This is a genomic window from Amycolatopsis sp. NPDC101161, from assembly GCF_044768185.1.
GTDB lineage: Bacteria > Actinomycetota > Actinomycetes > Mycobacteriales > Pseudonocardiaceae > Amycolatopsis.
Genome location: NZ_JBIWPI010000001.1, coordinates 221,223 through 273,195, shown reverse-complemented (window position 1 = coordinate 273,195; position 51,973 = coordinate 221,223). Strand labels below are relative to the sequence as shown.

The 51,973-nt window shown below is 71.5% G+C and carries 49 protein-coding genes and 2 pseudogenes (1 of these 51 running past the window's edge); 25 read left to right on the top strand and 26 right to left on the bottom strand.

The annotated features are described in order from the left end of the window. Nucleotides 1-144: 144 nt before the first annotated feature. A complete protein-coding gene (locus ACIRSS_RS01390) occupies nt 145-1,254 on the bottom strand; it encodes a DUF4192 domain-containing protein (protein WP_400889348.1) in 1,110 nt (369 codons plus the stop codon). A 159-nt stretch (nt 1,255-1,413) separates the two neighbouring features. After that, entirely contained in the window at nt 1,414-2,268 is an 855-nt protein-coding gene (locus ACIRSS_RS01385; protein WP_400889346.1) for a M23 family metallopeptidase, read from the bottom strand. Nucleotides 2,269-2,364: 96 nt separating this feature from the next. On the opposite strand from ACIRSS_RS01385, the gene ACIRSS_RS01380 reads away from it, so the two are divergent. After that, nucleotides 2,365-3,480: a sensor histidine kinase gene (locus tag ACIRSS_RS01380; RefSeq protein ID WP_400889343.1), complete on the top strand. Its 1,116-nt coding sequence runs from the start codon at nt 2,365-2,367 to the stop codon at nt 3,478-3,480. Next, nucleotides 3,477-4,118, top strand: a complete 642-nt coding sequence (locus ACIRSS_RS01375; protein WP_400893332.1) for a response regulator — start codon at nt 3,477-3,479, stop codon at nt 4,116-4,118. The genes ACIRSS_RS01380 and ACIRSS_RS01375 overlap by 4 nt, the downstream gene beginning before the upstream one ends. Here the strand turns inward: ACIRSS_RS01375 and ACIRSS_RS01370 are convergent. Beyond that, nucleotides 4,115-4,753: a YdcF family protein gene (locus ACIRSS_RS01370; RefSeq protein WP_400889340.1), complete on the bottom strand. Its 639-nt coding sequence runs from the start codon at nt 4,751-4,753 to the stop codon at nt 4,115-4,117. The genes ACIRSS_RS01375 and ACIRSS_RS01370 overlap by 4 nt on opposite strands. Further along, nucleotides 4,753-6,558 carry a Xaa-Pro dipeptidyl-peptidase gene (locus ACIRSS_RS01365; RefSeq protein ID WP_400889338.1) on the bottom strand — a complete coding sequence of 602 codons (1,806 nt, stop codon included), beginning with the start codon at nt 6,556-6,558 and terminating at the stop codon, nt 4,753-4,755. The genes ACIRSS_RS01370 and ACIRSS_RS01365 overlap by 1 nt, the downstream gene beginning before the upstream one ends. A gap of 84 nt (nt 6,559-6,642) precedes the next feature. On the opposite strand from ACIRSS_RS01365, the gene ACIRSS_RS01360 reads away from it, so the two are divergent. Further along, nucleotides 6,643-8,196 (top strand): DUF4139 domain-containing protein, encoded by a 1,554-nt coding sequence (locus tag ACIRSS_RS01360; protein ID WP_400889335.1) that lies wholly within the window; start codon nt 6,643-6,645, stop codon nt 8,194-8,196. Continuing rightward, nucleotides 8,193-8,450 (top strand): hypothetical protein, encoded by a 258-nt coding sequence (locus tag ACIRSS_RS01355; protein ID WP_400893451.1) that lies wholly within the window; start codon nt 8,193-8,195, stop codon nt 8,448-8,450. The genes ACIRSS_RS01360 and ACIRSS_RS01355 overlap by 4 nt, the downstream gene beginning before the upstream one ends. On the opposite strand, the pseudogene ACIRSS_RS01350 reads toward ACIRSS_RS01355, so the two are convergent. The 4 genes and pseudogenes from ACIRSS_RS01350 to ACIRSS_RS01335 form a co-directional block, all read right to left on the bottom strand. After that, nucleotides 8,367-8,630 (bottom strand): annotated as a pseudogene (locus ACIRSS_RS01350) (very short patch repair endonuclease); the annotation flags it as partial. The gene ACIRSS_RS01355 and the pseudogene ACIRSS_RS01350 sit on opposite strands and share 84 nt — an antisense overlap. 324 nt (nt 8,631-8,954) lie before the next feature. Beyond that, nucleotides 8,955-9,386 (bottom strand): CBS domain-containing protein, encoded by a 432-nt coding sequence (locus tag ACIRSS_RS01345; RefSeq protein ID WP_400889332.1) that lies wholly within the window; start codon nt 9,384-9,386, stop codon nt 8,955-8,957. 102 nt (nt 9,387-9,488) lie between these two features. After that, nucleotides 9,489-9,935, bottom strand: coding sequence for a hypothetical protein (locus ACIRSS_RS01340; RefSeq protein WP_400889330.1), 447 nt, complete (start codon nt 9,933-9,935; stop codon nt 9,489-9,491). Beyond that, nucleotides 9,932-11,338, bottom strand: a complete 1,407-nt coding sequence (locus ACIRSS_RS01335) for a PLP-dependent aminotransferase family protein (RefSeq protein ID WP_400889327.1) — start codon at nt 11,336-11,338, stop codon at nt 9,932-9,934. The genes ACIRSS_RS01340 and ACIRSS_RS01335 overlap by 4 nt, the downstream gene beginning before the upstream one ends. Before the next feature lie 77 nt (nt 11,339-11,415). On the opposite strand from ACIRSS_RS01335, the gene ACIRSS_RS01330 reads away from it, so the two are divergent. Next, nucleotides 11,416-11,988: a TIGR03086 family metal-binding protein gene (locus ACIRSS_RS01330; protein ID WP_400889325.1), complete on the top strand. Its 573-nt coding sequence runs from the start codon at nt 11,416-11,418 to the stop codon at nt 11,986-11,988. Here ACIRSS_RS01330 and ACIRSS_RS01325 read toward each other — a convergent pair. Continuing rightward, nucleotides 11,981-12,961, bottom strand: a complete 981-nt coding sequence (locus ACIRSS_RS01325; RefSeq protein WP_400893330.1) for a neutral zinc metallopeptidase — start codon at nt 12,959-12,961, stop codon at nt 11,981-11,983. The genes ACIRSS_RS01330 and ACIRSS_RS01325 overlap by 8 nt on opposite strands. A gap of 127 nt (nt 12,962-13,088) precedes the next feature. Here ACIRSS_RS01325 and ACIRSS_RS01320 point away from each other — a divergent pair, with 127 nt between their 5' ends. Continuing rightward, entirely contained in the window at nt 13,089-15,101 is a 2,013-nt protein-coding gene (locus tag ACIRSS_RS01320) for a prolyl oligopeptidase family protein (protein ID WP_400889322.1), read from the top strand. On the opposite strand, the gene ACIRSS_RS01315 is transcribed toward ACIRSS_RS01320, so the two are convergent. Beyond that, nucleotides 15,091-15,405: a multidrug efflux SMR transporter gene (locus ACIRSS_RS01315; RefSeq protein ID WP_285454102.1), complete on the bottom strand. Its 315-nt coding sequence runs from the start codon at nt 15,403-15,405 to the stop codon at nt 15,091-15,093. The two genes, ACIRSS_RS01320 and ACIRSS_RS01315, sit on opposite strands and share 11 nt — an antisense overlap. Beyond that, nucleotides 15,405-16,016: an FMN-dependent NADH-azoreductase gene (locus ACIRSS_RS01310; protein WP_400889318.1), complete on the bottom strand. Its 612-nt coding sequence runs from the start codon at nt 16,014-16,016 to the stop codon at nt 15,405-15,407. Before ACIRSS_RS01310 ends, ACIRSS_RS01315 begins: the two co-directional genes overlap by 1 nt. 77 nt (nt 16,017-16,093) lie before the next feature. Here ACIRSS_RS01310 and ACIRSS_RS01305 point away from each other — a divergent pair, with 77 nt between their 5' ends. Then, the gene (locus ACIRSS_RS01305; RefSeq protein ID WP_400889315.1) at nt 16,094-16,633 is read left to right on the top strand and encodes a TetR/AcrR family transcriptional regulator; all 540 of its coding nucleotides are present in this window, start codon (nt 16,094-16,096) and stop codon (nt 16,631-16,633) included. On the opposite strand, the gene ACIRSS_RS01300 is transcribed toward ACIRSS_RS01305, so the two are convergent. Next, entirely contained in the window at nt 16,630-17,364 is a 735-nt protein-coding gene (locus tag ACIRSS_RS01300; RefSeq protein WP_400889312.1) for a ferritin-like domain-containing protein, read from the bottom strand. The two genes, ACIRSS_RS01305 and ACIRSS_RS01300, sit on opposite strands and share 4 nt — an antisense overlap. 101 nt (nt 17,365-17,465) lie before the next feature. On the opposite strand from ACIRSS_RS01300, the gene ACIRSS_RS01295 reads away from it, so the two are divergent. The 7 genes and pseudogenes from ACIRSS_RS01295 (at nt 17,466) to ACIRSS_RS01265 (ending at nt 22,340) form a co-directional block, all read left to right on the top strand. Continuing rightward, a complete protein-coding gene (locus tag ACIRSS_RS01295) occupies nt 17,466-17,624 on the top strand; it encodes a ribbon-helix-helix domain-containing protein (RefSeq protein ID WP_400889309.1) in 159 nt (52 codons plus the stop codon). After that, on the top strand, nt 17,621-17,935 hold the full coding sequence (locus ACIRSS_RS01290) for a VOC family protein (protein ID WP_400889306.1): 315 nt from the start codon (nt 17,621-17,623) through the stop codon (nt 17,933-17,935). Before ACIRSS_RS01295 ends, ACIRSS_RS01290 begins: the two co-directional genes overlap by 4 nt. A gap of 1 nt (nt 17,936) precedes the next feature. After that, complete coding sequence (locus ACIRSS_RS01285) at nt 17,937-19,346, top strand: MFS transporter (RefSeq protein WP_400889303.1); 1,410 nt, start codon at nt 17,937-17,939, stop codon at nt 19,344-19,346. A gap of 250 nt (nt 19,347-19,596) precedes the next feature. After that, on the top strand, nt 19,597-20,358 hold the full coding sequence (locus tag ACIRSS_RS01280) for a hypothetical protein (RefSeq protein ID WP_400889300.1): 762 nt from the start codon (nt 19,597-19,599) through the stop codon (nt 20,356-20,358). 319 nt (nt 20,359-20,677) lie between these two features. Further along, nucleotides 20,678-21,443, top strand: a pseudogene (locus ACIRSS_RS01275) (FAD-dependent monooxygenase). Then, nucleotides 21,367-21,552 carry a hypothetical protein gene (locus ACIRSS_RS01270; RefSeq protein ID WP_400893449.1) on the top strand — a complete coding sequence of 62 codons (186 nt, stop codon included), beginning with the start codon at nt 21,367-21,369 and terminating at the stop codon, nt 21,550-21,552. Before ACIRSS_RS01275 ends, ACIRSS_RS01270 begins: the two are co-directional and overlap by 77 nt. Then, complete coding sequence (locus ACIRSS_RS01265; protein WP_400889298.1) at nt 21,549-22,340, top strand: oxaloacetate decarboxylase; 792 nt, start codon at nt 21,549-21,551, stop codon at nt 22,338-22,340. Before ACIRSS_RS01270 ends, ACIRSS_RS01265 begins: the two co-directional genes overlap by 4 nt. Before the next feature lie 34 nt (nt 22,341-22,374). On the opposite strand, the gene ACIRSS_RS01260 is transcribed toward ACIRSS_RS01265, so the two are convergent. The 3 genes from ACIRSS_RS01260 to ACIRSS_RS01250 form a co-directional block, all read right to left on the bottom strand. Continuing rightward, nucleotides 22,375-25,191, bottom strand: coding sequence for a vitamin B12-dependent ribonucleotide reductase (locus tag ACIRSS_RS01260; protein WP_400889295.1), 2,817 nt, complete (start codon nt 25,189-25,191; stop codon nt 22,375-22,377). A gap of 31 nt (nt 25,192-25,222) precedes the next feature. Beyond that, entirely contained in the window at nt 25,223-25,717 is a 495-nt protein-coding gene (gene nrdR, locus ACIRSS_RS01255; RefSeq protein ID WP_400889292.1) for a transcriptional regulator NrdR, read from the bottom strand. Nucleotides 25,718-26,562: 845 nt separating this feature from the next. Continuing rightward, nucleotides 26,563-27,027 (bottom strand): LysM peptidoglycan-binding domain-containing protein, encoded by a 465-nt coding sequence (locus tag ACIRSS_RS01250; protein WP_400889290.1) that lies wholly within the window; start codon nt 27,025-27,027, stop codon nt 26,563-26,565. A 352-nt stretch (nt 27,028-27,379) separates the two neighbouring features. Between ACIRSS_RS01250 and lexA the strand changes: the two genes are divergently transcribed. Beyond that, nucleotides 27,380-28,039, top strand: coding sequence for a transcriptional repressor LexA (gene lexA / locus ACIRSS_RS01245; protein WP_049878229.1), 660 nt, complete (start codon nt 27,380-27,382; stop codon nt 28,037-28,039). A gap of 358 nt (nt 28,040-28,397) precedes the next feature. Here the strand turns inward: lexA and ACIRSS_RS01240 are convergent, their stop codons facing one another. Genes ACIRSS_RS01240 through ACIRSS_RS01230 form a run of 3 tightly spaced genes read right to left on the bottom strand, consistent with a single transcriptional unit; the run spans nt 28,398 to nt 31,468 of the window. Further along, nucleotides 28,398-29,411 carry an esterase-like activity of phytase family protein gene (locus ACIRSS_RS01240; RefSeq protein ID WP_400889286.1) on the bottom strand — a complete coding sequence of 338 codons (1,014 nt, stop codon included), beginning with the start codon at nt 29,409-29,411 and terminating at the stop codon, nt 28,398-28,400. 53 nt (nt 29,412-29,464) lie between these two features. After that, complete coding sequence (gene hflX / locus ACIRSS_RS01235; RefSeq protein WP_400889283.1) at nt 29,465-30,922, bottom strand: GTPase HflX; 1,458 nt, start codon at nt 30,920-30,922, stop codon at nt 29,465-29,467. Nucleotides 30,923-30,964: 42 nt separating this feature from the next. After that, nucleotides 30,965-31,468: an ArsR/SmtB family transcription factor gene (locus tag ACIRSS_RS01230; RefSeq protein ID WP_400889280.1), complete on the bottom strand. Its 504-nt coding sequence runs from the start codon at nt 31,466-31,468 to the stop codon at nt 30,965-30,967. A gap of 64 nt (nt 31,469-31,532) precedes the next feature. Here ACIRSS_RS01230 and ACIRSS_RS01225 point away from each other — a divergent pair, with 64 nt between their 5' ends. From ACIRSS_RS01225 to ACIRSS_RS01215, 3 genes are all read left to right on the top strand, one after another. Then, a complete protein-coding gene (locus ACIRSS_RS01225; RefSeq protein WP_400889277.1) occupies nt 31,533-32,786 on the top strand; it encodes an MFS transporter in 1,254 nt (417 codons plus the stop codon). 9 nt (nt 32,787-32,795) lie between these two features. Then, nucleotides 32,796-35,309, top strand: coding sequence for a valine--tRNA ligase (gene valS / locus ACIRSS_RS01220; RefSeq protein ID WP_400889274.1), 2,514 nt, complete (start codon nt 32,796-32,798; stop codon nt 35,307-35,309). A 72-nt stretch (nt 35,310-35,381) separates the two neighbouring features. Next, nucleotides 35,382-36,332 carry a hypothetical protein gene (locus ACIRSS_RS01215; protein ID WP_400889271.1) on the top strand — a complete coding sequence of 317 codons (951 nt, stop codon included), beginning with the start codon at nt 35,382-35,384 and terminating at the stop codon, nt 36,330-36,332. Nucleotides 36,333-36,337: 5 nt separating this feature from the next. Here the strand turns inward: ACIRSS_RS01215 and dapF are convergent, their stop codons facing one another. Together dapF and miaA are read right to left on the bottom strand one after the other, a co-directional pair. Next, nucleotides 36,338-37,165, bottom strand: a complete 828-nt coding sequence (gene dapF, locus ACIRSS_RS01210) for a diaminopimelate epimerase (RefSeq protein WP_400889269.1) — start codon at nt 37,163-37,165, stop codon at nt 36,338-36,340. Nucleotides 37,166-37,175: 10 nt separating this feature from the next. Beyond that, nucleotides 37,176-38,087, bottom strand: coding sequence for a tRNA (adenosine(37)-N6)-dimethylallyltransferase MiaA (gene miaA / locus ACIRSS_RS01205; RefSeq protein WP_400889266.1), 912 nt, complete (start codon nt 38,085-38,087; stop codon nt 37,176-37,178). Between the two features lie 219 nt (nt 38,088-38,306). On the opposite strand from miaA, the gene ACIRSS_RS01200 reads away from it, so the two are divergent. Both ACIRSS_RS01200 and ACIRSS_RS01195 read left to right on the top strand, forming a co-directional pair. Beyond that, on the top strand, nt 38,307-39,620 hold the full coding sequence (locus ACIRSS_RS01200; protein WP_400889263.1) for a DUF349 domain-containing protein: 1,314 nt from the start codon (nt 38,307-38,309) through the stop codon (nt 39,618-39,620). 1,007 nt (nt 39,621-40,627) lie between these two features. Then, complete coding sequence (locus ACIRSS_RS01195) at nt 40,628-41,056, top strand: hypothetical protein (RefSeq protein WP_400889260.1); 429 nt, start codon at nt 40,628-40,630, stop codon at nt 41,054-41,056. On the opposite strand, the gene ACIRSS_RS01190 is transcribed toward ACIRSS_RS01195, so the two are convergent. Together ACIRSS_RS01190 and miaB are read right to left on the bottom strand one after the other, a co-directional pair. Next, on the bottom strand, nt 41,053-41,526 hold the full coding sequence (locus ACIRSS_RS01190; RefSeq protein ID WP_400889258.1) for a hypothetical protein: 474 nt from the start codon (nt 41,524-41,526) through the stop codon (nt 41,053-41,055). The two genes, ACIRSS_RS01195 and ACIRSS_RS01190, sit on opposite strands and share 4 nt — an antisense overlap. Next, the gene (miaB, locus tag ACIRSS_RS01185; RefSeq protein WP_400889255.1) at nt 41,523-43,016 is read right to left on the bottom strand and encodes a tRNA (N6-isopentenyl adenosine(37)-C2)-methylthiotransferase MiaB; all 1,494 of its coding nucleotides are present in this window, start codon (nt 43,014-43,016) and stop codon (nt 41,523-41,525) included. The genes ACIRSS_RS01190 and miaB overlap by 4 nt, the downstream gene beginning before the upstream one ends. 76 nt (nt 43,017-43,092) lie before the next feature. Here miaB and ACIRSS_RS01180 point away from each other — a divergent pair, with 76 nt between their 5' ends. Then, nucleotides 43,093-44,244: an SMI1/KNR4 family protein gene (locus ACIRSS_RS01180; protein WP_400889252.1), complete on the top strand. Its 1,152-nt coding sequence runs from the start codon at nt 43,093-43,095 to the stop codon at nt 44,242-44,244. Here ACIRSS_RS01180 and ACIRSS_RS01175 read toward each other — a convergent pair. Then, nucleotides 44,225-45,322 (bottom strand): FAD-dependent oxidoreductase, encoded by a 1,098-nt coding sequence (locus ACIRSS_RS01175; RefSeq protein WP_400889249.1) that lies wholly within the window; start codon nt 45,320-45,322, stop codon nt 44,225-44,227. The two genes, ACIRSS_RS01180 and ACIRSS_RS01175, sit on opposite strands and share 20 nt — an antisense overlap. Nucleotides 45,323-45,378: 56 nt before the next feature. On the opposite strand from ACIRSS_RS01175, the gene ACIRSS_RS01170 reads away from it, so the two are divergent. Together ACIRSS_RS01170 and ACIRSS_RS01165 are read left to right on the top strand one after the other, a co-directional pair. Continuing rightward, entirely contained in the window at nt 45,379-46,035 is a 657-nt protein-coding gene (locus ACIRSS_RS01170; protein ID WP_400889247.1) for a TetR/AcrR family transcriptional regulator, read from the top strand. 290 nt (nt 46,036-46,325) lie between these two features. Then, a complete protein-coding gene (locus tag ACIRSS_RS01165) occupies nt 46,326-47,687 on the top strand; it encodes a beta-1,3-glucanase family protein (RefSeq protein ID WP_400889244.1) in 1,362 nt (453 codons plus the stop codon). A gap of 49 nt (nt 47,688-47,736) precedes the next feature. On the opposite strand, the gene ACIRSS_RS01160 is transcribed toward ACIRSS_RS01165, so the two are convergent. From ACIRSS_RS01160 to ACIRSS_RS01150, 3 genes are all read right to left on the bottom strand, one after another. Continuing rightward, on the bottom strand, nt 47,737-49,047 hold the full coding sequence (locus tag ACIRSS_RS01160) for an acyltransferase family protein (RefSeq protein ID WP_400889241.1): 1,311 nt from the start codon (nt 49,045-49,047) through the stop codon (nt 47,737-47,739). 210 nt (nt 49,048-49,257) lie between these two features. Then, the gene (locus ACIRSS_RS01155; RefSeq protein WP_400889238.1) at nt 49,258-50,043 is read right to left on the bottom strand and encodes an alpha/beta fold hydrolase; all 786 of its coding nucleotides are present in this window, start codon (nt 50,041-50,043) and stop codon (nt 49,258-49,260) included. A gap of 17 nt (nt 50,044-50,060) precedes the next feature. Continuing rightward, nucleotides 50,061-50,822 carry an SDR family NAD(P)-dependent oxidoreductase gene (locus tag ACIRSS_RS01150; RefSeq protein ID WP_400889235.1) on the bottom strand — a complete coding sequence of 254 codons (762 nt, stop codon included), beginning with the start codon at nt 50,820-50,822 and terminating at the stop codon, nt 50,061-50,063. Between the two features lie 161 nt (nt 50,823-50,983). On the opposite strand from ACIRSS_RS01150, the gene ACIRSS_RS01145 reads away from it, so the two are divergent. Together ACIRSS_RS01145 and paaA are read left to right on the top strand one after the other, a co-directional pair. After that, a complete protein-coding gene (locus tag ACIRSS_RS01145; protein WP_400889232.1) occupies nt 50,984-51,775 on the top strand; it encodes a tryptophan 2,3-dioxygenase in 792 nt (263 codons plus the stop codon). Nucleotides 51,776-51,884: 109 nt separating this feature from the next. Then, nucleotides 51,885-51,973: the 5' end (the start) of a 1,2-phenylacetyl-CoA epoxidase subunit PaaA gene (gene paaA / locus ACIRSS_RS01140; RefSeq protein WP_400889229.1), read on the top strand. The gene runs 958 nt beyond the window's last position; 89 of the gene's 1,047 nt are visible here — the first part of the coding sequence; its start codon is at nt 51,885-51,887; its stop codon lies beyond the right edge, outside the window.

The following is a 51,973-nucleotide window of genomic DNA, read 5'->3' as shown; positions in this document are numbered from 1 at the left end:
GGGGGGGGGGGGGGTGGTGGGGGGGGGGGGGGGGGGGGGGGGGGGGGGGGGGGGGGGGGGGGGGGTTGGGGGGGGGGGGGGGGGGGGGGGGGGGGGGGGGGGGGGGGGCCCCGCCCCCCCCCCCCCCCCCACCTCCGGAGCCGCTCATGCCTTGTCCACCGCGGGATGTCCACAAGCGACACTCGCCGGCAAGCCCGCACCCGCCCCCTCGAAGTCCGGTGGCTCCAAGCCGAACCCGGCCAGGCCTGACGGGTCCGCCGACAACGCCAACCCCAGCAACTGCTTCGGGGGCATCCCTCGCTGCATGACCGTTCTCAACAGCCCCGCCAGCACGTGGTTCGGGTTCGCCTCCAGCGCGTTCTCCAGTGCCATGCCCGCGAACGTCCCGTCGCCGCGCATGAAAGCCGCGTAGCCCAGCAGCGTTGCCGCTTCGGCGCGCTCTGGCGCTGGGAGTTCCTGGACCAGCATCAACCACAGCAGCTCTGCCTCGCGAGCCGTCGTGGTGTGGGGTGGGGCCGCCATGCTCAAGCACGCGTCACGGATCTCCGGGAGCGTCAACGCGCTCGCCAGCAAGACCGCCTGCTCGTCCGTCGGCGGCCCTGAGCCGCGGCGTTGGCGCTCGAAGGCCGCTCGGATCACCGAGGCCGCCTCCGAAACGCACGTCGACTCCGGCCAGGGCAACGACGACATCCTGGACAGGGCCGCGGTCCGGTGGGCCAATGCCTCCGGGGACCGGGGCGCCAGCAGCGCCGCCAGCTCGTCGCGGCTGTCGAACGCCACCCAGCAGGCTTCCGTCGCCCATGCTGCCGTCACCGTTGCCTTCGGGTCCGGGAGCTCGCCGGCGCAGGCCGGATCCGCGTAACAGCTCCAGGGCGCTCCCTGGGCGATGTCCGCGGCCCACAACGTGTGCAGCACCGGGATGCCGAGCTCATCCAGCGCGGCCGCCAGTTCGGCGGCGAAGTCCGCGTACGGTGGCGGACCGCCGGGTCTTCGCTCGCCGCCGATCAGCGCCAGCGTCACGGCCGTGGGTGGTGCCAGGACGTACCTCGCCGCCAACGCGCGGGCTTGCTGGGTCCGTTCTCCCGGGCGCGGGAGGTCGCCGCGCAGGACCAGGCCCACGCCGTCGGCCCGGCGGCCGATGAGGACGACGGAGTTCGCGGGCCGGAACCCGATCAGGTACGGGAGCGCGGCCAGCAGCTGCGCGGGGCTTCGGAGGTCGACCGGCGGGGTGCCGGCCGGGGTGGAAGTGGTCATGCCTCCAGCGTGGGGCAGGACGGGGTGGGATGGGGCGGTGGCGGCGAATCTGTGGATGGCCGGGGCCGATGTGGACGGAACCGGGTGGGCGGCGTCCGGGCGGCGGGTTTTTGTCGGTGGGGCGGGCTATGCTGCCCGGCCCCACCGACCGGTCCGGCCTCAGCCGCAGTGCTCGAAACCGCTTTCGTAGGTGTTGCCGCCCACCGAGCCGCCCCACTTCACGCAGGTGGCCGCGGCGGTCTTCTTCACCGGCCCGGCGTAGTAGGTGAAGCTGCCGGAATCGGTCACCCGCGCCGCGCCCTGGACCTCCAGGAACGCCGAGACCGGGCTCGCCGTGCCGAGCGACGTCGCCTTCAGCGTCGTCACGCAGTTCGCCTTGGTCGAGGAGTTGTACAGCAGGTACGCCGTGCCCGACGAGTTCGCCAGCGCCTGCTGGTCGACCACGGAGAAGCCGTCGCCGCAGACCTCTTCGGCGGAGTACGGGTTGCCCCCGCAGCTGTTCTTGCTCGTGAAGTCCGTGTGGCCGTAGTACGGCACGGCGACGCCGTTCAGCTTCGCCTTCTGCACCACGCCGTTGAGCCGCTCTTCGAAGTGCAGGTGCGGGCCGGTGACGCCGCCGGTCGCGCCCGCTTTGCCGAGCTCCTTGCCGAGGCCGACCGTCTGCCCGACCGAGACCTCCTGGGCCGAGAGGTGCGCGTACCGGGTCCGCCAGCCGCTGCCGTGGTCCACCTCGACCCACTTGCCGTAGCTCGTGCTGCCTTCGTCGGCGACCCGGGTCACCGTGCCGGAGGCCGCGGCGAGCACCGGCATGCCCGTGATGCCCGACTTCTGGAAGTCGACCGAGTACTCGGGGCTGTGGCCGCTGAACGTCGCCGCGGTGACGGTGACCCCGCACTTGAACGGCACCTGGAAGTTCGGTGCGGCCGACGCGGGCGCCTGGCCGGCGAGGGTGAGGCCGAGCGCGGGCAACGCCGCGGCGGCGGCGAACACGGCGAGCCGTCGCAACCTGGACATGGGGCTTACCTCCTGACAAACGAGACACCTTGACCCCACGAAGGGAAGCCTCCGTCGGTACATTTTCCGTACAAGCACCCGCGGAGGACACCCGGAATGACGCCCCCACGACCCCGGTTCCCCACGGCGCAGGGCTGGCTGCGCTGGGGGCTCATCGCGGTGCCGATGGTCACCGCGATGCACCGCGCGGACGCGCTCGCCTGGGTACTGATCGGTGTCACCCTCGTCCTGTCGATCCCGATGCCGTGGATCGCCGACCTCGGCGCCCGGAGGACATCGGCGGTCCTGTCGCTCGCCGTGATCGCGTCCGCGGGCGCGCTGTGGGTGGTCCTGCCCGGCAGCTGGGCGACGGTGGCGATGTTCAGCACGACGTTCTTCGTGGTGCTGCGGCAGTCCCGGGTGCCGGTCGTGCTGGCGGTCGTGCTGAACGCCGCGCTGATCACCGCGGCCTGGGCGGCTCACCAGGACCTCTGGGAAAGCGCCCTGTCGACGTATGCGGTCCTCGCCGTGATCGTGCTGATGGGGCTGAACCGGCGGACGCGCAACGCCCGGGTCGAGCAGACCGAACTGGCGCTGGCCCGCGCGCAGACGGCCACCGAGGAGCACGCCCGCGCGGCCGCCCTCGCCGAACGCGCCCGCATCGCCCGCGAGCTGCACGACGTGCTCGCTCACTCGCTGGCCGGGCTGTCCCTGAACCTGCAGGGCGCCCGGCTCATGCTGGTGCGCGACGGAGCCAGCCCGGACGCCGTCGCGCAGATCGAACGGGCGCAGAAGCTCGCGTCGGAGGGCCTCGCCGAGGCCCGCAAGGCCGTGGCCGCGCTGCGCGAGGACGCCGTTCCCGTCGAACGCGCGATCGCCGACCTGCTGGCCGCCTACCGGCTCGACAGCGGGGCGCGCGCGGACCTCAAGGTCGAAGGCGAACCGCGCGAACTCGACGCCGCGGTCGGCACCGCATTGGTCCGCGCGGTGCAGGAAGCGCTGGCCAACACGCGCAAGCACGCGGGGAAGGCCGACGTCGACGTCACGTTGGGGTACACCGATGGGTCGGTCGAGCTGACCGTGGCCGACCGGCAGGGCAGGCGGCCGCCCGACGCGCCGGCCGCAGGCTACGGTTTGCGCGGGATGAACGAGCGGGTCGCCCTGCTCGACGGGCGCCTGGACAGCGGGCCGGGGGAGGACGGATGGCGGATTCACCTGACGGTGCCGGCGTGACGCTGCGCGTCGTGCTGGCCGACGACCAGGCGGTGGTCCGGGAAGGCCTGGTTACCCTGCTCGGGCTGCTGCCCGGCGTCGAGGTGGTCGGCGCCGCCGCCGACGGCCTGGCCGCGCTCGACCTCGTCGCCGCCCACCACCCCGACGTCGTCCTGGTCGACCTGCGGATGCCGCGCTGCGACGGAGTCGAGACCACCGAACGGATCCGCGCGGAGCACCCGGGCACCGAGGTCGTCGTCCTGACCACGTACGCCGACGACGAGTCGCTGCTGGCCGCGTTGCGCGCCGGCGCCCGCGGGTTCCTCACCAAGGACGCCGACGCCGAAGCCATCGCGCGGGCGCTGCGCTCGGCCGCCGCCGGTCAGTCCACAGTGGACGGCGAACTGCAACGGCGGCTGGTCGAGGCCGCCACCCGCAGCTCGCCTCGGCGGGTCAAGGAGGTCGAAGGCCTGACCGCCCGCGAGATCGAGGTGCTGCGGCTGATCGCGGCGGGCCTGTCGAACACGGAGATCGCGCGCACGCTCGTGGTGAGCGAGGCGACCGTGAAGACCCACGTGAACCACCTGTTCACCAAGGCCGGGTTGCGCGACCGCGCGCAGGCGGTCGCCTTCGCCTACCGGGCGGGCATCGCGGACTAGAGCAGCCGCTGGGTGAAGCCGGCCGCGGCCAGCCGGCCGAACGCCCGCTGGACGCCGGCCGGGACGGGCTGCGGGATCGCGAAGCCGCGTTCGGCGTACTGGGTGATCCGCTGCGTCTCGCCGACTAGCATGCTGACCACCCGCTCGACGTCCTCTTCCCCGGTGACGTGGTCCTCGAACGACACCGCCTTCGACGCGCACACGACGTCGATGCGGGGCCAGAGCCGCTTCGCCGTCGCATACGCGCGACGCTGCTGGTACGGCCGCGTCACGAGGGTCACCGACGCGATCTCGCGGCCGGCGAGCAGGCGGCGGGTGAACGCGATGTTGTCGCCCGTGTTGCGGGCCGCCGGTTCGACCAGGATCACATCGTCGGGCACGCCCAGCTCCAGCGCGATTTCGCGGTAGTGGACCGCTTCGCCACGCGGGAAGCGCTCCACCGTCGTCGGCGCGTTGGCGCCGGTGAAGACGACGAGCGGGAAGCGCCCGGCGTGGAACAGTTCGGCCGTGTGCACGGCGACGCCGGGATCGCGGCTGCCCAGCCCGATCCCGACGTCGGAACGCCGCGGTTCGTGCCGCAGGTCGTGGTACTCCCACAACGTGCGGACATCGGCGTCCAGGTGTGCCGGCAGCATCAGCCGAACGCGGCTCGCAGCGCCGGCTTGCCGCCCGTCACCGGCAGCGTCACCGACGTCCTGGTCAGGTCGAGCGCCAGCCCCGCGCCCGGCTTCGGCCGCAGCGTGTAGTCGTGGTCGCTCGAAGCCAGCAGGAACTCGAGCCGGTGACCCGCCGCGAGGATGTAGTCCTTCGGCATCAGCTCGACGCCGATCCGGTAGGTCTGCCCCGGCGTGATCGGCTCGGTGCGAGCCGGCGACGTGCGGTTCTGCGGGTCGGTCCAGCCGCGGCTGATGATGTGGGACGTGCCGTCGGGGGCGCGGTCGAGCAGGATCGCCGAGACGTTCGCCGCGGGCCGGTCGAACGCCAGCGCCAGGTCGGCGCGCGCGGTGCCGGAGAGGCGTACGGACTGCTTCGCCGCCGAAGTCGCGTACAGCAGCCGGTTACCGGACGAAGCGAGGCCGGCGAGCTGCTCGATCGTCTTTGAGGAGTCGTCCGCGAGGGTCTCGACGGCCGCCGTGCCCGGGACCGGGTTGCGGGTGTCGATGGCGCCCTTCGACCGGCCGCCCGGCCACGGGTAGACGCGGACGTCGGCGGTGCCCGGCGCCGGCCAGTCGGCCTCGTCGGTCCAGGACAGGTCCTCGCGCTGGATCGTCGCCTTCGGCTCGTTCTGGATGCCGTTGTCGATGCCGTAGAGGTAGTGCGACATCCACTTGTTCAGCGTCGCGAGCCAGACGTCGCGCCGCAGCGAGTACGGGTCGGCGTGGCCGGACTGGTGCAGCCAGATCTTGTGCTCGACGCCGTGCGCCTTCAGCGCTTCGTACCACTCGGCGACCTGGTCGGTCTTGACGTTCCAGTCGTTGAGGCCGTGCACCGCGAGCACCGACGCGTGCACCTTGGCGACGTCGTTGCGGTAGTTGCGGACGTCCCAGAACGGCGTGTAGTCGCCGGTCACGCGGTCCTGGTCGCGGGTCAGGCCGTCGATCACCGGGCGGCAGACCTGGCGGTCGGCCCGGGTGTAGACGTACTCGGCGAGCACGTCGGCGTCCTCGCCCTGGTAGCCGCCGGCCGCGACGACGGCGCCGTCGTTGCGGTAGTACTGGTACCAGCTGGAGATCGCGGCGATCGGCACGATCGTCTCGAGGCCCTCGACGCCGGTGCTCGCGACGGCGTTCGGCAGCGTCCCGTTGTAGGAGACGCCCATCATGCCGGTCTTGCCGGTGCTCCAGTCGGCCTTCGCCGCGGCGCCGTTCGCGTCTTTCGCGGCCGTGCGGCCGTTGAGCCAGTCGACGACCGAGCGCGCGCCGATCGTCTCGTTGACGTCGCCGGTGGTCGGGCAGCCGGTCGAGAGGCCGGTGCCGAGCGACTCGCCGTAGACGACGGCGAACCCGCGGGCGGTGAAGTAGTCCTGGTAGCGCCAGGTGATCGGGGTGGCCGGGCCGACGCCGTGCGCGGCGACGCGCGGGCCTTCCGGGCCGCGGGCGTACCCGGGCGCGTAGAGCTCGACGTCGACGTCGTGGTTCGCGACGTCGTTGCCGCCGGCGTAGTACGGGCTGGCCTGGTAGACGACGGGAACCTTCAGCCCTTGCTGCGTCGCGCGCGGGCGGACGACCTGGGCGTGCACGAGGTCGTCCTGGCCGTCGTGGTCGCTGTCGACCGGCGCGGTGACCCAGACGTCTTCGCGGACGACGTCGGCGGGGTCGAACACCGGCTGGGCCTGGCCGCCGGTGAAGACCGGGCCGGGCGGCGCGGCTTCGGCGGGCACCGCGGTCAGCGGCAGGGTCGCCAGTGCGAGGAGCAGGACAGCGGTTCGTGCGGCTTTCACTCAAACCCCCAAGCCGGGCGAAGCGGACGAGTGTCGAGACTTCCGCTCCGGCCTCGGGGGTGTCAAGAGACTAACGTCGGGGGCATGCCGACCGTGGAAGCGCCGATCGCCGCCGTGACCGTCTACCCGCAGCAGGCCCGGATCACCCGCCGGGGCAAGGCCCCACTCGACGCCGGGTCGCGCCTGACGTTCGCCGGGCTCCCCCTGTCCCTCGACCCGGCTTCGGTGCGCGTCACCGGGACCGGTCCCGCGCTGATCACGGGCGTCGACGTCCGCACCGAGCGGCACGCTTCGCCGGCCGACGCCGCGTTGCGAGCTTTGGTGGAGCAGCGGCGCGCGGACCAGGCGACGCTCGACGGCGTCGTGGACGACGAAGCGGCCGAAGCGATGAAGGTGGATCTGCTGACTTCGCTCGCGAAGCGCAGCGGCGGCAGCTTCGCAAAGGCGCTGGCTGCCGGGACAGCGGAGCCGTCGCGCGTAACCGAGGTGACCGACGCTTTGAGTTCGAGGCTGGCGTCGGCTTTGAAGGCGCGGCGGGTGTTGTCCGATCGGATCACCCGGCTGCGCGAGGACCTCGCGGCGTTGGATCGGCGGATCGAGTCCCACAGCGCGCAGTCCGAAGAGGACAGTACGTCCGTGGTGGTGGAGCTGGAGATCTCGGACACTTCCGGATCGGCCGAGCTGGAACTGTCCTATGTGGTCCCGGGAGCGAGCTGGGAACCGGGATACGACGTCCGGGTTCGCGGTACGGACGTCACGGTGATGTCGTACGGGCTGGTCAGCCAGTACACGGGCGAGGATTGGCCGGAGTGCGAACTCGCTTTGTCGACCGCGCGGCCGGCGGTTTCCGTGGTGGTACCGGAGTTGTCGCCGTGGTTCCTGGACCGCGTCCATCCCGTCCCGGCCGCTCCGGCGGCGGCGTATGGCGGGTCGGGCGGCGGTGTTCCTGATGGAGCGCGGATGCGCTTCGCCGCTGCCGCTCCGGCTATGGCACCGAAGCTGGCTTCGGTCGAGCAGGGGACGACGGCGGTGACGTACCGGCCTTCGCGTCCGGTGGCGGTGCCGTCGGGCGCTTCCGGCCATCGGACCACGTTGGCGCAGCTTTCGCTGACGGCTGAGTTGGGCTACGTGACCGCGCCGGTGTTGGCGGAAGAGGCGTACCTGCGGGCTACGGTCGTCAATACGTCTTCGTTCGCTTTGCGGCCGGGGCGGGCTTCGGTGTTCCATGACGCTGAGTTCGTCGGGACCACGTCTTTGGAGGCTTGGGCTCCTGGGGAGGAACTGGAGCTGGCGTTGGGGGTGGACGACCGGATCCGCGTCGAGCGCGAGCTGGTCCGGCGGACGGCTTCGAAAGCGACTTTGTCGGGGCAGAAGCGGCGTGAGGCTGAGTACAAGATTTCGGTGGGTAACCATGGGCCTCGGGAGGCTGTGGTGACGGTGCTGGATCAGGCGCCGGTTTCTCGGGACGACGGGATAACCGTGAAAGACGTGAAGACGTCGCCGGAGCCGGTGGAGACTTCGGAGTTGGGCGAGTTGACGTGGAAGCTGACGCTTGCGCCGGGGCAGACGGGTGAGGTCAAGCTGTCGTACCGGGTGGATGTGGCCAAGGGTGTCGAGCTGTCCGGCTGGCGGGAGTGATCACCATCAGCGCTTCGGGCCGCTCGACCACGGACGTCCGATTGAACGGCCGTCGACGCTTTCCGGTTTCGCTCGAGCAACCCGATCCGTTCCGCCGCTTCCAGCGGATCTTCGTGTTCCCACACCCTCACGACGAGCCAGCCCAACTCGGTCAGTTCAGCATCGGTGTCGCGATCACGGCGCGCAATCCCGCGCAGTTTCAAGCGCCACCACTTCCTGTTCGCCGTCGGCAAGTGCCCGTGTTGGGGACATGAGTGCCAGAAGCAGCCGTCCAAGAAGATCGCTATCCGTGCGCCACGGAGCAGAACATCGATGCGACGTCGACGGTTCCCGCCCGGCACCGAACTGTCCACGAGGAAGCGCAGGCCCTGTTTGTGCAGTGCGCTGCGCAAAGCGAGTTCCGGCCGGGTACCGGTTCTTCGAGTTCGGGTCATCACGCGTGCGGTCGCCCACGAGGAGGCTGGAGGGGCCGGTCCGGGATCCAGGTGCTGGTACACCTCGTCAGAGTCGCACCGGGGACCGACAAAAACCGGCCGCGAGTACAACCTCGGCCATCTGCGAAGGCAAGCGCGCCACGTGAACGCGATCCGCAGCCCCGCGCTCCACTCGCGGCGTGACGGCTGCGCGAGTGGCGTTCGAGCTCTTGCGGCTCGCACATCTCGCATCGCGGCGAAAGTCAGGGGAAGAGCGGGCCGGGCAGAGCTGCCATGACTGGTCTACCCGGCTTCTCCTCGCCGTCTTCGGAAAGGCTGTTCCGATCAACCCTGGGAGATGTAGGCCTCCAGCTGTTCCTGGCTCTTCTCCAGCTCCTCCATCCGGTTCTTCACCACGTCCCCGATGGACACGATCCCGGCCAGCCGCCCGTCGGCCAGCACCGGGACGTGCCGGATTCGGCGCTCCGTCATCAGCACTGACAGCTGGTCCACCGAGTCGTCCGGGGAGCAGCTCGCCACCAGCTTCGTCATGATCTCCGACACCGGGCCGTCCAACAGGCCCGGGCCGTGGTCGTTCAAACGCCGGACCACGTCGCGTTCCGAGACGATCCCCGCTATCGATCCGTCCGGGGCCACGACCACCATCGCGCCCACGTTGTGTTCGGCCAGGCCGGTCAGCAGCTCGGTCACCGTGGTCTCCGGGGTGACCGTTGCGACCGCCGACCCCTTCTTGCGCAGCAGATCCGCAATCCGCATGGCGATCCTTCCCGTCGGTGAGCTGGATCACCACAGGGTAAGGGTGCCGGGACCTGGGCGAAAGTCCGGCAAACGGGGCGTTTTCGTGGTATTGAAAACGATTCAGCCGAGGCGTTCGGCCAGGCCGTCCAGTGCCGAGCGGATTCCGGCCGCGTAGTCGTCGTCGCAGAGGGCGTCGAGGCGGGCTCGGGCCAGTTCCAGCTGCTCGCGCGCCGCCGTCAGGTCACCCAGTTTGCGGTAGTCCTCACCCAGGTTGAGGTGCAACGACGGGTAGAACCCGCGCACGGCCAGCGACGAGTGGTACTCCTGGGCCCGCGAGTCGGTCAGCGAGTCGGCCGCCGCCAGCGCGCGCAGGTCCCACTCCAGCTCCTCCGCCGGGTCGTCGCAGACGTCGGCCATGTGGTGCGCCAGCGCGACGCGGTGCAGCGGGTCGCCGTCCGGGCCGATCGACGCCCACAACGCCGTGAACGTCGCGTACGCGCCCTCTCGGTCGCCGCCGATGTGCTGCCGGAGACCGGCGTCGATCGCCACCATCACGTCGTCGGTCACGCCGCTCCCCCGTCCGCCAGCTCGCGCAGCCGGGCCAGTCCCGGCCCGATCCGCTCCGTCGCGACCGCACCGTAACCGAACACCAGCCCGTGCCGCCGCTCGCCCACCGCGAAGTCCCCCAGCGAGTACAGCCGGACGCCGTGCCGGCGGGCGCGACGCACCAAAGGCGACAGATCCGACGAGGAAACCGCGCTCACGTGCAGCCCCGCTGAAGACGGCAGCAAACTCAAGAAGGGGAACTCCCCGACCAGCGACGACAGCAGTTCGTGCCGCTCGCGGTAGACCTTCCGCATCCGCCGGACGTGCCGGGCGAAGCCGCCCTCGGCCATGAACGCCGCCAGCGCCGCCTGCTCGACGTTCGGCGCGTGCCAGTCCGTGAGGTACCGGGCCTTCACCAGCGCCGGCACGAGCGACGGCGGCGCGACGAGGAACCCGAGCCGCAACGCCGGCGACAGCACCTTCGAGAACGACCCGACGTACACGACCCGGCCACGGGAATCCAAGCTGTGCAACGGTTCCAGCGGCCGTCCGGTGTAGCGGAACTCCGTGTCGTAGTCGTCCTCGACGAGCACGGCGTCGTGCCGCTCGGCCCAGTCCAGCAGCTCGAGCCGGCGCTCCAGCGACATCGACAGCCCCAGCGGGTACTGGTGCGACGGCGTCACGTAGACCAGCCGCGCCTCGTCCGGGATCGCGCTGACGACGATCCCGTGGCCGTCCACCGGCACCGGCGCCACGCGCACGCCCCGCGCGGCCAGCACCAGCCGCGGCGGCGGGTAGCCGGGGTCCTCGACGGCCGCCACGTCACCCGGACGCAGCAGCACCCGCCCGACCAGGTCCGTCGTCTGCTGGGCGCCGGCGGTGACGACGACCTGCGCCGCGCTCGCCCGGACGTCCCGCGACACCCCGATGTGCCGCGCGATCTCCGTGCGCAAGGAACCGAGTCCCTGCGGGTCGCCGTACGTCATCAAGTCGGCCTGGCCTGCACGCAGCCGCTGCGTGACGAGCCGGCGCCACGTGTCGAACGGGAACCGCGTGAGGTCCGGGACGCCGGGCCGGAAGTCGAACTCCGGGGCCGGCGCGAACGGCGCGGGCGGCGCCGGCACCACGTCCCACTCCGGCAGCGGGCGGACACCCGACACCGAGGACGGCGCGGGCCGGCTCAAGGCAGTAGCCGTGACGAACGTGCCCGCGCCGACGCGCCCGGCGAGGAACCCCTCGGCGGTGAGCCGGTCGTAGGCCGCGCTGACGGTCGTCCGCGAGACGGCCAGCCGCTGCGCCAGCTCCCGCGTCGGCGGCAGCGCCTCGCCGGGCCGGATCCGGCCGTCCAGGATCGCCGCGCGCAGCTGCCGGTAGATCGCGTCGCGGTGCCCGCGCGTGCCGGTCAGGTCGATGTGGACGTCCATCACCCCAGATTGGCACACCGGAAGACGCACGGATTTGGCACTTCTCGTGATCCGCTCCCCCGCCTAGCGTGCGAAGCATGGATCTCCGCGAACTCGACCGCCGCACCCTGCTCGTCCTCGACAAGATCGTCGCCACCGCCCAGCCGGACGACCTCCGGCGCCCGACCCCGTGCGCCGGCTGGACCCTGGAAGACCTGCTCCGCCACCAGGTGAGCGAGAACCACGCCTTCGCGACCGCGGCCCGCGAAGGCTCGGCCCCGGACTGGGACACCGGCGACCTCGGCGACGACGCCCGCGCCGCCTACCAGGCGTCCGTCGACGACTTCCTCGAAGCCTTCGCCGACGACGCCGTGCTGGAGCGGCAGCTCACGATCAACCACTTCGGCACGTTCCCCGGCACGATCGCCGCGCACATGCACCTCGTCGACACCGTCGCGCACGGCTGGGACCTGGCCCGCACGCTCGGCCTGCCCTACGAGCCCGACGCCGACGCCGTGCACGCCGCCCTGCAGCTGGCCGAACGGATCCCGGACGAGGGCCGCGAGAAGAACGGCTCCTTCGCCCACAGCGTCGCGACGGCACCGGACGCGAGCGAACTGGACCGGTTCCTCGCGCTGCTCGGCCGCGACCCGGCCTGGACCGTCAGCTGATGTCGGCGGGCGCGGCGCTCCACGTGTCGCACGCCTTGGTGTTCTTGCCGTCGTAGCCGGCCTTCGCCCACGTCAACTGGTGCTCGCGCGAGCCGTGCGTGTCGCTGTCGTTGGCGCGGCCGTAGTCGGCGACGGCGGCGTTCGCCAGCGAGCGGCTGACCGAGCCCGTGCCGGCGACCGCGGCCAAGAACAGCGCGCCGAAGCAGTTCGCCTGCAGCTCGATGCGCCGGACGACCTCCTTGTCGGCCGCGGTGTCCTCGTTCGGCGAGGTCATCTTGTCCGCCGCCGCGGCCAGGATGCCGCTCTCGCGCTGCACGTGGTGGCCGTATTCGTGGGCGAGCGTCGCGATGTGGCGGGCCTTGTTGAGCCCGGCGTCCGACAGCATCCAGTCGGTCGGGGCGTAGATCGTGGTGTCGCCGCCGCAGTAGTAGGCGACGGCTTCGTTCTCCGTCGGCGCCGCGCCGCACGCGCTGTGCTCGGGCAGCGTCACCGAGACCGTCGCGGTCAGGGTCGGCTCGTTCGCCTTCTCCAGCGCCGGGCGCCACGACTGCTCCAGGCAGTCGACGAGCGCGCCGTAGTAGGCCTTGAGCTGGGCGGGCGCCCGGCCGAGGTCGGGCAGCGCGCACGTCGCGGGCCCCGGAGTGATGCCGGTCGAGAGCAGCGGGTTGCGCGCCAGCTCGGGCACGGGCTTCGCGGGCTTGCCGTCCGAGCCGCCGCTGTACGCGCGGCCGGTGTCGACGCCTTGGGCGATGTACGCGTGGCCGTCGACGCGGTGCGGGATGGTGGCCGCGATCAGCGAGATCGCCAGCACGACGACGAGGACCCCGGCCACGGCACCCCAGAGCCGGCTGCGCGGCGGGGCGATCGGGACGGGCGGCGCGGCGGCCCAGTTCGGCGCCCAGGGGTTGGGCTCCGGGGCCCACGCGGGTTCCGGTGACCGGTCCCCGGCCGGCGGCGCGGGAAAACCGAACATTCCGTCGTCGTTCACGTTCTCCCCCTGCTCGGTGGCACCAGCATACGGACCCCCGGAGAGGGAAGGATCACGAAACGAAAACGCGTCCCGGTGGCCACCAGGGCCTCGAGCGGGCGAAACTGTCGGAATGAGTGTCGAGGATCCCTACCTGTGGCTGGAAGACGTGACCGGCGACGACGCGCTCGGCTGGGTGCGCGCCCGCAACGACGAGACGCTGGCCGAGCTGACCCGCGGCGCGCGCTTCGCCGAGCTGCGTGACGAGCTGCGCGAGGTGCTCGACGCCGACGACCGGATCCCGTACGTCCGCCGCCGCGGCGAGTTCCTCTACAACTTCTGGCAGGACGCGAGCCACCCGCGCGGCCTGTGGCGGCGCACGACGCTGGAGTCCTACCGGCAGGCCGAGCCCGAGTGGGAGCTGCTGATCGACGTCGACGCGCTGGCCGAGGCCGAGGGCGAAAACTGGGTCTGGCAGGGCGCGACCGTGCTGCGGCCGGACTACCGGCGCGGCCTGGTCGAGCTGTCCCGCGGCGGCGCGGACGCGACGGTCGTGCGCGAGTTCGACCTCGACGCGCACGAGTTCGTCGAGGGCGGCTTCACCGTGCCGGAGGCCAAGACGCGGATCGGCTGGATCGACGAGGACCGCGTCTACATCGGCACCGACTTCGGCGAAGGCACGCTGACCAGCTCCGGCTACCCGCGGCTGGCCAAGGAGTGGCGCCGCGGCACGCCGCTCGAAGAAGCCGTCACGGTCTACGAGGGCAAGCCCGACGACGTCTCGATCGGCGCGTCCCACGACCCGACCGAGGGCTTCGAGCGCGACTTCGTCAGCCGCGCGATCGACTTCTACCGCTCCGAGCTGTACCTGCGCACGCCCGAAGCGCTGGTCAAGATCGACATCCCGGACGACGCGAGCGCGTCCGTCCACCGCGAGTGGCTGCTGGTCCGGCCGCGCACGGCGTGGACCGTCGACGGCACCGAGCACCCCGCCGGGTCGCTGATCGGCATCCGGTTCGACGACTTCATGGGCGGCGAGCGCACCTTCACGACGCTCTTCACCCCCGACGACCACACCTCGCTCGACTACTGGGCCTGGACGCGCCACCACCTGCTGCTCGGTACGCTGCGCGACGTCCGCACCGAGCTGCGCACCCTGACCCCCGGTCCGGACGGCTGGCACGAGGAACCGCTGTCCGGCGGTCCCGAGTTCGGCAGCGCGGACATCTTCGACACCGATCCCGACGTCAGCGACGAGTACCTGCTCAACTCCAGCGGCTTCCTCCAGCCGTCGACGCTGAGCTACGGCCACGTCGGCGAAGAGGTCGAAGTCCTGAAGCAGGCTCCGGCGTTCTTCGACGCTTCGGGCATGAGCGTCGCGCAGTACTTCGCGACGTCGGAGGACGGCACGAAGATCCCGTACTTCGTCGTCCGGCCGTCCGGCGCCGAAGGCGGGCCGACGCTGCTGACCGGCTACGGCGGCTTCGAAGTCTCGCTGACGCCGTCCTACAGCGGGATGATCGGCCGCGGCTGGCTCGCGCGCGGCGGCACGTACGTCGTCGCGAACATCCGCGGCGGCGGCGAGTACGGGCCGAGCTGGCACACGCAGGCGATCAAGGCCGAGCGCCACCGCGTGTACGAGGACTTCGCTTCGGTGGCCACGGACCTCGTCGAACGCGGCATCACGACGCCGGACAAGCTCGGCATCCAGGGCGGCAGCAACGGCGGCCTGCTGATGGGCGTCATGCTGACGCGCTACCCGGACCGGTTCGGCGCGATCGTCAGCCAGGTGCCGCTGCTGGACATGCGCCGCTACCACCTGCTGCTGGCCGGCGCGTCGTGGATGGCCGAGTACGGCGACCCCGACGAAGGCGCGGAGTGGGAGTACATCTCGAAGTACTCGCCGTACCAGAACGTCCACAGTGGACGTTCGTACCCGCCGTCGTTGTTCGTGACGTCGACGCGCGACGACCGCGTGCACCCCGCCCACGCCCGCAAGATGGTGGCGCGCATGCGTGAGCAGGGGCACGACGTCCGCTACCACGAGAACATCGAAGGCGGCCACGGCGCCGCGGCGGACAACGAGCAGCTGGCGTTCAAGTGGGCGCTGGTCTTCGAGTTCCTGTGGGAGCAGCTCACGAAGTGACGCGGGCGAGCACGACGCCGCCGACGATCAGGGCCAGCGCGGCCACCCGGCCGACGCTGAGCGGGTCCTTGCTCACGACGACGCCGAGCACGATCGCGCCGACGGCGCCGATCCCGGTGAACACCGCGTAGGCGGTGCCCACCGGGACGGTGTCCATCGCGCGCGACAGCAGGTAGACGGCCGCGGCGCCGAGCACGAAGCACAGGAGCGTCGGCCACGGCCGCGTGAAGTTCTCCGTCGGTTTGATGCTCTGCGACCAGGCGATCTCGACGAGCCCGGCGAAGACGAGCGTCACCCAGCCCATCAGAGCGCCTTCAGCGCCGCTTCGCGCGAAGCGACCCGCTCGCCTTCGCGCGCCGCCAGGTGCGGGTCGACGAGGGCGTTGGTCAGCTCGGCGTGCACGAACCGGACGTCGTCGACGTCGTAGTGCCCGGCGATGAAGTCGCGCAGGTAGCGCTCGTGGTGGTCGAACGGGGCTCTCGGCGTGCCCGGCGCGTACGTCCCGCCGCGGGCGCCGGCGATGACGAACGCCTTGCCGCGCAGGGACATCCGCGGGAACGTCACCTGGTCGATCCAGGTTTTGAGCGCCGCGGGGATCGAGAAGTTGTACATCGGCGCGCCGATCAGGACGACGTCGGCCTCCAGCAGTTCCGCCAGCAGGGGTTCGACGATCGCCCAGGCCTGCTTTTGCGAGGGCGTTTCGACGACGTCGGCGTAGTGCGCCGGGTCGGTGATCCCCGCGGTGAGCAGGGCGTCGCAGATCTCGGTCCACGCCTCGCCGATCACCGGGACGGGGTCGGCGGCGAGGTCGCGGTAGGTCCGGGTGCCCGGCCAGGCGGCGGCGTAGCGCGCGGTCAGCTCGCGCGAGAACGACGTGCGGCGGGCGCTGGAGTCGAGGTGCAGCAGGTGGGTCACGGTTCCTCCTCAAGTGGACGCGGTGTCCGCTTGACGTCAACTGGACGCCGCGTCCGCTTATTCCCTAGGCTGCCGCCATGCCCGAACGCGCCGACGCGGCCCGCAACCGCGCGAAGATCCTCGAGGCGGCGGAGGAGCTGTTCACCGCCCGCGGCGCGGCGGACGTGACGATGGAGGACATCGCACGTGCGGCCGGCGTCGGCCGGGGGACGCTCTACCGCCGCTACCCGGACCGCGCGTCGATCGCCGTCGCGCTCCTGGACGAGCACGAGCGCCGGCTGCAGGAGTCCCTGCTGCGCGGCGATCCGCCACTGGGCCCGGGCGCGCCGCCGGCCGAGCGGCTGGCGGCGTTCTACGCGGCAATGGTGGAGCTGCTGGAGCGACACGCGCCCCTGGTGCTGGGGACGGAGGTCGGCCACTCCCGCTTCACGACGGGGGCGTACGGCTTCTGGCGCACGCACGTCAAGGGGCTGGCGGCGGGCGCCCCGGATCCCGACGTCCTGGCCGACGTCCTGCTGGCGCCGCTCGCCCCGGAGCTGTACCTGCACCAGCGCGCGCGGGGGGTGACGCCGGAGCGGATCACGGCGTCGCTGACGGAACTGGCGCGGTTGCTTTAGACGAGACCGCGCGGCCTCGCCCGCTTCGGGACGTACCGCGGTTTCGGCTTCGGCTCGTCGCCACGGATTCGCGAGAGGGCGGCTTCGAAGGCGGTGAGCACGTCGGCGACGAAGACGAGCCGTCCGACGCCGAGCCGGTGCAGCGCCGGGCCGTGGTCGGCGGCGACGGTGACCGCGACGCCGACCAGCAGCACCCGCCAGGTCCCGAACACCGCGGCGCGCACGGGTTTCGAGAGGCCGGCGAACCCGATCCGCAGGCGGTGGCAGTGGAAGGGCACGTGCCGCTCCTCGTCGGCGAGGATCCGGGCCGCGACCTGCGTGACGAGCGGGTCGCGGCTGCCGTCGCGCAGGGCGCGGTAGTACCGCAGCGCGACGACCTCGGCGATGAGCAGCACCATCAGCTCCAGCCGCAGCCCGAGGGCCCGCCGCAGCCGGACGAACACGGTGTCGGACCAATGCCGTTCTATCGTCGGCACTCCGGCGGCATTCAGGAGCGCGGCGAGCATCCGCGCGTGGTTCTGTTCCTCGGCGACGAAGAGCTTGACGGCGGCGAGGTAGTCGCCGTCACCGGCTTTCGCGATGAGGTTGGCGCCGTCCCCGGCCTCGCCGACCTGGAAGCGCTGCACGCTTTTCGCGACGTCGGGGTGGAGCCGGGCCCCGCGCCCCCAGGGCGGGTCCGCCCGGCCGCGACGGCGTTCGGCTTCCGCTTCGAATTCCCGCAACCAGTTCATCGGGTCCGATGATGCCGGGTCGTCGTGGACTTCCCGGGCGCGTCCGGTGGAGATCCCGTGGAGGTTGACGCGCTAGCTATATAGGATGCTAGCATCCTGTCATGGCGGACAAGGACGTCAAGCAGTTCAACGTGTACCTCCCCGTGGACCTGATCCGGGAGGTCAAGCACCACGCCGTCGACCACGGACAGTCCCTCTCGGCCCTCGTGACCGAAGCCCTGCGCCAGTACCTGGCCAACACCGAAGGAGACCCGCGATGACCATCGAAGCCGTGTACCTCGAGACCCACAACTGGGGCAAAGCCGCCAAGTTCTTCCAGGCCCTGGGGTTCGAGCTCGACTTCGCCACCGACCACAACTCGGGGCTCCTGCGCAACGGCGACGGGCCCTACGTCTTCGTCGCCGAGGTGCCCGAAAGCCGGCCCACCGGGATGAAGATCGTCGTCAAGAGCGAAGAAGTCACGCCCGACGTCGAGGTCGTCTCCCCCTTCGAGGACACCCACTTCGGGACCCGCGAGATGACCGTCCGCGACCCCGACGGGCGGGAGTGGATCCTGCAGGCCGGGAGCTGACGTGCGGCGCACCCTGGGGATGCTCGTCGTCATGACCGGCGTGCTGGTCGCCGCCGTCGACGGGACCGTCGTGGTGCTCGCCCTGCCCGCCATCCAAGCCGACCTCGGGGTCGGCCTGGACGCGCTCACCTGGGTGGTCGTCGGCTACCTGCTGGTCGTCACGGTGCTCGCGACGCAGCTGGGCCGGCTCGGCGACCTCTTCGGCCGGGTGCGGATGTACCGGGCCGGGTTCGCGGTGTTCGTCGCCGGCTCGGTGCTGTGCGCCCTCGCCTGGGACGCGGGGTCGATCATCGGGTTCCGCGTCGTGCAGGGGCTCGGCGCGGCGCTGATCGCCGCCAACAGCGGCGCGATCATCTCCGAGCTGTACCCACCGGCCGAGCGCGGACGCGCCTACGGGTTCAACGCTCTCGGCTACTCGGTCGGCTCGGTCGTCGGCGTGCTGCTCGGCGGGGTCATCGTGACGTCGGTGTCGTGGCGGTGGATCTTCTGGGTCAACCTGCCGATCGGCGCGGCGGCACTGGTGCTGGCCCTGCGCGTCCTGCACGACCGCGGTGAGCGGACCCGGCCGCGGCTCGACCCCGCCGGCATGGTCACCCTCGGCCTCGGCCTGTCCGGGGTGGCGTGGGCGATGACGTCGCTCGCCGCGCAACCACCGCGGTGGACGCACTTCGCCTTCCTGGCCGGCGGCCTGGTGCTGCTCGCGGTCTTCGTGGTCATCGAACTGCGGCACCCGGCGCCCACCGTGGACCTGTCGCTGTTCCGGATCCCCGCCGTGGCGCCGTCCCTGCTGGCGGCCCTGCTCCAGGGGCTCGGCAGTTTCGCGGTGCTGTTCCTGGTGATCATGTACCTGCAGGGGTCGCGCGGGCTGAGCCCGATCGACGCGTCGCTCCTGCTGCTGCCGGGCTATGTGCTCGGCGCCGCGGCCGGCCCGTACGCCGGACGGCTGGTGGACCGCTTCGGGCCGGTGCTCCCCGCGACCGGCGGGCTCGCCCTGTCGGTCGTCGCGCTCGTGGTCTTCGCGCGGATGACGACGACCAGCGGCCTGTGGCTGCCGGCGCTCGGCAACGTCGTGCTCATGATCGGCGGCAGCTTCTTCTACCCGGCCAACAGCGCCGCGGTGATGAAAGCCTGCCCGCCCGAGCGGCTGGGGATCGCCTCGGGCGTGCTGCGGACGTTCGCGAGCGTCGGCATGGTGCTGTCGTTCACCACGGCGATCCTCGTCGCGGCCCAGGCGGTTCCGCGCGGCACGGCGTTCGCGATCTTCGTCGGTACGGCCGGTTTGGACGGTCCACTCGCGACGGTCTTCACCGAGGGGCTGAGCACGGCGTTCGCCACCCTGACGGTGGTCATGGCCGCCGCCGCGTTGCTGTCCGCGGTCCGCGGCCGCCGGATCGAACCGATTTCCGGATAAACCCGGGACTACCTGAGCGTGTGATTTCGCGCGATTCACACCGCCAACATTTCCGCGTCCGGCCTACGCTGTTCCCCCGCCTTTTCGCCGTTGTCCTCCGGCGGGCGGGTTCGCCGCACCGATCGGGTATCGACGCAGGTCAGACGGCCGCATCGCCCGGTACCGTCCGAAGTGGGCAGATGTTCTGTCCCGGCACCCGGAACCCCGAGAATTCCCGGGTGCCGCAGCCAGGAAGGAACCCCGATCACTCATGTCCACATTGCGTCGACTCGCCTTCGCGGGCGCAATCGCGGTGCCGATTTCCCTCGTCATCGCCGGCCCTTCGTCGGCCACACCGCTCGACGGCCCCTATGAGCCCTGGAGTCCCTGGAGCCACTTCGAAACGTCCGGCAGCTACGCCGGGATCGGCGGCGCGGCCACGACCGACACCGAGGGCGGTTCCGACTGGTGGGGCCACCACTGGTCGGAGGAGGACACCGCCTACGCCGGCATCGGCGGTGCGGCCGTGATCCACGGCGAGCACTCCGGCGCCGACGAAGAGGACTGCGACGACGACGGCTGGACCGGCCACGGGAACGACTGGGACGACAACGATGGCGACGCCGTCGTCGTCCATCACCAGCACCACCACGCCGTGGCCCACCCCGACCCGGTGGCACCCGCCGAGCACGTCGTGCACACGCGGCCGGTCCACCACGAAGACGCCGACGACAACGATGACGCCAGCTACGTCGCCCACACGCATTCGGCCGACATGAACGGCGCGACGTCGGCGCACATCGCGAGCCACGCCGGTGACCACCACGCCAGCTACGAGGCCGGCTCGCTGACGGCCGGCCCCGGCGGCGCGTCCTCCGAGGGCGTCCACTCGCTGGCCCTGCCCGGCTACGCCGGTTACCACAACTGGTACGCCGCCGCGGGCGCCGACGGTGCCGCCGTGCACTCGGTGTCGTCCGTGGCCGACGCCGTCGACGGCTACCACCACTACAGCCACGACTACGACGAAGGCTGACCGATCCCGCTGACGAGCCGGGCCGCGCGAACCGCGGGCCCGGCTCGTTCGCGTTCAGCGCCGCGGCGCGCGGACCGCGATGCCGTCGAGCACGATGGCCATGCCGAAGGCGAAGACCTCCTCGGCGGTCCGGTCCGCCCCCTCGATCACCCGCGCCACCCGCCGCGCCGAACAGCCCGAACGTCGCCGCGTCCCGGCACAGCCCGAGCGTGCTGCGCGGCACCTGCCCGCGGGACCGGCTCGACAAGGTGCTCCTCTCCGCGGCCCGTGAGCGCGGCGCGAAGGTCCGGGAGGGCGGCGGACCGAGCACCCCGGCTACCTGGTCGCGGCCGACGAGGGCCGCAGCGAGGTCCGGACGTCACTCGGCATCGGCACGACGGGGCCCGGGCGCGCTCGGGCAGCCGCTGCTGAACATCCTGTTCCGTGCCGATCTGACGCCGTACACGAAGGGCCACCACTTCGCGAACTGCACGCTCGGACGCCCGAGGCACCCGGGATGCTGGTGACCGTCGACGCCGAAAAGGACTGGGTCTTCCACACCGATCGCGGCGACGAGCCGGTGGACGCCTTCCCGCCGGAACGCTGCGCCGCGCTGAACCGGGCCGTGGTCGGCGTCCCGGACCTGGCCGTCGAGGTGCTGAGCGTGCTGCCGTGGCGGGTGCGCGGGCTGCTGGCCGACCGGTTCCGCGCCGCCGCTCGGGGCGTTCGGCGCGAACACCGGCATCGCCGACGCGCACAACCTGGCGTGGAAACTGGCCACGGTCCTCGACGGCACCGCGGGCCCGGCGCTGCTGGACACCTACGAAGCCGAACGCCGTCCGGTGGCGGCGCTCGCGCTCGACCAGGCGCCGCCCGCGCCGCCGCGGGCGTGGTCAACGCGCCGGTCGTCCACCTCGGCTACCGCTGCGACTCCGCGGCGGTGCTCGGCGCGCGACCCGGACTGCCGTCCACAGAGGACGTCGTGCTCGACGGGACGCCCGGGTCCCCCACGCGTGACTCGCCGTCGGCTTGTCTACTTTGGACCTGGTCGGCCGGCGGCTCATCCTGGTCAGCGGGCCCGGCCGCGACTGGCCACGGACGGGTGACTTCGACGTCCACATCGAAGACTGGCTGCGCGCCACGGGCATCGCGGACAGCGGCGCGGTGAGCGAGCCGTTGTCCGGCGGCCGTCGCGGGAGGAAGCTGAACGCATGACGACTGCCGACGACTTCCGGGCCCTGCACGAGCGGCCCGAGCCCTTCCTGCTGCCGAACCCGTGGGACGCCGGGACGGCTCGGCTGCTGGCCGGGCTCGGTTTCGACGCGTTGGCCACGACGAGCCTCGGCGTGGCCAACGTGGTGGGCCGGACCCGCGCGACCCGCGCGGAGATCCTGGCCAACGTCCGGGAGATCGCCGACGCGACGCCGTTGCCGGTGAACGCCGACCTCGAGAACGGGTTCGCCGACGACCCGGCCGAAGCGGCGAAGATGATCGACGCGGCCGCCGACACCGGCGCGGTGGGCGCGTCGATCGAGGACCAGTCGAGCGACCCGGACAGCCCGATCTACGACTTCGGCTTGGCGGTCGACCGGGTCCGCGCCGCGGTGGAGACGGCGCGGGCTCGCTCGGTGGTGCTCACGGCCCGCACCGAAAACCAGCTGTGGGGCGCGAACGACTTCGCCGACACGATCAAGCGTCTGCAGGCGTTCGGGGAGGCGGGCGCGGACGTGCTGTACGCGCCGGGCCTGCGGACGCTCGACGAGATCCGCGCGGTGGTGTCGTCGGTGGGCAAGCCGGTCAACGTGGTGATGGGTTTCGCGGACCCGTCGATCACGCTGGAGCAGCTGGCGGAGGCGGGAGTGCGCCGGATCAGCATCGGCGCGGCGTTGTCCCGGCTGGCGTTGAAGTCCTTCATGGACGGTGCCCGGGAGATGAAGGCGGGCCGGTTCGGGTTCGTGGCCGACCTGCCGCCGATTTCGGAACTGCAGCGGGCGTTCCGCTGACCCGGGTGGCACCCACCCGGGTCAGCGGAGACCGTCAGCTACAACCGGACGTCGCGCCGCAGCCTTCGCACGCGTAGCACGAGCCTGCCGGGCGCATCTTCGTTCCGCACGTCATGCACAGCGGGGCGTCCGCCGCCTTGCCGAGGCGCAGCTCCATCAGCTCCGTCGTCGTCTGGGCCTCGCGGTGCGGGTGCTCCGGCTCCTCCGCGTGCGGCTCCGGCGAGGAGTCCACTGTGGTGCTCAGCGCCTCGAGGTCGACGTTCGACCCGCCGCCGTAGGTCGCTTCGACCTCCGCCGACCGCTCGTCCGCCGACAGGATGCCCAGCTGCGAACGCTTCTCGTACGGCAGGTAGTCCAGCGCCAAGCGGCGGAACAGGTAGTCCATCACGCTCGTCGCGATCCGGATGTCCGGGTCGTCGGTCATGCCCGCCGGCTCGAAGCGCAGGTTCGAGAACTTCGAGACGTAGAACTCGAGCGGGATGCCGTGCTGCAGACCGACCGAGATGGACATCGAGAACGCGTCCATCACGCCGGCCAGCGTCGAGCCCTGCTTGCCGAGCTTGACGAAGATCTCGCCGAGGCCGTCGTCCGGGTACGAACCCGCCGTCAGGTAGCCCTCCGCGCCGCCGACGGTGAACGACACCGTCTGGCTCGGGCGCTTCTTCGGCAGGCGCTTGCGCACCGGCCGGTACTCGACGACCTTCTCCGGTTCGGCGACCGCCGTTTCCTTCTTGGCCGTCGAGAGCGGCTGGCCGACCTTGCAGTTGTCGCGGTAGATCGCGAGCGCCTTGAGGCCCAGCTTCCAGCCCTGGAAGTAGATCTCCTCGACCTCTTCGACCGTCGCCGACTCCGGCATGTTGACCGTCTTCGAGATCGCGCCGGAGAGGAACGGCTGCACCGCCGCCATCATCCGGACGTGGCCCATCGGCGCGATCGAGCGCTCGCCGACCGCGCAGTCGAACACCTCGTAGTGCTCCGGGCGGAGCCCCGGCGCGTCGACGACGTGGCCGTGCTGCGCCACGTACTCGACGATCGCCTCGACCTGCTCGGCCGGGTAGCCCAGCGCCTCGAGCGCGCGCGGCACCGTCTGGTTGACGATCTGCATCGAACCGCCGCCGACGAGCTTCTTGAACTTGACCAGCGAGAAGTCCGGCTCGATGCCGGTCGTGTCGCAGTCCATCATGAAGCCGATGGTGCCGGTGGGCGCGAGCACCGACGCCTGCGCGTTGCGCCAGCCGTGCTTCGTGCCGATGTCGATGCCCTTCTTCCACTCCTCGGTCGCCAGCGCGCGGACCGCGGCGTCGTTCGAGTGGTAGGTGCGGACGAGCTCGTTGGCCGCCGCGTGCTTGCGCATCACGCGCTGGTGCGACTCGGCGTTGCGCGCGTAGCCCTCGTACGCGCCGACGACCTGGGCCATCTCGGCCGAGCGGCGGTACGAGACACCGGTCATCAGCGACGTGATCGCCGCCGCGAGCGCGCGGCCGCCTTCGGAGTCGTACGCGTGGCCCAGCGCCATCAGCAGCGCGCCGAGGTTCGCGTACCCGATGCCGAGCTGGCGGAACTTGCGCGTGGTGTCGGCGATCGGCTCGGTCGGGAAGTCGGCGAAGCAGATCGAGACGTCCATCGCCGTGATGACGAATTCGACGGCGCGCGCGAACAGCGGCGCGTCGAAAGTGCCCTCGGGCGTGACGAACTTGAGCAGGTTCAGCGACGCGAGGTTGCAGCTCGAGTTGTCGAGGTGCATGTACTCGCTGCACGGGTTCGACGCGGTGATCCGGCCCGACTCGGGGCAGGTGTGCCAGTCGTTGATCGTGCCGTCGTACTGGATGCCCGGGTCGGCGCACTCCCACGCGGCCTGGGCGACGCTGCGGAACAGCTTCTTCGCGTCGGTCCGGTCGATGACCTCGCCGGTGAGCCGGGCGCGCAGGCCGAACTCGGTGCCGTTCTCGACCGCCTGCATGAACTCGTCCGACACGCGGACCGAGTTGTTCGCGTTCTGGTACTGCACGGAAGAGATGTCCGCGCCGGAGAGGTCCATGTCGAACCCGGCGTCGCGGAGGACCTTGATCTTCTCCTCTTCGCGCGCCTTCGTCTGGACGAACTCCTCGATGTCCGGGTGGTCGATGTCGAGCACGACCATCTTCGCCGCGCGCCGGGTGGCGCCGCCGGACTTGATGGTGCCCGCGGACGCGTCGGCGCCGCGCATGAACGAGACCGGGCCGGACGCGGTGCCGCCGGAGGTCAGCAGCTCCTTGGAGGAGCGGATGCGGGAGAGGTTGAGGCCGGCGCCGGAGCCGCCCTTGAAGATCAGGCCTTCCTCGCGGTACCAGTTGAGGATCGACTCCATCGTGTCGTCGACCGCGAGGATGAAGCAGGCGCTGACCTGCTGCTTCGACGCCGTGCCGACGTTGAACCAGACCGGGGAGTTGAAGCTGAAGACCTGGTGCAGCAGCATCCAGGTGAGCTCGTGCTCGAAGATCTCGAGGTCCTGCGGCGAAGCGAAGTAGCCGTGGTCGCGCGCGGCCTTGACGTAGGTCTTCACGACCCGGTCGATGAGCTGCTTGAGGCTGCGCTCGCGCTGCGGGCTGCCGACGGCGCCGCGGAAGTACTTGCTGGTGACGATGTTGGTGGCGTTGACCGACCAGAAGTCGGGGAACTCCACGCCGCGCTGCTCGAAGTTGACCGAGCCGTCGCGCCAGTTCGTCATCACGACGTCGCGCTGTTCCCAGGTCACCTGGTCGTAGGGGTGCTTCCCCTCGGTGGTGAAGACGCGCTTCACGCTCAGCCCGCCGGCCGGCTTGCTCTTCTTGCCGGCGGCCGTGCCGGCCCCGGTTCCCACGGTTTCGGTCATCGGTCGAACCCTCACTCCCGCAGCGGGACGGTCAATTACCGTCTTCGCGCTGATCGCTCTCCTCCGGCGCAGCAGAACCCGCCATGGCCTCACGAAGATCGGCTATCTCCTTCTCGAAGTCCTCGACCGAGGAGAAGGAGCGGTAGACGCTGGCGAACCGGAGGTAGGCGACCCCGTCGAGCTCACGCAGCGGGCCCAGGATGGCCAGGCCGACCTCGTGACTCGGGATCTCCGCCAGACCGGCGGAGCGGATGGACTCCTCCACGCGCGCTGCGAGCTGCTGCAGCGCGTCGTCGTCGACCGGCCTGCCCTGGCAGGCGCGGCGGACGCCGCTCACCACCTTGTCCCGGCTGAACTGTTCGGTGACCCCGGACCGCTTGACGACGGCGAGCACCATCGTCTCCGAAGTCGTGAACCGCCGCCCGCACGACGCACAAGAGCGCCGCCGGCGGATCGCCTGGCCTTCATCCACCTCTCGGGAGTCGACGACCCGGGAGTCCGCATGCCGGCAGAACGGGCACCTCATCCGCCGATCACCTTCCCCTCCTCGCCGGCCGCCCCGGTCGACGCCCTCCGGCCACCATGCACCCCTGCACCTGGTGATCGTTTTGTGGACATCCGGTGGGTAAACGCCGACCAGCTGTGGACAACTGCTGCCCAGTCTACCCCAACCTGTGGACCAACTACAGCGGTGTAACTACTACATATAGCGGGCGAGCGTAGAACCCGGCGGGGGTGTGCGCAAGCGACGCGGCCGGTGCCGGACCCACCCGGGTGAGGGCGGGGTGGCGCTCCCGACGGGAGTGGAGCGGCCGCCGGGAGAGGGTTGCGGGGCAGTCGCCCTGGTGGAGGCGGGGTTGCTCTGTTCGGGTGGCGCGACGGGGCGCTTCGGTGGGCGGTTTGGATCGAGCGCGAGGGCGTTTTCGGGGTCGGCGGTTTCACCGGGCCGGGTGATTTCGTGACGGGCGCCTCAGCGCTCGGCGCGGGTCGGCCGGGGCAGGCGCGGCGTGCGCTCGGAGACAACGCCCGTCGCCGACGGCGGCTCGGACGCGAGGCCAGGTCGGCACACAAGGGCCGACGCGACCGCAGCTCCCGAGCGAAGCGCGGCTCAGACAGGAGGCTCGACCGGCACACAACGGCCGACGCGACCGCAGCTCAGTGCAGCTCGGACGCGAGGCTCGATCGGCACACGGGGGCCGGCGCGATCCGCGGCCGTGCCGCCAGCGCGAAAGCGCGGCCTGCGCACGAACCTCGGCACGCTCGTCACCGGCAGCGGCCCAGCGCAAGGCTCGAGCGCCACGGGAACCGGCGCCCTGCCTCAGTCCAGCCTCGACCGCACCCGCTCGTCCCGGCCCCGCGGCCGGGGAGCGATCACGGCGCGGGAATGTCGGCGACCGGGACCGTCAGCGGCAAGCCCGGAACCAACACAGCGCCGTCCAATCGGTTCAGCTGCTTGATCCGGGCCACGACCGCACCAGTGTCACTGTCCGGCGCGAACCTCGCCGCGATCGACGAGAGCGTGTCGCCCTGACCCACCGACACCGTGGCCGTCTGCGCCGGGACCGGGGCTTCCGCCGCCGCTCCGCCGAACAAGCCCAGTCCCGTGACCACCAGGCAGCTCGCCACCGCCAGCGCCGCCAGCCACGGCCAGCGCACCGGGACCCGGCGGGGCGCCGCGCACGGCGCGCCGGCCGGACGGCGGCCCGCCACGACCCTCGCGCGTGTCGGCGGGCGCTGGACCTCGCCGCGGCGGCCGCGCAGGACGCGGACGGGACGGGGCTGTGCCGGGACCGGGGTCGCCGGGCGGGCGTGCCCGCGTTCGGCCAGAATGGACATCCGAACCTCCTCGAAACCCTGTGTCCGCCCGTTTCCGGGGCCGGTGCCGGCCCGTGGATCAAGGTCGAACAGGCGTTCTATCGAACGCCCGTGCGAAGGTCTACCACCTACCACCGACAAAATCGAGCGGACACGGCGTGTCGATCGAACAGATGTTTGAAATCGTCGTGCCCGGGGGCTAACGTCGGTGACCAGGGCATCTGCCGGGCAGATGCCGCCGGCGAGGCTGCCCGCACCCGGCGGGCGGCGGCCGGCGCGCGATACGTGCAGCGAACGTCTGGGAGGCGACGCAGTGGCGAAGGAGAACAAGGCGGGCAGGACCAGTGGGTCCCCCGGGGGCAGCGTGCACTCCATGCCCGAGGTGTACGACGTGGACGAGACCCTCACCGTCCGCCAGCAGCAGGTCCTCGACGTGATCCGGTCGTGGGTGAGCCGGTTCGGCTACCCGCCGAGCGTCCGCGAGATCGGCGAGGCGGTGGGGCTGACGTCGACTTCGTCGGTCTCGCACCAGCTGCGTGCGCTGCAGCGCAAGGGGTACCTGCGCCGGGACGCGAACCGGCCCCGCGCGGTCGGCGTGCTTTCGGCGACCGACGACAACCCCATGGGCATCGAGATGGACCAGCAGCCGGTCATGCCGAAGGCGGCGTACGTGCCGCTGGTCGGCCGGATCGCCGCCGGTGGCCCGGTGCTGGCCGAGCAGGCCATCGAGGACGTCTTCCCGCTGCCGCGGGAGATCGTCGGCGAGGGCGAGCTGTTCCTGCTGAAGGTCACCGGTGACTCGATGATCGACGCGGCCATCACCGACGGCGACTGGGTCGTGGTCCGCCAGCAGCCGGACGCGGACAACGGTGAGATCGTCGCGGCGATGATCGACGGCGAGGCCACGGTCAAGACGTTCAAGCGCAAGGGCGGCCACATCTGGCTGATGCCGCACAACGAGGCGTACGAGCCGATCCCCGGCGACGACGCCACCGTGCTCGGCAAGGTCGTGGCGGTCCTCCGGCGGCTCTAGAAGAGGTATCCCGGGCTTTCGCACGGCCCGGGAGGTTCACCGGATCGGATGATCTTCGGCCGTGGGGAGCCGAGATCCGGGAGCAAGCCCGGCCGCGGTGCGGCGGGTGGACGGGAAGCCCGGCCCTGTCCGCCGCTGCACCGGTCGAGGTTTCCTTCGTGCGGTGCGCAGGACTGCGCGGCCCGAGCGGCCGCGCCCCGCACCGCACGAAGGGCGATCCTTTGTGGACGGCACTAGGGCGCCGACGGAACACTCACGGCGCGCAGGCGGAACGGTGGCGCCACGCAGGCGGAACGCTCACGGCGCGCCGGTCGCGCCACGCAAGCAGACCGATCGCGATGCCAAGCGAGCCGCGCACTCAGCCCCTCCGGCGGCGCAGCCTGCTGAACCCGAACCACCCGAGCCCCACCACGGCCACCGCGATCCCGGCCGCCGGCAGCACCGGCACTCCCCCACCGTCCGAACCGGACCCACCACTGGCGCTCGACGTCGGCTTCCCGTCGGACGAACGCGCGGCCGAAGCCGCCAGAGCAGCCGCCCCGCGCACCGCGCGGATCGGCTCCCCCACCCCTTCGCTCCCCGACAGCAACGTCCCGTCGGGGTCGAACGCGATCGCTTCGCCCTGCTTCTCCCCCGGCAACGGGATCCGCACCGGCGTCCGCTGCAACGCGGCCAGCACATCGCCGTCCGGGGCCGGGTACACATACGCGTCCGTGTAAGTCCGCAACGCCACCACCGTGCCGTCGGCCGAAGACGCGCCGCCCGTCACCAGCACCGAGCCGATCGCCCCCACCGGGCCGCCCTGGGTGTCCGTCGTCGCGATCTTCACCGTGCCGACCTTCTCCAGGTTCGTCGGCCCCGGGCTCCCCAACGGCCCCTGCGGCCGGTACACGCGGGCCTCGCCGAGGATGTCCTTGGTGATCAGGTACGGCGTCCCCGCCTTGTCCATGATCAGCGCTTCGGTGTCGTGCTGCCCGTCCGGGTACGTGAGCCGGTGCAGCGTCACCTTGCCCGCCGGGCTCATCTCCAGCAGGGCGACCGTCAGCCGCCCCTTCTGGTTGTCGCCCGTGTCCGACAGCCACAGCGTTCCGTCCGGGGTCCGGGCCAGGTCCTCGACGTCGAACGGGTCCGTGCGATCCGTCAGGACCTTCTGGACCTTGCAGTCCCGCCCGAGCACGAACACCTGGACCTTGGTGCCGCCGTCGTTGATCGCGTACATCCGCGAACCGTCGGACACCAGGCCGGACAGCTCGCCGATCCGCGAGTCCTTCACCGTGCACAACGGCTCCGGAGCGGCCGGAGCCGCCGAAGCCGGGACAGGGCCGCCGAGCACGCCCCAAGAAACTGCCGCAAGAGCGACCACCCAGCGCACCCAGCCACCTCCGTAGTGTGCTTTCCCCTCGGAAAGCACACTACGGAGACGTGTCAGGCCCGGGTCGAGTTGGTCTCGTAGTCGCGCAAAGCCGCCGCGAGGTCCGGGCGGACCCGCACCAGCAGGCGCGTGCCGTCCGCGACGTGCTCCTCTTCGAGCACCTCGCCGTCCGCGTGCGCCCGCGCGACCAGCTCGCCGCGCGTGTACGGCACCAGGACGTCGACCGTGACCTCCGGCCGCGGCAGGCGGTCGGCGATCACCTCGACGAGCTCCGCGATGCCCGCCCCGGTCCGCGCCGACACCGGCACCGAGCCGGCCAGCGCGTGCCGCAGCCGGGCGAGGCTGACCTCGTCGGACGCGTCGATCTTGTTGATCACCAGCAGCTCCGGCGGGAGCGGCTCCTTGCGCTTGCGGGTGATCTCGCCGAGCACTTCGCGCACGGCGCTGACCTGCTCCTCGGGCGCCGGGTCGGACCCGTCCACCACGTGCACGAGCAGGTCCGCGTCCGCGGCCTCCTCCAGCGTCGAGCGGAACGCGTCGACCAGCTGGTGCGGCAGGTGCCGCACGAACCCGACGGTGTCGGTCAGCGTGTAGCCGCGCCCGTCCGCGGTCTGCGCGCGCCGCGTGGTCGGGTCGAGGGTGGCGAACAGCGCGTCCTCCACCAGCACCCCGGCCCCGGTCAGCGCGTTGAGCAGGCTCGACTTGCCGGCGTTGGTGTAGCCGACGATCGCCACGCTGGGCACCTCGTTGGCCAGCCGCCGCCCGCGCTTGGTCTCGCGGATGGTGTCCATGGCCGCGATCTCGCGACGCAGCTTCGCCACGCGCTTGTTGATCCGCCGCCGGTCGGTCTCGAGCTTGGTTTCACCGGGACCACGCAGGCCCACGCCGCCGTTCGCGCCGCCGGCACGCCCACCGGCCTGCCGGGACAGCGACGCACCCCACCCGCGCAGCCGCGGGATCAGGTACTGCAGCTGGGCCAGCTCGACCTGCGCCTTGCCCTCCTTGGACCGGGCGTGCTGGGCGAAGATGTCGAGGATCAGCGCGGTCCGGTCGATGACCTTGACCTTCACCTTCTCCTCGAGCTGCCGCAGCTGGCCGGGCGAGAGCTCGCCGTCGCAGATCACCGTGTCGGCGCCGGTGGAGGAGACGATGTCCCGCAGCTCCTTCACCTTGCCCGAACCGATGTAGGTGGCCGGGTCCGGCTTGGGCCGCCGCTGGATGAGGCCTTCGAGGACCTCCGAGCCCGCCGTCTCGGCCAGGCGCGCCAGCTCGGCCAGCGACGCCTCGGACTGCAGGGCCGTGCCCTCGGTCCACACGCCGACCAGCACGACGCGTTCCAGCCGCAGTTGCCGGTACTCGACCTCGGTGACGTCCTCGAGCTCCGTGGACAGTCCCCTGACCCGGCGCAGCGACGCCCGGTCCTCGAGCTCCATCTCACCCGTCGACGGGTCGCCGTCGTACAGCTCGTACTGCTCGTCGTCGTGGTCTTCGGTGTGTGTCAGTTCTGTCATCGTGCCTCCATGTTCCCACGTTTCGCCGCGGGAACCGAACTTTTACGTGCTGGGATAGGTGGCGAGGTAGATCGCGGTGCGCTCGGCGCCGGGACGGCGGGGGCGCGCGCGGAACTCCTCGAGCAGGGCGTTGAGCCGCGTTTCCAGCTCGGCCCGCTCCTCGGGGGCCACCTGGACGACCAGGCGCGACTGGTGCACGCCGTCGAATCCGGTCTCGGCGATCTCGGCCAGATAAGCCTCGAGAACCGCCTGTTCCACGCCCTTGTCACCGCATGAGTCGAGTGTCCACGAAAGCCCCGTCGAAAGATACGGGATTTCCTTGGCCCCCCGGGTCCCGCGGCGCGGTGGCTGCGCGGCGAGGAAGCCGGTCTCGACGAGCCGGCGGACGTGGTGCAGCGTCGTCGCCGGATCCCGGCCCAGCCGCTGCGCGAGCTCCTTGTTCGTCAACGCCTCCGAAAAGGTCAACCGGATGATGCGCAGCCGTATTCCGGAGGCCAGCGCGGCAGCCTCGGCTTCGGTCGCGGCACGTCGTTTCGCGGGGAGCACGCCGGACAGCTTAGAGCGAACAGTGATTGACACTTTCCAATCACTCGGTCCAGACTCGGGAACCATGCACCGGGGGTCACTCTTCCGTCACGCCGACTTCAGGCGGCTCTTCGCCGGCGACACGGCCAGTCAGCTCGGCGTGTTCGTCGGGAACACCGCCGTCCCACTGCTCGCGGCCGTGACATTGGCCGCGACGCCGTTCGAGATGGGTCTGCTCACCGCGGCCGAGACGCTCGCCTTCCTGCTCATCGGGCTGCCCGCGGGCGTGTGGGTCGACCGGATGCGCCGCCGCCGGGTCATGCTCACCGCCGACTTCACGCGGGCGGCGCTGCTGCTGAGCGTGCCGGTCGCCTGGTGGGCGGGGGTGCTGACGCTCGCCCAGCTGCTCGTCGTCGTGTTGTTCGTCGGCATCGCGACGGTGTTCTTCGACATCGCCTACCAGTCGTACCTGCCCTCGCTCGTCGGCCGGGAGCACCTGCTCGAGGGCAACGCCAAGCTGCAGGCCGTCCAGTCGACCGCGCAGATCGCCGGGCCGAGCGCGGCCGGCGTGCTGGTCCAGCTGGTGACCGCGGCGAACACCGTGCTGGTCACCGGCCTCGGCTTCTTCACCTCGGCGCTGTGCCTGCTGCGGATCCGCGCGGAGGAACCCGCGCCGCGGCGCGACGGCCACGCCCGGCTGCTCCCGCAGATCGCCGAGGGCCTGCGGTTCGTCTTCTCCGACAAGCCGTTGCGGGCGATCGTGGGCACGACAGCGACGGCGAACTTCTTCAACGGCGCGTTCATGGCCGTGTACGTGCTGTTCCTGACCCGGACCGTCGGGCTGCCGCCGGCCGCGGTGGGCGCGCTCATGGCGGTCGGCGGGGCCGGCGGCATCCTCGGCGCGGTCTGCTCGGGCGCGGTCACCCGCCGGGTCGGCCAGTCCCGCGCGATCTGGCTGGTCCCGCTGGTCACCGCGCCCGGCTACCTGCTGGTCCCGCTCGCCGCGCCGGACTGGCGGCTCGGGCTCTCCGGGCTAGGGCTCGTCGTCAGCGGGTTCGGGATCATCATCTACAACATCGCGCAGGTTTCCTACCGGCAGGCGATCTGCCCGGACCGGCTGCTCGGCCGGATGAACGCGAGCGTGCGGTTCGTCGTCTGGGGCACCATCCCGCTCGGCGGCCTGCTCGGTGGCGCGCTCGGCGAAGGACTCGGGCTGCGCGGCGCGATGTGGGTCGCCGTCACCGGCGAGGCCGCCGCGGTCCTGTGGGTCGTGTGCTCGCCCTTGCGGCACCTGCGCGACCTGCCGACCGAGGCGAAAAGCGATTCCGCGGCCGCCTAGAGTTGCTTCATGAGTACCCCATACGAGCGCCCGAGAGTCCCGGACAAGGTCGGTGTCGACGGTCTGGAGGCCAAGTGGGTACCCGTATGGGAATCCACCGGCGCCTACCGCTTCGACCGCACCAAGACGCGTGAAGAGATCTACTCGATCGACACTCCGCCGCCGACGGTCAGCGGGTCGCTGCACATCGGGCACGTCTTCTCTTTCACCCAGACCGACATCCTCGCGCGGTTCAAGCGGATGCGCGGGCTCGAGGTGTTCTACCCGATGGGGTGGGACGACAACGGCCTGCCGACCGAACGCCGCGTGCAGAACCACTTCGGCGTCCGCTGCGATCCTTCGCTGCCCTACGACCCGGACTTCCGCGCCCCGGAGAAGCCGGGCAAGAACGTGGTCTCGATCTCGCGGCGCAACTTCGTCGAGCTGTGCGAAACCCTGACCGAGACCGACGAAAAGGTCTTCGAAGAGCTGTGGCGACGGCTCGGGCTGTCGGTCGACTGGACGATGACCTACCAGACGATCGGGCACGACTCGCGGCTGATCTCGCAGCGCGCGTTCCTGCGCAACCTCGAGCGCGGCGAGGCGTACCAGGCCGAAGCGCCGACGCTGTGGGACGTGTCGTTCCGGACCGCCGTCGCCCAGGCCGAACTGGAGGACCGCGAACGCCCGGGCGCTTTCCACGACCTGGCGTTCACCGGCCCCGACGGCGCCGACGTCGTGATCGCGACGACCCGGCCGGAACTGCTGCCCGCGTGCGTCGCGCTGGTCGCGCACCCGGACGACGAGCGGTTCAAGCCGCTCTTCGGGAAAACCGTGCGGACGCCGGTGTTCGGCGTCGAGGTGCCCGTGGTGGCCCACCACCTGGCGGACCCGGAGAAGGGCCGCGGCATCGCGATGGTGTGCACCTTCGGCGACACCACCGACGTCACGTGGTGGCGGGAGCTGCGCCTGGCGACGCGGGTGGTGCTGGGCCGTGACGGCCGCTTCCTGCCCGACGCGCCCCACGACGTGCCCGCGGAGGCGTACGCGCCGCTGGTGGGCAAGACCGTCCACACGGGACGCGAGATCATGGTGCGCCTGCTGCGCGAAGCCGGTGCGCTGCAAGGTGAACCGCGGCCGATCACGCACTCGGTGAAGTTCTACGAAAAGGGCGACAAGCCCTTGGAGATCGTCGCCAGCCGGCAGTGGTACCTGCGCAACGGCGGCAACGACGAGGAGTTCCGCGCGCGCATGCTGGCCCGCGGTGAGGAACTGAACTGGGTGCCGAAGCACATGAAGGTGCGCTACTCGTCGTGGGTGGAGAACCTGGCCGGCGACTGGCTGGTCAGCCGCCAGCGGTTCTTCGGCGTGCCGATCCCGTTGTGGTACCGGCTCGACGCGCACGGCGAGCCGGACTACGACGCCCGCCTGCTGCCGGAAACCCTGCCGGTCGACCCGAGCAGCGACGTCCCGCCGGGCTTCACCGAGGAGCAGCGCGGTGTCCCGGGCGGGTTCGCCGCCGACCCCGACGTGATGGACACCTGGGCGACGTCGTCGCTGACGCCGCAGATCGTCGGCCGGTGGAGCCTCGACGACGACCTGTTCGCGCGCGTGTTCCCGATGGACCTGCGGCCCCAGGCGCACGAGATCATCCGCACCTGGCTGTTCTCGACGGCGGTGCGCGCGGAGCTGGAGCACGGCGTGCTGCCGTGGCGGGAGGCGTCGATCGCGGGCTGGGTGCTCGACCCGGACCGCAAGAAGATGTCGAAGTCGATCGGCAACGTGATCACCCCGGTGGACCTGCTGGAGCGCTTCGGCTCGGACGCGGTGCGGTACTGGGCGGCGAGCGCGCGCCCGGGCGTCGACACGGCGGTGGACGAAGGCCAGATGAAGGTCGGTCGCCGTTTGGCGACGAAGCTGCTCAACGCGAGCCGGTTCGTGCTCGGCCTCGGCGTGCCTTCTCCTTCCGCGGTGGCGGTGGAACCGCTGGACCGGGCGCTGCTGGCGTCGCTTTCGGCCGTCGTTTCGTCGGCGACGACGGCGTTGGAGGCGTTGGACTACGCGCGGGCGTTGCAGGTGACGGAGACGTTCTTCTGGACTTTCTGCGACGACTACGTGGAGCTGGTGAAGGGCCGCGCGTACGGCGACAGCGGTCCCGAGGGAGCTTCGTCGGCCCAGGCGGCGCTGGTGACGGCGTTGTCGGCGGTGCTGCGGCTGTTCGCGCCGTTCCTGCCGTTCGCGACCGAGGAGGTCTGGTCGTGGTGGCAGGAGGGCTCGGTGCACCGGGCTCCGTGGCCGGTTCGCGAGACCGTCGACGGAGATCCGGAGCTGCTTTCGCTGGCGGGTGAGGTGATCGCGGCGGTGCGCCGGGCGAAGACGGACGCGAAGGTGTCGATGCGGACCGCCGTCGAGACGCTGACGGTGACCGGACCGCCCGACCTGCTGGCCCGGTTCGCGGCGATCGAGCCGGACATCCGCACCGCGGGCGCGATCGCGAACGTGGAGACGCGCGAAGGCGACTTCTCGGTGCAAGCGAAGATCTGACGCCGGTGGGCCCGGCGGAATTCCTGCCGCGGAAACGGGAATTCCGCCGGGTCGGACCGTTAATCTCTCGCCATGAGTACGGATGCGCCGGGCGGGGAGCGTCCCGCGGCGACCGGAGACGAGTTCGTGTTCGCCGCCGCTGACCTGCTGCGACCGTTCCGGCCCCTGATCCAGCCGGCTGCGGCCGAGCTGTCCCCCGAGCCCACGCAGCAGCTGGCGGACTCCATCGGACGCGCGATCGACGGGTTCTGGCCCTGGGTCGAACGAACGGCCCGGGCCTCGGGCAAGAGGGTCGACGAGCTCCACCGGCGGGCCGCTCCGCCGAACTGGGTCTCCGACGGCAAGGCGGACGTCGACTACTTCGCGGCCGTCCGGCTCTCGTTGGCGCACGGCGTTCCCCTGGCCTGGGTGCCCGACCCGGAAACCGTCAAGCTGCTCCTGGCCGCCCACGACGACGAAACGGTCTCGGTCCACGCCGTTCTCGACGACCGCCGCGAGCCGATCCTCGACCACTGCGACAGCCGCCTGGACGAGGTGGACCGGGGCCCCGCGGCGGCACCGTCGGTCCGGGTCGCCCGGGAAGCGGTCCAGGCACTTCGTCTCGATCTTCCGGCACCGGCTCAGTCGGCGGCCGCGAACCTCATCGACGAGCTCGCCCGCGCCGCGTTCACGATCGTCTACGGCGATCGGCACAGCCACGCCCCGACGCTGAGCCGCGTCCAGACGTTGTCCGAACGCGCCCGCAGCGCGGGGTTGTCCTTCTTCGCTTCGCTCGGCATCTTGCGCGAACTGGCCACCGTGATGCCCTTGCTGAACGCCATGACACCGTGGTCGCCGGGCGGCGGCGCGCCCGCCCCGGCGAGTTTCAGCCGGCAGGTGACCATCCACCACATCACCGCGCCGGGCCAGGTCACGCGCACCAACGCGCTCGTGGCGGTGCTGACGGCCGTTTCCTTGCTCTGCCAGGAGCACGACTCGCACTGGCACACTTGGAAGATCCTGAACGCCCTCGAAACCGGTTGACGCCGTCAGGAGCCGGCGGCGGCCCACCAGGCTTCGTCGATCTCGCCGCGCGCCACGATCTCCGCGGGGCCCGACAGCGTCGACGCCCCGCGGGACACCGTCACCGACACCCGGCCGCCCGGGATGTCCACTGTGGACGCTCCCGTGTCCGTGCCCGCCAAGTGGAACGCCGCCGCGACCGCGGCGACCGTGCCCGTTCCGCACGCCCGGGTCTCCCCCACGCCGCGCTCGTGGACGCGCATCCGCAGCGCGCCCTCGCCGAGGCGGTTGACGAACTCGAGGTTGACCCCGTGCGGGAAGACGTCGTGGTCGAAGTCGGGCTGGTCGCGCAGGTCCAGGTCCGCCACGTCCTCGTCGATCAGCGACACCAGGTGCGGGTTGCCGACGTTCACCGCGACGCCCGAGAACGGCCGGCCGGCCACCACGGTCACCGACGTGCCGGTGATCGTCGCCGGCCCCATCTGGACGGTCACCGAGCGGTCCGGGTGCACCACCAGCGGGCGGTCGCCCGCGCGGGTGCCGATGACGAACTCGCCCTCGCGCTCCAGGCCCGCTTCGACCAGGTAGCGGGCGAAGACGCGGGTGCCGTTGCCGCACATCTCGGCGATCGACCCGTCGGCGTTGCGGTAGTCCATGAACCACTCGCCCGCGGACGGCTCGTCGATCGCCGCGGCGCGGACGACGCGCAGCACGCCGTCGGCGCCGAGACCGCGGTGGCGGTCGCACAGCGCGGCGACCCGGGCTTCGGTCAGCTCGAGACGGCCCGCCGGGTCGGGGAGCAGCACGAAGTCGTTCTGCGTGCCGTGCCCCTTGAGGAACTCGATTCCGCCCATAGGGGCAAGATTACCGGGCCAGGGTATCCAGGACGCGCGCGGCCAGTCCCGGATCGGCGCCGTCGAACCAGTGGATCCGCTGGTCGCGCCGGAACCAGGAGCGTTGCTTCCGGACGAACCGCCGCGTCGCCTGCGCCGTCGCCGCGGCGGCCGCCTCGAAGTCGCCGTCGCCGTCCAGCTCGGCGAGCACCTGCTGGTAGCCGAGCGCCCGCGAAGCCGTCTTCCCGTCCCGCAGGCCGCGCTTCTCGAGCTCGCGCACCTCGTCGACCAGACCGGCCTCGAACATCCGCCGGACGCGCTCGTTCACGCGCTCGTCGAGCTCCTCGGGCGCCCGGTCGACGCCGATCACGACCGTGCCGTAGCGGGCCGGCCCCGGCTTGGGCAGGTTCGCCGAGAACGGCTCACCGGTGATCTCGATGACCTCGAGGGCGCGCACGATCCGGCGGGTGTTGGTCGGCAGGATCGCCGCCGCGGCGGCGGGATCGCGTTCACCCAGCTGGGTGTACAACGCGGGGGTGCCGAGCTGCTCGGCCTCCGCGTCGAGCCGGGCCCGGATCGCCGGGTCGGTGCCGGGGAACCGCAGGTCGTCGAGCACCGCCTGGACGTAGAGGCCGGACCCGCCGGCCAGCACCGGCACCTTGCCCCCGGCCAGGAGCCGCTCGATCTCGGCCCGCGCGTGCCGCTGGTAGGCCGCGACGGACGCCGTCTCGGTGACGTCCAGGACGTCGAGCAGGTGGTGCGGGACGCCGCGGCGCTCGGCCTCGGTGGCCTTCGCGGTGCCGATGTCCATGCCCCGGTAGAGCTGCAGGGCGTCGGCGTTGACGACTTCGCCGCCGAGTTCGAGGGCCAGCTCCACGGCGAGCGCGGTCTTGCCGGTGGCCGTCGGCCCGACCACGGCGATCGGGGCGACGAGGCTGTTCACGGCGGCTGACGATACCGGCGGGCCGACACGGAGCGTCCACCGGAAGTAGGATCACGTGCTTCTAGTGGCTCATCCGGTACCACGGTGCGCGCTGAGCTGCTTGAATGCCGCCTAGGGGCCGTAGCATCCGAGCACGGCCCGTGACGACCGCATTACCCGGCCCCGCTTCCGCGGCGGGGCGCCCGCGCGAGCGGGCGTACAGGCGATAAGGAGCCTGCGATGGCCCAGGAGAACACTTCCACCGGTACCCCGGCCCCGCACCCGGTGCCGCACGCGCTGCACGCCGGGCACGCCGCCCCGCCCGTGCCGCCCGCCGAACCCACCCCGTCGACCTGGGGCCGGATCGACGACGAGGGCACCGTCTACGTCATCACCGCCGAGGGTGAGCGCGCTGTCGGCGTCTGGCAGGCAGGCAGCCCCGACGAGGGCCTGGTGCACTACGCCCGCCGCTTCGACGACGTGCGCACCGAGGTCGAGCTGCTGGAGACCCGGCTGGTCTCCGGCGCCGGCGACCCGAAGCACGCGCTCTCGAGCGCCACCCAGATCCGGGACAGCCTCGCCGAGGCCGCCCTGGTCGGTGACCTGGCCGCGCTCGCCGCCCGGCTGGAGTACGTCATCGGGCACGCCGAGAAGGCGCTGGCCAGCGCGAAGGCCGAGCGCGAGGAGGCCCGCGCGGCCGCCGTCGCCCGCAAGCAGGAGCTGGCCGAAGAGGCCGAGAAGATCGCCGCCGAGTCCACCCAGTGGAAGGCGGCGGGCGACCGGCTGCGCGCGATCCTCGACGAGTGGAAGACGGTCAAGGGCGTCGACCGCAAGACCGACGACGAGCTGTGGAAGCGGTTCTCCAAGGCCCGCGAGGCGTTCAACCGCCGCCGCGGGTCCCACTTCGCCGAGCTGGACAAGCAGCGCGCGTCGGCCAAGCAGCGCAAGGAAGAGCTCATCGCCGAGGCCGAGGCCATCAGCGAGTCCGAGGACTGGGGCGAGACGGCGGGTCGCTACAAGGACCTGATGACCGAGTGGAAAGCCGCCGGCCGCGCGCCGAAGGACAGCGACGAGGCGCTGTGGCAGCGGTTCCGCGCGGCCCAGGACAAGTTCTTCGCCCGCCGCTCGGCGGTGTTCTCCGAGCGCGACGCGGAGTTCGCGACGAACGCCTCGCGCAAGGAAGAGCTGCTGATCGAGGCGGAGAAGATCGACGCGTCGGCCAACCTGGAGGCGGCGAAGGGCGCGCTGCGGCGCATCCAGGAGCAGTGGGACGAGATCGGCAAGGTCCCCCGCGAGCGCATCCGCGAGCTGGACGGCCGGCTGAAGGCGGTCCAGGACGCGGTCAAGTCGGCGGAGGACTCCCGCTGGCGGAAGACGGACCCGGAGGCCCAGGCGCGGGCGGCGCAGTTCCGCGAGCGGGTGGAGCAGTTCGAGTCGCAGGCCGCGAAGGCCCGGGCGGCCGGGGATGAGCGGCGGGCCAAGAAGGCCGAGGAGCAGGCTGCTCAGTGGCGTGAGTGGCTGCAGGCCGCTGAGGCGGCGGTGGCGGACCGCTGAGGTTTCGGGCCGGCTTGGGGCTTTGCTGAGGTTTCGGACGGCTTGGGCTTTTGGGTTGGCTTGGGTCTTTCGGTCGCCCAGTCTTCCGGGCTTGAGCCCTGGGGGTGCTGAGCTTCCCGGACCGGCTTGAGCCTTTCGGTTGCTGAGCCTTCCGGGCTGGCTCGCGCCCTCCGGTGCCGAGCCTTCCCGGCTGGCTCGCGCCCTCCGGTGCTGCGCTCTCCGGACCAGCTCGGGCATTTCGGTTGCCGGGCCTTCCGGGCTGGCTCCTGCCCTTCGGTGCTGCGCTCTTCGGACCGGCTCGAGCCTTTCGGTTGCCGAACCTTCCGGGCTGGCTCCCGCCCTCCGGCACCGAGCCTTCCCGGCTGGCCCGTGCCCAGCGGCGCGGAGCCTTCCCGGCTGGCCTGGGCCCTCCGGTTGCCGAGCCCCGCGGTGCCGAGCCTTCCCGGCTTGAACCCTCCGGGGCCGGGCCTTCCCGGCTGGCTTGCGCCCGCCGGTTGTCGAGCCTTCCCAGGGCGGCTTGAACCCTCCGGCTCCGAGCGTTCCGGAGCGGCTTAGCCCCTCCGCTGGCCTCCCTTCCAAAGGCTCCCGCTTGCCGAGGCCGACTTGTCCACATCACGGCGGTGCTGTGGACAAGTCGGCCCTTCGGCCGCATTTCCGGCAGTTTCGTCGGTAGGCCCCGATAGGCTGGAAGCGGGGCAGCCCCCAGGGAGGGCGGGGTCTTGGAGGTCCGCGTCCGGCTCCCGCACCAACCCCGTCCTGCGGACCGCGGCGGGCGCCGAACAAGGCCCTGGCGGGGGACCACGGCCTTCCCGATCGCGTGAACTATCGCGAGAAGTTCGGCTGATCAACCCCAGAACCGCCCGGCAAACGACCGGAAGACTTCGCAAAGGGCCGCGCGAAGCCGTTCGGCAAGCGGACGGTTAACGCGTCACCCGAACCGGTCCCACCCGCTCCCCGGCCGGGGGTTTCCGGGCGCTTTCCCGCCCCGCCGGTGCTCCACTTCGATCATGAGCAAGACATCGAACCTCGTGTCCGCACTGGTCATCGCCTGCACCGTCGCGCTCGCCGCTCCGGCCATTGCGCTGGCGGCCTCCGGGCCGGCTCCGGCCGCCGTTCAAGGGCACAAGCACCAAGCCAAGCTCGAAGCCAAGGCCGACAAGTCGCGCGTCAAGGTCGGCGAAGAAACGAAGATCAAGGGCTCCTTCGCCGACCTCGGGGGGCAGGAGAGCGTCGCCGGTGGGGAACCCGTCATCGTGCAGCAGCTGCAGGCCGGCGTCTGGGTCAACCTCAGCACCGGCACCTGCCGGCCGAACGGGAACTTCGTGTTCAGCCTCAGCTTCAGCCTGCGCGCCACCCTGACCCTGCGCGTCTACCACCCGGAGACCGACCTCTACGTCAGCGCCGTCTCCAGTGTCTTCGGCGTCGTGGTGATCTAGGAGCGCGAGAACGCGGTCCGCATCCACGACACCGCGAGGCAGATCATCGCGATCCACGCGATGATCAGGCCGAACCCGGGTCCGCCGCCCGCGGCTCCGCTGGCGTGCGACGACTGCTGCGACCAGATCGCCAGCAGCCCGTCCACCGAGGCGAACCAGCCGCCGGCGGCGCACACCCAGGCCAGCCACCACCGGCGCGTCACCAGCGCCAGCGCCGACGCGAAGATGCCGACGCCGGTCGACGTCGCCGCGAACAGCTGCGGGATGCCGCCACCCTCGCCGGCCAGCACCTGCCAGCCCGCCTTGTCCCCGACCCACGGCAGGATCAGGCAGATCAGCAGCACGAACGTGAACACCGCGATGGTGAACCCGCGCCGGCCCAGCTCCACCGTGCGCGACGCGTGGTAGCCGACCTCGTCGATCTCGGCGGCCAGCTCGGCCAGCTCGCCGTTGCCCTTGGACTCCGTCACAGCGCACACCCGCTCACCGGCTCCGGCTGGGCGGCCGGGGCACCGAAGCCCGGCAGTCCCAGCGTGACGCCGCTCGTCTTCGGCTTCCGCCCGGCCTCCGCGTTGTCGCCGGCCCGCGTCCGCCGGTGGGACAGCAGGTCGCCGTCGGCCACCAGGTGGTGCGGCGCGCCGTAGGTGACGACCGTCTCGACGACGTCGCCCGGGCGCACCGAGCCGTCGACCGCCGCGCCGGTCGGCGTGAAGTGCACGAGGCGGCCGTCGCGCGCGCGGCCGCTCATCCGGTTCGTCTCGGCGTCCTTGCGGCCCTCGCCCTCGGCGACGAGCAGCTCGACCCGCCGGCCGACGATCTTCTTGTTCTCTTCCCAGGAGATGGCGTTCTGCAGCTCGACCAGGCGCTCGTAGCGCTCCTGGACGACCTCCTTGGGCAGCTGGTCCGGCATCGTCGCGGCCGGCGTGCCGGGGCGGATCGAGTACTGGAACGTGAAGGCGCTGGAGAACCGCGCCTGCTCGACGACGTCCAGGGTGGCCTGGAAGTCCTCCTCGGTCTCGCCGGGGAAGCCGACGATGATGTCGGTGGTGATGGCCGCGTCCGGCATCGCCGCGCGCACCTCGTCGAGGATCTTCAGGAAGCGCGCGGAGCGGTAGGACCGCTTCATCTCGCGCAGCACCCGATCGGACCCGGACTGCAGCGGCATGTGCAGCTGGTGGCAGACGTTCGGCGTCTCCGCCATCGCCTCGATGACGTCGGTGGTGAAGGACGCCGGGTGCGGCGAGGTGAAGCGGACCCGCTCCAGGCCGTCGATGGCGCCGGTCGCGCGCAGCAGCTTGCCGAAGGCGAGCCGGTCGCCGAACTCGACGCCGTAGGAGTTCACGTTCTGGCCGAGCAGCGTGACTTCGAGCACGCCCTCGGCGACGAGCGCCTCGACCTCGGCGAGGATCTCGCCGGGCCGCCGGTCGCGCTCCTTGCCGCGCAGGGCCGGGACGATGCAGAAGGTGCAGGTGTTGTTGCACCCGACCGAAACGGACACCCAGCTCGCGTAGGACGACTCGCGCTTCGCGGGCAGCGTCGAGGGGAAGGTCTCGAGCGACTCGAGGATCTCGACCTCGGCCTCGGCGTTGTGCCGCGCGCGTTCGAGCAGCGTCGGCAGCGACCCGATGTTGTGCGTCCCGAAGACGACGTCGACCCAGGGAGCGCGCTTGACGATCTCGCCGCGGTCCTTCTGCGCGAGGCACCCGCCGACGGCGATCTGCAGGCCGGGGTTGGCGACCTTGTCCGGGCGCAGGTGGCCCAGGGTGCCGTAGAGCTTGTTGTCGGCGTTCTCCCGCACGGCGCAGGTGTTGAACACGATGAGGTCGGGCTTGCCCCCGTGGTCGACGGGGACGTACCCGGCGTCCTCGAGCTGCCCGGCGAGGCGCTCGGAGTCGTGCACGTTCATCTGGCAGCCGAAGGTGCGGATCTGGTACGCCCTGGGTGCCTGTGTCTCGGTCATCGTCTCCCAGGGTAGACCCGCCCCCACCTGCGCCTCGGCGTCCCCTCCCGGGGGCTGTCCGTGGCAGAGTGAGCGGGTGGACTGGGGACCTCGGCTGCGCCGGTGGAGCGCGGAATGGATCAGCACCTCGGAGCCCGGCGAACTCGATCCCGCCGTGGCGCGCGACGGGTGGCTCGGGTTCGCCGCGGCGACCGAGGACGAAGTCGCCGCCGCCGAGGGGCGGCTGGGGGTGCGGCTGCCGCCGTCGTACCGGCAGTTCCTCCTCTGCACCAACGGCTGGCGGAACGCCGGCGGGTTCGTCTACCGGATGCGCGACACCACGACGGTCGGCTGGCTGCGCGACCTCGAGCCGTTCTGGGAGGAGTGGGACGACCTCGACGAGCAGGAGACCGAAGGCAACCGCTTCACGCGTGGCCTCCTGCTGTCCGAGGAGACCGACTCCGGCATCCTGTTCCTCGACCCCGCCGACGTCGACGAGTCCGGCGAGTGGGCCGCGTACAGCCTCTTTTCCTGGCGCGCCGAGCCGCCCACCCGGTTCGCTTCCTTCGCCGCGCTGATGGAGGACCTCTACGCCGAGTTCCACCAGATGCGCAAACCCGCCGGTGAGACGCGCGATGCGTGGGACGCCGAGGTCGAACGGGCTCGGCTGGCCGCGCTCGCCGGGGACGTCGATGCCGCCGCCGGGGTGCTCGCGCGAGCCGAAGACTTCGGCCGTGAGCGGGCCACCGTGCTGCGTGTGCAGATCCTGCTGCTGTCGGGCCAGTGGTACGAGGCCGGAATGCTGCTCGGCCGGCTGCTGCACCCGTCCTTCCTGCCGGACGGGTTCCTCACCGACCCGCTGTTCACCGAGGAACTGCTGCCGTACCTCTTCGACGACCACCTCCGCCGCGCGCGGCAGGGACGGCAGTCCGTGCTCCAAAGCGCGATGATCGGCGAGCGGCCGCCGATCATGGCCATGGTCGCCGAGCACGAACCCCGGTTCGCGCGGCCCGGCGAAGGCTTCGGTTACGGCAACCCGGAGTTCGACCGGCCGGTGCGCCAAGCCCGGGCCGCGCACGCGGACGACCCCGACGCCCTCTGGACCGCCATCCGGGCCGCGATGCCGCACTGGCGGCCGCGCACGCCGGAGCACATCGCCCCGGTCGCCCTGCTCGCCGACCCCGTCCTCGCCGCGGCGATCACCCCTGAGCGCGGCCGGGAACTCCTTACTACGCCCCGGCTCCCGTGAACATCGCCACCATGCTGTGGGGCGCCTCGGCGCCGAGCATGACCTCGTAGATGTCCTCCTCCCCCGCTTCGGCCGCCACGCGGGGGAACATCTGCTCCTCGTACTCCGCCAGCGCCCGCTCCGGGTCCTCCGGGTGCGAGGCGATCGCCTGCGCCAGGGCGGCGCCGTCCTGCATGGCCAAGTTGGCTCCCTCGCCGTTCGGGGGCATCAGGTGGGCCGCGTCGCCGATCAACGTCACCCCCGGGACCCGGTCCCAGCGGTGCCCGGCCGGGAGGGTGAACAGGCGGCGCAGCACCGGCGGCACGTCGCTGCCGGTGAGCAACGCCGTCAGCTCCGGGGCCCAGCCGTCGAACTCCTCGACGACGTCGCCGAGGGGCCAGTCCTCCGGTTTCCGCAGCTGCGCGTATGCGTGCAGCGTCCCGCCGCTTTCGCGGTGCGCCAGGATTCCCTTGCCCGGCGCCAGCGCGAACATCGAGCCCGCGCCGACCGCCTTCGCGGCGGCGGGGTGACGCGTGTCGGCGTCGAGCAGGAACGTCTCGACCACCGAAACGCCAACGTACCAAGGAACTGCGTCCGACAGCAGCGGACGCACCCGCGACCACGCGCCGTCCGCGCCCACGAGCAGGCTCGAGACCACGGTGGCGCCATCGGCGAAGCTCACCTCGTGACGGCCCTCCCCGAGGGGCCGCACAGCGGTGACCTTCCGTCCCCAGTGGACGGTCCCGGGTGGCAGGGAGTCGAGCAGCAGCTGCCGCAGTTCGCCGCGCTGGACCTCCGGGCGCTCGCCCGTTCCGTCGTCGGGGCGGTCCAGCAGCACCGTCCCGTGCCGGTCGAGGACGCGGTAGGACTCGCGGCCGGCCAGGACCAGTGCGCGGAACTCCGCCGTCAGGCCCGCCGCTTCGAGGGCCGGCTGGCCGTTCCACGGGTGGATGTCGAGCATTCCGCCTTGGCGGCGGGCGGCCGGCGACGCCTCCGCTTCGTAAACCGTCGCCGGGATGCCGTGGACGTGCAGGACGCGGGCCAGCACCAGGCCGCCGAGGCCGGCGCCGATGATCGTCACAGGTTTTTGGATCGTCATTCCAACGACGCTACCACGACTTTGGATCGGCGATCCAAACATGGCATGATGGGCCCATGGCGAAACGACGCACGGACGGGCTGTCCCAGGAGGTGATCGTCCGGGCGGCGACCGAGCTCCTCGACGACGGCGGCGAGGCCGCGCTGACCTTCCGCGCGCTCACGACGCGCCTGAGCACCGGCTACGGCGCGATCTACCACCACGTGGCGAACAAGAGCGACCTCCTGGCGGCGGCCACCGACGACGTCATCGCGGGCGTCCTGACCGGCGTGGTCCTCGACGCCGACCCGCGGGAAGCCTTGCGCACGGTCGCGCTGGGCCTGTTCGACGCGATCGACGCCCACCCCTGGGTCGGCGCCCAGCTTTCGCGGGAGCCGTGGCGCCCCGCGCTCCTGGAGATCTACGAGAGCACCGGCCGGCTGCTCGACGCGCTCGGCGTCCCGGAGCACGCGCTGTTCGACGCCGCGGGCGCGCTCGTGAACTACGTCCTCGGCGTCGCCGGGCAGAACGCCGCGAACGCCCGGGTCCTGGCCTTCGGCGAAGCGGACCGGACGGCTTTCCTGGCCAAGGTCGCCGCGCAGTGGGCGGAGCTCGACCCGGAGAAGTACCCGTTCGTACACCGGGTTTCCGCGCAGCTGCGCGAGCACGACGACCGCGAACAGTTCCTCGCGGGCGTCGACATCTTCCTGGCCGGGATCGCCGCCCTGCACTGAGCGACGACGTACTGCCAGCGGCACCGCAGGGCATGACCGACTCCCGGGGATGGGCCCCTGGGCGGGTGGCGGCGCCACGCAGAGGTTCGAGGTGGAACCGGTTCCGAGGATCGCTCCGCGGCGCGGAACTGTCAAGGGTTGACAGGCCGGGTGCGGTGGTATGAACCTTTTCACCGATCGTTCCCCGCCGGCCCTCGAGGGCATCCGCCCGGCACTCAGGGGACGAGCCGGGCCGCGCCGTCCCCTGACCGGCGGCGGGTCCGCCCCACTTCCCCGGCCAGGGAGGAACCATGCCCTCGAACGTCCTGCCGCGGCGCCGTCGCCGCGGCCCCGGTACCCGCTTGGCGACACTGGCAGCGGCCCTCGCCGTCGCCGTCCTCGGCCTCGCCGCACCGTCCGCGACCGCCGCGGACACCTTGATCTCCCAAGGCAAACCCGCCACGGCCTCGTCGGTGGAGAACGCCGGCACCCCGGCGAGCGCCGCGGTCGACGGCAACACGGCCACCCGCTGGTCGTCGCAGTTCAGCGATCCACAGTGGATCCAGGTCGACCTCGGCGGCGCGGCGACGGTCAGCCAGGTCGTGCTCCGCTGGGAAGCGGCCTACGCCACGGCGTACCAGATCCAGCTGTCCGACAACGGTTCCACGTGGTCCACTGTGTACCAGACGACCACCGGCACCGGCGGCACGCAGACGCTGAACGTGACCGGCTCCGGCCGCTACGTCCGGCTCGCCACGACCGCGCGTGCCACCCCGTACGGCGTCTCGCTGTGGGAGTTCCAGGTGTTCGGCACCGGCGGCGGGACCACGCCGCCCGGCGCGGGCACGCCGCCGGACTCGTTCTGGGGTGACACCGCGAGCATCCCAGCCGCGCACAACGTGCTCACCGTGAAGGTGCTCAACCGCACCAACGGCAAGTACCCGGACAGCCAGGTGTACTGGAACTTCGGCGGTCAGACGCACTCGATCGCCGAGCAGCCCTACATCGACATGCCGGCCAACTCCGCCGGGCGGATGTACTTCTACCTGGGCACCCCGAACGGCCAGTACGCCGACTTCATCGAGTTCACCGTCGGGCCGGACGTGTTCAACGGCAACACGACCCGGGTCGACGCGTTCGCGCTGAAGCTCGCCATGCGGCTGCACGCGCACGACGGCTACGACGTCCAGGTCGGCGACGACTACCCGACGTTCCAGGAGGACCGGTCGGCCACCTTCGCCAAGTTCCAGTCCGAGGTGCCGACGGAGTTCAAGGGCCTGGCGACGGTGAACGCGCCGTACCGCATCCCGGCCCCGGGCAGCGCGCCGGACTTCCGCGCCGGCGGCAAGTACGCGAACTACTTCACCGCCTACGCGCAGTCGGTGGGCGTCAACGAGCCGACGTCGAACATCACCGGGTGCGCCGGTTCGCTGGCGGGCAACCCGGACATGTGCGCGGCGCTGAACCGCCACACCGCGCACCTGCCGCAGTCGCAGTGGCAGGACCCGGCGCGGTACTACCAGGCGGCCCCGGCGAACTACTACGCGAAGTTCTGGCACGACCACGGGATCAACCACCTCGCGTACGGCTTCCCGTACGACGACGTGGCGGCCCAGTCGTCGTTCGTCTCCCACGGCGACCCGCAGTGGCTGGTGGTCGCCGTCGGCTGGTGACCCGATCCCCGGTGCGGCGGCTTCCGGGCCGCCGCACCGGGGGCGGCGGTCAGGCCGCGCGCTCGTCCGGTTCCGCCGGCTTCGCGGGCGGGACGACCACCGGCGGCGCCGGGACGCGGTCGCGGCCGAGGCGCTGCGCCAGCGCGTTGGCCGGCCGCTCGACCAGCACGTAGCTGATCGTCGCCGCCACGATGCTGCCACCCAGCACGAAGGCCAGCAGGGGCCAGAAACCCGCCTGGCCGCGCAGGCCGAGCAGCGGGTCCGGGGCCTTGCCGAACACGCTGCCGTTGCCGAACCAGAGGTAGATCATCAGCAGGTGCCAGAGGTAGATCCCGTACGAGATCCTGCCGAGGAACCGGACCGGCCGGTTGGTGAGCACGCCGTCGATCAGCCGGGACCGCACGCCCGGCACGGTGAGCGGCGCGACGATCAGCACCGCGAACACCGTGATGAAGACCAGCGCCAGCATCTCCTGGGCGAGGGCACCGTAGTCGCCCATGCCCGGGTGCCCGAAGAACTCCGGCAGGTTGACCACGTACACCCCGAGCGCCAGCAGCCAGCACAGGTTGGGGTGGCGGACGATCAGCCGGTACACCGCCGGCGGCCGGTCGACGGCCTGCGAGTACGCCGACAGCGTGCCGAGGAACATCCCGGCGGCGAACAGGGAGAAGTACCCGAACGGCCAGAACGACAGGTAGAACACGTCCGTGCCGAGCGCCGGCAGGTACGCCATCGCCGTCCAGGCGAAGCCGATCAGGGTGAAGACCGCCAGCGGCAGCACCAGCCGGCGGGCGCGGGCGCCGGGCGTCGACGCCTTGCGCGCGTGCCGGGCGCCGATCCAGGCCACCACCGGGATCAGCAGGTAGAACGTCATCTCGGCGGGCACCGTCCACGTCGGCTCCATGCCGGCCATGGAGATGCCGTCGGGCCAGAAGAAGTGGAAGAGCAGGAACGGGCGCAGCACGTACCAGACGCCGTCGATGCTGCGCAGGTTCAGCAGCAGCAGGTCGGCGACCACGAGCAGGAAGTAGGCGGGCAGGATCCGCAGCGCCCGCCGGGTCAGGAACGAGCCGACGGCCGGCTTGGGCGCGCCCGTGATGACCGACCGCGCGAAGCCGCGGAAGAGCAACATTCCGGAAAGGACGAACAACGGTCCCAGGCAGACGGCGAGGCCGTTGCTGACCAGGCCCCAGATCCCGGCGCCGGGCTGGCCCATCCACGCGCTGACGCCGCTGATGAAGGCGACGTGGTAGACGAGCACGCCGACCGCGGCGAGCCCGCGGACGCCGTCGAGCGTCGGGACGCGGACTTTCGTTCCTGGTGCCGGTAGTGCCCCGGCGGGCTTGACTGCGTTCCCCATGATGAACCCCTTCGAAGTCCAGAGAAGCCCATCGTTTACTTCCGGCGCCGGGCCGCTCATCTTCATTGGTGCGGTCCACATGGGAAAACCGCAGCTCAGAACCTTATCCACCGACCACAGAGGACGGTGGATAATTTCCGGCGCCGTCCTTTCCGGACAAAAAAGACGTCCCCGGTGCGAGCGCACCGGGGACGTCGGGGGAATGCGTGGTCAGCCGGCGAAGAACTCGGCGAGCACCGGCGCCAGCACGTCCGGCGCCACGTCGTGGCCCTGTCCTTCGAGGGTCCGCTCGCGGGCGTCGGCCAGCACGCCGGCCAGCGCCTTGGCCGCGTTGTGCATGACCGGGCCGCTGGCCCCGCCGTCGGCGACGAGCACCGGGACGCGCACCGCGGCCCAGCGGTCGGCGGACACCGAGCCGTCGCCCATCAGCGCCGAGTCGTACACGAGCGTGTGCGCCACCGACTCGAAGCCCGGCCACATCGGCGCGCCGCGCATCTGCGAGACGAACTCCGGCGGCACGGCCGCGCCGTGCACGAGGAAGTGCTCGACGGCGTCGCCCGGGCGGCCCGCCTCGACCAGTTCGACCAGCTTCTCGTGGTAGCCCTCGGGCAGCGGCGGGCGCAGGTTGTCGACGATGAAGGGCGCCTCGTAGACCGCGACCTTGGACACCGGCAGCTTCGCCGCCGCGTCGAGCGCGAGCACCGCGCCCGACGACATGCCGAACACCGCCGCCGTCCCGCCGACGGCGTCGATCAGCGCCGCGATGTCCTCGATCTCGCGGTCGATCGCGTACGGCTTGGTGTCGCCGCTCTCACCGCGGCCGCGGCGGTCGTAGTGGACCGCGCCGAACCGCTCGCCGAGCAGCTGGGCCAGCTGCGCGGTGCTCGGGTCGAAGGCGCGGTACTGGAAGGCGCCGCCGACCAGGATCACCGGGGGCCCGTCGCCGTAGCGGTCGTAGGCGATCTTGGTCCCATCCCGGGACGTTACCTCACTCATGGAACTTCCTCTCGTTGCTACAGGACACTGAGCACCCCGCCGTCGACGCGCAGTGCCACACCGTTCACATAGGACGCTTCGGCCGACACCAGGTAGCCGACCGCGTGCGCGATGTCCGCCGGCGTGCCGAGCCGCCGCGCGGGGATCCGCTTCACCATGGCCGCTTCCAGCACCGCCGGGTCGCGCCCGAGCGCCCGGCCGCGGTCCGCGGCGACGGTCCGGTACATCGTGGAGTCGACCGGTCCGGCGAGGATTTCGTTGGCGGTGACGCCGGACCCGGCGTAGTCGGCGACGACGCTCTGGCACAAGCCGCGCAGCGCGCTCTTCGTCAAGTTGTAGGGCGCGTTCCCGGGTGCGGCCACCTGCCCGAAGATCGAGCTGAGGTAGACGATCCGGCCGTAGCCCGCCGCCGTCATCCCGGGCAGGCAGGCCTGCGTCAGCCGGACGGCGCTCAGCACGTTGACGGCGAGCGTGCGGCGCAGGGTGTCGGCCGGCACGTCCGCGAGCTTCTCGCGGCCGAGGTTCACCCCGGCGCAGCAGACCAGGACGTCGAACCCGCCCGGGGGCAGCACTTCGGCGTCGGTCAGCTTGTCGATGCGGGTGTAGTCCGCGTGGAACGGCTTCGCGCCGGTCTCGTCCGCGAGCGCCGTCGCGGCCTCGGCGCCCGAGCGGTACTGGAACCAGACCTCGTGGCCCGAGCCGGCCAGGGTGCGCACGACCTGGGCCCCGAGATCTCCTGTGCCGCCGGACACGAAGGCCCGGAATCCACGCTCTGCCACGGCGTACCACGCTGCCAGCGGACCGGCGGCCGCCGCATCTCCGAACGTGCTGCGCGGGCGGTTCTCCTCGATTGCGGGACGCCGGAACGGCGGCCGGGAATGCCGCGATCGCGCCTACTCTGGCGGAAACGGCTTTCGCACGAACTGGGGAAAGATCGGCCATGCTCGAAAATGATTTCGCACCCGCGCCACCGAACTATTCGACGTACCTCGTCCTGGACGAAATGCTCGCCACCCAGCGCCCGGTTTCCGGGGAGCACGACGAGCTGCTGTTCATCGTCGTGCACCAGGTCTACGAGCTGTGGTTCAAGCAGCTGCTGCACGAGCTCGCGAAGCTGCAGTCCGATCTGGCCGGTGGCCGCGCCGCGCAGGCGCTGCACACCCTGCACCGCTGCCTGACCGTGCTGCGGCTGGCGGTGTCGCAAGTGGACGTCGTGGAGACCATGACGGCCCGGGACTTCGCCCGCTTCCGCGACGAGCTCGGCACCGGCAGCGGCCTGCAGTCGGCCCAGTTCCGCGAGCTGGAGGCCGTGCTGGGCCGCCGTGACGGCCGGATCACCGACGGTCACCCCGCCGGGAGCGCGGACCGGTCGCGCATCGAAGCCGCCCTCGCCCGACCGTCCCTTTTCGACTCCTTCGTCGAGTTCCTCGGCACCCAGGGCTATCCCGTGCCGGTGCGCCGCGACCCGGCGGCGCCCGCCGAGCCGTCGGCCGCGGTGCAGCGGGTGCTGCTGCGCGTCTACGACGACGACGGCATTCCGGCGCAGCTCTGCGAACGCCTCACCGACTTCGACCGCACCTGGCAGGAATGGCGGTACCGGCACGTGCGGCTCGTCGAGCGGATGATCGGCGCGCTGCCCGGCACCGGCGGCTCGAGCGGAGCGTCCTACCTGTACACAACATTGTTCAAGCCGGTTTTTCCCGATCTGTGGATTATCCGCGGTAATTTCTGACCACGCCCGGAGCGCACGCGCGAAGATGCCCGCCGCCCCGCGCCCCTCGCATACTCGAATTCGATCACCGCGGCTTCCGCGTGCGCGGGTGAGCTCCTGGAGGACGTTCGTGCAGCCCGACATTCCCGGTGTCCCGGTCCCGCCCGGGATGGCCGCGCTCGCCGCGACCGTGCGCACGGCGGAAGAAGAGCTTTCGCG

Coding starts and splice junctions, on each gene's coding strand:
- ACIRSS_RS01390 (WP_400889348.1), bottom strand. CDS start 1,254: ATGACCACTTCCACCCCGGCCGGCACCCCGCCGGTCGACCTCCGAAGC.
- ACIRSS_RS01385 (WP_400889346.1), bottom strand. CDS start 2,268: ATGTCCAGGTTGCGACGGCTCGCCGTGTTCGCCGCCGCCGCGGCGTTG.
- ACIRSS_RS01380 (WP_400889343.1), top strand. CDS start 2,365: ATGACGCCCCCACGACCCCGGTTCCCCACGGCGCAGGGCTGGCTGCGC.
- ACIRSS_RS01370 (WP_400889340.1), bottom strand. CDS start 4,753: ATGCTGCCGGCACACCTGGACGCCGATGTCCGCACGTTGTGGGAGTAC.
- ACIRSS_RS01360 (WP_400889335.1), top strand. CDS start 6,643: ATGCCGACCGTGGAAGCGCCGATCGCCGCCGTGACCGTCTACCCGCAG.
- ACIRSS_RS01345 (WP_400889332.1), bottom strand. CDS start 9,386: ATGCGGATTGCGGATCTGCTGCGCAAGAAGGGGTCGGCGGTCGCAACG.
- ACIRSS_RS01335 (WP_400889327.1), bottom strand. CDS start 11,338: ATGGACGTCCACATCGACCTGACCGGCACGCGCGGGCACCGCGACGCG.
- ACIRSS_RS01330 (WP_400889325.1), top strand. CDS start 11,416: ATGGATCTCCGCGAACTCGACCGCCGCACCCTGCTCGTCCTCGACAAG.
- ACIRSS_RS01325 (WP_400893330.1), bottom strand. CDS start 12,961: ATGTTCGGTTTTCCCGCGCCGCCGGCCGGGGACCGGTCACCGGAACCC.
- ACIRSS_RS01320 (WP_400889322.1), top strand. CDS start 13,089: ATGAGTGTCGAGGATCCCTACCTGTGGCTGGAAGACGTGACCGGCGAC.
- ACIRSS_RS01315 (WP_285454102.1), bottom strand. CDS start 15,405: ATGGGCTGGGTGACGCTCGTCTTCGCCGGGCTCGTCGAGATCGCCTGG.
- ACIRSS_RS01305 (WP_400889315.1), top strand. CDS start 16,094: ATGCCCGAACGCGCCGACGCGGCCCGCAACCGCGCGAAGATCCTCGAG.
- ACIRSS_RS01300 (WP_400889312.1), bottom strand. CDS start 17,364: ATGAACTGGTTGCGGGAATTCGAAGCGGAAGCCGAACGCCGTCGCGGC.
- ACIRSS_RS01295 (WP_400889309.1), top strand. CDS start 17,466: ATGGCGGACAAGGACGTCAAGCAGTTCAACGTGTACCTCCCCGTGGAC.
- ACIRSS_RS01290 (WP_400889306.1), top strand. CDS start 17,621: ATGACCATCGAAGCCGTGTACCTCGAGACCCACAACTGGGGCAAAGCC.
- ACIRSS_RS01280 (WP_400889300.1), top strand. CDS start 19,597: ATGTCCACATTGCGTCGACTCGCCTTCGCGGGCGCAATCGCGGTGCCG.
- ACIRSS_RS01265 (WP_400889298.1), top strand. CDS start 21,549: ATGACGACTGCCGACGACTTCCGGGCCCTGCACGAGCGGCCCGAGCCC.
- ACIRSS_RS01260 (WP_400889295.1), bottom strand. CDS start 25,191: ATGACCGAAACCGTGGGAACCGGGGCCGGCACGGCCGCCGGCAAGAAG.
- nrdR (WP_400889292.1), bottom strand. CDS start 25,717: ATGAGGTGCCCGTTCTGCCGGCATGCGGACTCCCGGGTCGTCGACTCC.
- ACIRSS_RS01250 (WP_400889290.1), bottom strand. CDS start 27,027: ATGTCCATTCTGGCCGAACGCGGGCACGCCCGCCCGGCGACCCCGGTC.
- lexA (WP_049878229.1), top strand. CDS start 27,380: ATGCCCGAGGTGTACGACGTGGACGAGACCCTCACCGTCCGCCAGCAG.
- hflX (WP_400889283.1), bottom strand. CDS start 30,922: ATGACAGAACTGACACACACCGAAGACCACGACGACGAGCAGTACGAG.
- ACIRSS_RS01225 (WP_400889277.1), top strand. CDS start 31,533: ATGCACCGGGGGTCACTCTTCCGTCACGCCGACTTCAGGCGGCTCTTC.
- valS (WP_400889274.1), top strand. CDS start 32,796: ATGAGTACCCCATACGAGCGCCCGAGAGTCCCGGACAAGGTCGGTGTC.
- ACIRSS_RS01215 (WP_400889271.1), top strand. CDS start 35,382: ATGAGTACGGATGCGCCGGGCGGGGAGCGTCCCGCGGCGACCGGAGAC.
- dapF (WP_400889269.1), bottom strand. CDS start 37,165: ATGGGCGGAATCGAGTTCCTCAAGGGGCACGGCACGCAGAACGACTTC.
- ACIRSS_RS01200 (WP_400889263.1), top strand. CDS start 38,307: ATGGCCCAGGAGAACACTTCCACCGGTACCCCGGCCCCGCACCCGGTG.
- ACIRSS_RS01195 (WP_400889260.1), top strand. CDS start 40,628: ATGAGCAAGACATCGAACCTCGTGTCCGCACTGGTCATCGCCTGCACC.
- miaB (WP_400889255.1), bottom strand. CDS start 43,016: ATGACCGAGACACAGGCACCCAGGGCGTACCAGATCCGCACCTTCGGC.
- ACIRSS_RS01175 (WP_400889249.1), bottom strand. CDS start 45,322: ATGACGATCCAAAAACCTGTGACGATCATCGGCGCCGGCCTCGGCGGC.
- ACIRSS_RS01170 (WP_400889247.1), top strand. CDS start 45,379: ATGGCGAAACGACGCACGGACGGGCTGTCCCAGGAGGTGATCGTCCGG.
- ACIRSS_RS01165 (WP_400889244.1), top strand. CDS start 46,326: ATGCCCTCGAACGTCCTGCCGCGGCGCCGTCGCCGCGGCCCCGGTACC.
- ACIRSS_RS01160 (WP_400889241.1), bottom strand. CDS start 49,047: ATGGGGAACGCAGTCAAGCCCGCCGGGGCACTACCGGCACCAGGAACG.
- ACIRSS_RS01155 (WP_400889238.1), bottom strand. CDS start 50,043: ATGAGTGAGGTAACGTCCCGGGATGGGACCAAGATCGCCTACGACCGC.
- ACIRSS_RS01145 (WP_400889232.1), top strand. CDS start 50,984: ATGCTCGAAAATGATTTCGCACCCGCGCCACCGAACTATTCGACGTAC.